At 67.5% G+C, this 57,208-nt stretch carries 53 protein-coding genes (2 of these 53 cut by a window edge); 33 read left to right on the top strand and 20 right to left on the bottom strand.

Going from position 1 to position 57,208, the window contains the following annotated elements:
* Both ACFVJ5_RS21490 and ACFVJ5_RS21485 read left to right on the top strand, forming a co-directional pair.
* Nucleotides 1-154: the final stretch of a thiolase family protein gene (locus ACFVJ5_RS21490; protein ID WP_379222456.1), read on the top strand. Its footprint begins 1,016 nt before the window's first position; the window shows 154 of its 1,170 coding nt (coding positions 1,017-1,170); its start codon lies off the left edge, out of view; the stop codon is at nt 152-154.
* Nucleotides 155-228: 74 nt separating this feature from the next.
* Nucleotides 229-1,194 (top strand): o-succinylbenzoate synthase, encoded by a 966-nt coding sequence (locus ACFVJ5_RS21485; protein WP_379222455.1) that lies wholly within the window; start codon nt 229-231, stop codon nt 1,192-1,194.
* A gap of 11 nt (nt 1,195-1,205) precedes the next feature.
* On the opposite strand, the gene ACFVJ5_RS21480 is transcribed toward ACFVJ5_RS21485, so the two are convergent.
* Nucleotides 1,206-1,736: a TIGR04338 family metallohydrolase gene (locus ACFVJ5_RS21480; RefSeq protein ID WP_379222694.1), complete on the bottom strand. Its 531-nt coding sequence runs from the start codon at nt 1,734-1,736 to the stop codon at nt 1,206-1,208.
* An 84-nt stretch (nt 1,737-1,820) separates the two neighbouring features.
* Nucleotides 1,821-2,621: a DUF2786 domain-containing protein gene (locus ACFVJ5_RS21475; protein WP_379222692.1), complete on the bottom strand. Its 801-nt coding sequence runs from the start codon at nt 2,619-2,621 to the stop codon at nt 1,821-1,823.
* 271 nt (nt 2,622-2,892) lie between these two features.
* On the opposite strand from ACFVJ5_RS21475, the gene ACFVJ5_RS21470 reads away from it, so the two are divergent.
* From ACFVJ5_RS21470 to ACFVJ5_RS21445, 6 genes are all read left to right on the top strand, one after another.
* On the top strand, nt 2,893-4,170 hold the full coding sequence (locus ACFVJ5_RS21470) for an ABC transporter substrate-binding protein (RefSeq protein ID WP_379222453.1): 1,278 nt from the start codon (nt 2,893-2,895) through the stop codon (nt 4,168-4,170).
* Nucleotides 4,171-4,215: 45 nt separating this feature from the next.
* Nucleotides 4,216-5,193, top strand: coding sequence for a carbohydrate ABC transporter permease (locus ACFVJ5_RS21465; RefSeq protein WP_379222451.1), 978 nt, complete (start codon nt 4,216-4,218; stop codon nt 5,191-5,193).
* An 11-nt stretch (nt 5,194-5,204) separates the two neighbouring features.
* The gene (locus ACFVJ5_RS21460; protein ID WP_379222449.1) at nt 5,205-6,092 is read left to right on the top strand and encodes a carbohydrate ABC transporter permease; all 888 of its coding nucleotides are present in this window, start codon (nt 5,205-5,207) and stop codon (nt 6,090-6,092) included.
* A 97-nt stretch (nt 6,093-6,189) separates the two neighbouring features.
* Entirely contained in the window at nt 6,190-8,514 is a 2,325-nt protein-coding gene (locus ACFVJ5_RS21455; RefSeq protein WP_379222448.1) for a transglycosylase domain-containing protein, read from the top strand.
* Between the two features lie 177 nt (nt 8,515-8,691).
* Nucleotides 8,692-9,147 (top strand): GyrI-like domain-containing protein, encoded by a 456-nt coding sequence (locus tag ACFVJ5_RS21450; RefSeq protein ID WP_101465164.1) that lies wholly within the window; start codon nt 8,692-8,694, stop codon nt 9,145-9,147.
* Nucleotides 9,147-9,578 (top strand): GyrI-like domain-containing protein, encoded by a 432-nt coding sequence (locus tag ACFVJ5_RS21445; protein WP_379222446.1) that lies wholly within the window; start codon nt 9,147-9,149, stop codon nt 9,576-9,578. The genes ACFVJ5_RS21450 and ACFVJ5_RS21445 overlap by 1 nt, the downstream gene beginning before the upstream one ends.
* Before the next feature lie 59 nt (nt 9,579-9,637).
* Here the strand turns inward: ACFVJ5_RS21445 and ACFVJ5_RS21440 are convergent, their stop codons facing one another.
* The 4 genes from ACFVJ5_RS21440 to ACFVJ5_RS21425 all read right to left on the bottom strand — a co-directional run bounded on the left by ACFVJ5_RS21440 (nt 9,638) and on the right by ACFVJ5_RS21425 (nt 13,072).
* Entirely contained in the window at nt 9,638-10,747 is a 1,110-nt protein-coding gene (locus ACFVJ5_RS21440) for an inositol-3-phosphate synthase (protein WP_379222444.1), read from the bottom strand.
* The gene (locus ACFVJ5_RS21435) at nt 10,740-11,297 is read right to left on the bottom strand and encodes a PadR family transcriptional regulator (RefSeq protein WP_056823890.1); all 558 of its coding nucleotides are present in this window, start codon (nt 11,295-11,297) and stop codon (nt 10,740-10,742) included. The genes ACFVJ5_RS21440 and ACFVJ5_RS21435 overlap by 8 nt, the downstream gene beginning before the upstream one ends.
* A gap of 148 nt (nt 11,298-11,445) precedes the next feature.
* Nucleotides 11,446-12,219, bottom strand: a complete 774-nt coding sequence (locus ACFVJ5_RS21430) for a DUF1707 domain-containing protein (RefSeq protein WP_379222442.1) — start codon at nt 12,217-12,219, stop codon at nt 11,446-11,448.
* Nucleotides 12,220-12,280: 61 nt separating this feature from the next.
* A complete protein-coding gene (locus tag ACFVJ5_RS21425; protein ID WP_379222440.1) occupies nt 12,281-13,072 on the bottom strand; it encodes a DUF1707 domain-containing protein in 792 nt (263 codons plus the stop codon).
* Between the two features lie 123 nt (nt 13,073-13,195).
* Here ACFVJ5_RS21425 and ACFVJ5_RS21420 point away from each other — a divergent pair, with 123 nt between their 5' ends.
* The 3 genes from ACFVJ5_RS21420 to ACFVJ5_RS21410 all read left to right on the top strand — a co-directional run bounded on the left by ACFVJ5_RS21420 (nt 13,196) and on the right by ACFVJ5_RS21410 (nt 18,466).
* Nucleotides 13,196-13,612 (top strand): DUF5318 domain-containing protein, encoded by a 417-nt coding sequence (locus tag ACFVJ5_RS21420; RefSeq protein ID WP_357139042.1) that lies wholly within the window; start codon nt 13,196-13,198, stop codon nt 13,610-13,612.
* A gap of 912 nt (nt 13,613-14,524) precedes the next feature.
* Complete coding sequence (locus ACFVJ5_RS21415; protein WP_379222691.1) at nt 14,525-16,705, top strand: transglycosylase domain-containing protein; 2,181 nt, start codon at nt 14,525-14,527, stop codon at nt 16,703-16,705.
* Nucleotides 16,706-16,726: 21 nt separating this feature from the next.
* Entirely contained in the window at nt 16,727-18,466 is a 1,740-nt protein-coding gene (locus tag ACFVJ5_RS21410; protein ID WP_379222438.1) for a glycosyltransferase family 87 protein, read from the top strand.
* Nucleotides 18,467-18,498: 32 nt separating this feature from the next.
* On the opposite strand, the gene ACFVJ5_RS21405 is transcribed toward ACFVJ5_RS21410, so the two are convergent.
* Together ACFVJ5_RS21405 and ACFVJ5_RS21400 are read right to left on the bottom strand one after the other, a co-directional pair.
* Complete coding sequence (locus ACFVJ5_RS21405; RefSeq protein ID WP_379222436.1) at nt 18,499-20,046, bottom strand: TerD family protein; 1,548 nt, start codon at nt 20,044-20,046, stop codon at nt 18,499-18,501.
* Nucleotides 20,047-20,066: 20 nt separating this feature from the next.
* Entirely contained in the window at nt 20,067-21,422 is a 1,356-nt protein-coding gene (locus ACFVJ5_RS21400) for a TerD family protein (protein WP_379222435.1), read from the bottom strand.
* 184 nt (nt 21,423-21,606) lie between these two features.
* Between ACFVJ5_RS21400 and ACFVJ5_RS21395 the strand changes: the two genes are divergently transcribed.
* The 3 genes from ACFVJ5_RS21395 to ACFVJ5_RS21385 are packed head-to-tail and all read left to right on the top strand — an operon-like array spanning nt 21,607 to nt 23,698.
* Nucleotides 21,607-22,230, top strand: coding sequence for an AIM24 family protein (locus tag ACFVJ5_RS21395; protein WP_378634879.1), 624 nt, complete (start codon nt 21,607-21,609; stop codon nt 22,228-22,230).
* Between the two features lie 9 nt (nt 22,231-22,239).
* Nucleotides 22,240-22,929: an AIM24 family protein gene (locus ACFVJ5_RS21390; protein WP_379222433.1), complete on the top strand. Its 690-nt coding sequence runs from the start codon at nt 22,240-22,242 to the stop codon at nt 22,927-22,929.
* Nucleotides 22,930-22,933: 4 nt separating this feature from the next.
* A complete protein-coding gene (locus tag ACFVJ5_RS21385; RefSeq protein WP_062990545.1) occupies nt 22,934-23,698 on the top strand; it encodes an AIM24 family protein in 765 nt (254 codons plus the stop codon).
* A gap of 10 nt (nt 23,699-23,708) precedes the next feature.
* Here the strand turns inward: ACFVJ5_RS21385 and ACFVJ5_RS21380 are convergent, their stop codons facing one another.
* Nucleotides 23,709-24,611 (bottom strand): RNA polymerase sigma-70 factor, encoded by a 903-nt coding sequence (locus tag ACFVJ5_RS21380; protein WP_379222431.1) that lies wholly within the window; start codon nt 24,609-24,611, stop codon nt 23,709-23,711.
* A 158-nt stretch (nt 24,612-24,769) separates the two neighbouring features.
* Here ACFVJ5_RS21380 and ACFVJ5_RS21375 point away from each other — a divergent pair, with 158 nt between their 5' ends.
* The gene (locus ACFVJ5_RS21375; protein ID WP_379222429.1) at nt 24,770-25,954 is read left to right on the top strand and encodes an NAD(P)/FAD-dependent oxidoreductase; all 1,185 of its coding nucleotides are present in this window, start codon (nt 24,770-24,772) and stop codon (nt 25,952-25,954) included.
* Nucleotides 25,955-25,985: 31 nt separating this feature from the next.
* Here ACFVJ5_RS21375 and ACFVJ5_RS21370 read toward each other — a convergent pair whose 3' ends face one another.
* From ACFVJ5_RS21370 to ACFVJ5_RS21355, 4 genes are read right to left on the bottom strand one after another with little or no spacing between them, the layout of a single operon-like run.
* On the bottom strand, nt 25,986-26,789 hold the full coding sequence (locus ACFVJ5_RS21370; RefSeq protein WP_379222689.1) for an HAD family hydrolase: 804 nt from the start codon (nt 26,787-26,789) through the stop codon (nt 25,986-25,988).
* A gap of 38 nt (nt 26,790-26,827) precedes the next feature.
* Nucleotides 26,828-29,419 (bottom strand): phosphoribosyltransferase, encoded by a 2,592-nt coding sequence (locus ACFVJ5_RS21365; RefSeq protein ID WP_379222427.1) that lies wholly within the window; start codon nt 29,417-29,419, stop codon nt 26,828-26,830.
* Complete coding sequence (locus ACFVJ5_RS21360; protein ID WP_379222425.1) at nt 29,416-30,627, bottom strand: HpcH/HpaI aldolase/citrate lyase family protein; 1,212 nt, start codon at nt 30,625-30,627, stop codon at nt 29,416-29,418. The genes ACFVJ5_RS21365 and ACFVJ5_RS21360 overlap by 4 nt, the downstream gene beginning before the upstream one ends.
* 33 nt (nt 30,628-30,660) lie before the next feature.
* The gene (locus tag ACFVJ5_RS21355) at nt 30,661-31,779 is read right to left on the bottom strand and encodes a hypothetical protein (protein ID WP_379222424.1); all 1,119 of its coding nucleotides are present in this window, start codon (nt 31,777-31,779) and stop codon (nt 30,661-30,663) included.
* Between the two features lie 287 nt (nt 31,780-32,066).
* Here ACFVJ5_RS21355 and ACFVJ5_RS21350 point away from each other — a divergent pair, with 287 nt between their 5' ends.
* Both ACFVJ5_RS21350 and ACFVJ5_RS21345 read left to right on the top strand, forming a co-directional pair.
* Nucleotides 32,067-32,642 (top strand): TerD family protein, encoded by a 576-nt coding sequence (locus tag ACFVJ5_RS21350; protein ID WP_062990541.1) that lies wholly within the window; start codon nt 32,067-32,069, stop codon nt 32,640-32,642.
* 69 nt (nt 32,643-32,711) lie between these two features.
* Nucleotides 32,712-33,821, top strand: coding sequence for a DUF475 domain-containing protein (locus ACFVJ5_RS21345; protein WP_379222422.1), 1,110 nt, complete (start codon nt 32,712-32,714; stop codon nt 33,819-33,821).
* Between the two features lie 60 nt (nt 33,822-33,881).
* Here the strand turns inward: ACFVJ5_RS21345 and ACFVJ5_RS21340 are convergent, their stop codons facing one another.
* Nucleotides 33,882-35,258, bottom strand: coding sequence for a hypothetical protein (locus ACFVJ5_RS21340; protein ID WP_379222420.1), 1,377 nt, complete (start codon nt 35,256-35,258; stop codon nt 33,882-33,884).
* A gap of 170 nt (nt 35,259-35,428) precedes the next feature.
* Here ACFVJ5_RS21340 and rpsF point away from each other — a divergent pair, with 170 nt between their 5' ends.
* The 5 genes from rpsF to ACFVJ5_RS21315 all read left to right on the top strand — a co-directional run bounded on the left by rpsF (nt 35,429) and on the right by ACFVJ5_RS21315 (nt 40,819).
* Complete coding sequence (rpsF, locus tag ACFVJ5_RS21335; protein ID WP_056823926.1) at nt 35,429-35,716, top strand: 30S ribosomal protein S6; 288 nt, start codon at nt 35,429-35,431, stop codon at nt 35,714-35,716.
* Between the two features lie 94 nt (nt 35,717-35,810).
* On the top strand, nt 35,811-36,386 hold the full coding sequence (locus ACFVJ5_RS21330) for a single-stranded DNA-binding protein (protein ID WP_379222419.1): 576 nt from the start codon (nt 35,811-35,813) through the stop codon (nt 36,384-36,386).
* A gap of 32 nt (nt 36,387-36,418) precedes the next feature.
* Nucleotides 36,419-36,670, top strand: coding sequence for a 30S ribosomal protein S18 (rpsR, locus tag ACFVJ5_RS21325; protein ID WP_056823934.1), 252 nt, complete (start codon nt 36,419-36,421; stop codon nt 36,668-36,670).
* Nucleotides 36,671-36,687: 17 nt separating this feature from the next.
* Nucleotides 36,688-37,140, top strand: coding sequence for a 50S ribosomal protein L9 (rplI, locus tag ACFVJ5_RS21320; RefSeq protein WP_378634861.1), 453 nt, complete (start codon nt 36,688-36,690; stop codon nt 37,138-37,140).
* 667 nt (nt 37,141-37,807) lie between these two features.
* Nucleotides 37,808-40,819 carry a replicative DNA helicase gene (locus tag ACFVJ5_RS21315; RefSeq protein ID WP_379222687.1) on the top strand — a complete coding sequence of 1,004 codons (3,012 nt, stop codon included), beginning with the start codon at nt 37,808-37,810 and terminating at the stop codon, nt 40,817-40,819.
* A 23-nt stretch (nt 40,820-40,842) separates the two neighbouring features.
* Here ACFVJ5_RS21315 and ACFVJ5_RS21310 read toward each other — a convergent pair whose 3' ends face one another.
* A complete protein-coding gene (locus ACFVJ5_RS21310) occupies nt 40,843-41,292 on the bottom strand; it encodes an SgcJ/EcaC family oxidoreductase (RefSeq protein WP_379222416.1) in 450 nt (149 codons plus the stop codon).
* A 172-nt stretch (nt 41,293-41,464) separates the two neighbouring features.
* Between ACFVJ5_RS21310 and ACFVJ5_RS21305 the strand changes: the two genes are divergently transcribed.
* The 3 genes from ACFVJ5_RS21305 (at nt 41,465) to ACFVJ5_RS21295 (ending at nt 43,626) form a co-directional block, all read left to right on the top strand.
* The gene (locus tag ACFVJ5_RS21305; RefSeq protein WP_379222414.1) at nt 41,465-41,977 is read left to right on the top strand and encodes a hypothetical protein; all 513 of its coding nucleotides are present in this window, start codon (nt 41,465-41,467) and stop codon (nt 41,975-41,977) included.
* Between the two features lie 129 nt (nt 41,978-42,106).
* Nucleotides 42,107-42,484 carry a hypothetical protein gene (locus ACFVJ5_RS21300; protein WP_378635257.1) on the top strand — a complete coding sequence of 126 codons (378 nt, stop codon included), beginning with the start codon at nt 42,107-42,109 and terminating at the stop codon, nt 42,482-42,484.
* Entirely contained in the window at nt 42,481-43,626 is a 1,146-nt protein-coding gene (locus ACFVJ5_RS21295; protein WP_379222412.1) for a cation:proton antiporter, read from the top strand. The genes ACFVJ5_RS21300 and ACFVJ5_RS21295 overlap by 4 nt, the downstream gene beginning before the upstream one ends.
* Before the next feature lie 82 nt (nt 43,627-43,708).
* Here ACFVJ5_RS21295 and ACFVJ5_RS21290 read toward each other — a convergent pair whose 3' ends face one another.
* Both ACFVJ5_RS21290 and ACFVJ5_RS21285 read right to left on the bottom strand, forming a co-directional pair.
* Complete coding sequence (locus ACFVJ5_RS21290; protein WP_379222410.1) at nt 43,709-44,074, bottom strand: darcynin family protein; 366 nt, start codon at nt 44,072-44,074, stop codon at nt 43,709-43,711.
* Between the two features lie 45 nt (nt 44,075-44,119).
* A complete protein-coding gene (locus ACFVJ5_RS21285; protein WP_379222408.1) occupies nt 44,120-45,034 on the bottom strand; it encodes an NAD(P)H-binding protein in 915 nt (304 codons plus the stop codon).
* A gap of 79 nt (nt 45,035-45,113) precedes the next feature.
* On the opposite strand from ACFVJ5_RS21285, the gene ACFVJ5_RS21280 reads away from it, so the two are divergent.
* The gene (locus ACFVJ5_RS21280) at nt 45,114-46,094 is read left to right on the top strand and encodes a LysR family transcriptional regulator (protein ID WP_379222406.1); all 981 of its coding nucleotides are present in this window, start codon (nt 45,114-45,116) and stop codon (nt 46,092-46,094) included.
* Nucleotides 46,095-46,182: 88 nt separating this feature from the next.
* Nucleotides 46,183-47,895: a cutinase family protein gene (locus ACFVJ5_RS21275; protein WP_379222404.1), complete on the top strand. Its 1,713-nt coding sequence runs from the start codon at nt 46,183-46,185 to the stop codon at nt 47,893-47,895.
* Nucleotides 47,896-47,958: 63 nt separating this feature from the next.
* Here ACFVJ5_RS21275 and ACFVJ5_RS21270 read toward each other — a convergent pair whose 3' ends face one another.
* Nucleotides 47,959-49,137, bottom strand: a complete 1,179-nt coding sequence (locus tag ACFVJ5_RS21270) for an MFS transporter (protein ID WP_379222403.1) — start codon at nt 49,135-49,137, stop codon at nt 47,959-47,961.
* A gap of 106 nt (nt 49,138-49,243) precedes the next feature.
* Between ACFVJ5_RS21270 and ACFVJ5_RS21265 the strand changes: the two genes are divergently transcribed.
* The 5 genes from ACFVJ5_RS21265 (at nt 49,244) to ACFVJ5_RS21245 (ending at nt 55,083) form a co-directional block, all read left to right on the top strand.
* Nucleotides 49,244-49,693, top strand: a complete 450-nt coding sequence (locus ACFVJ5_RS21265; protein WP_364402674.1) for a MarR family transcriptional regulator — start codon at nt 49,244-49,246, stop codon at nt 49,691-49,693.
* A 67-nt stretch (nt 49,694-49,760) separates the two neighbouring features.
* A complete protein-coding gene (locus ACFVJ5_RS21260; RefSeq protein WP_379222402.1) occupies nt 49,761-50,645 on the top strand; it encodes a hypothetical protein in 885 nt (294 codons plus the stop codon).
* A gap of 287 nt (nt 50,646-50,932) precedes the next feature.
* Nucleotides 50,933-52,285 carry a wax ester/triacylglycerol synthase family O-acyltransferase gene (locus ACFVJ5_RS21255; RefSeq protein ID WP_379222401.1) on the top strand — a complete coding sequence of 451 codons (1,353 nt, stop codon included), beginning with the start codon at nt 50,933-50,935 and terminating at the stop codon, nt 52,283-52,285.
* A gap of 44 nt (nt 52,286-52,329) precedes the next feature.
* On the top strand, nt 52,330-53,448 hold the full coding sequence (locus ACFVJ5_RS21250; RefSeq protein WP_301904126.1) for a nitronate monooxygenase family protein: 1,119 nt from the start codon (nt 52,330-52,332) through the stop codon (nt 53,446-53,448).
* A gap of 195 nt (nt 53,449-53,643) precedes the next feature.
* On the top strand, nt 53,644-55,083 hold the full coding sequence (locus tag ACFVJ5_RS21245) for a threonine/serine exporter ThrE family protein (RefSeq protein WP_379222400.1): 1,440 nt from the start codon (nt 53,644-53,646) through the stop codon (nt 55,081-55,083).
* 9 nt (nt 55,084-55,092) lie between these two features.
* Here ACFVJ5_RS21245 and ACFVJ5_RS21240 read toward each other — a convergent pair whose 3' ends face one another.
* Nucleotides 55,093-55,866, bottom strand: a complete 774-nt coding sequence (locus ACFVJ5_RS21240; RefSeq protein WP_379222399.1) for a GntR family transcriptional regulator — start codon at nt 55,864-55,866, stop codon at nt 55,093-55,095.
* A gap of 240 nt (nt 55,867-56,106) precedes the next feature.
* Here ACFVJ5_RS21240 and ACFVJ5_RS21235 point away from each other — a divergent pair, with 240 nt between their 5' ends.
* Nucleotides 56,107-56,931, top strand: coding sequence for a hypothetical protein (locus ACFVJ5_RS21235; RefSeq protein ID WP_379222398.1), 825 nt, complete (start codon nt 56,107-56,109; stop codon nt 56,929-56,931).
* A 146-nt stretch (nt 56,932-57,077) separates the two neighbouring features.
* On the opposite strand, the gene ACFVJ5_RS21230 is transcribed toward ACFVJ5_RS21235, so the two are convergent.
* On the bottom strand, nt 57,078-57,208 hold the 3' end of the coding sequence (locus ACFVJ5_RS21230) for a lysylphosphatidylglycerol synthase domain-containing protein (protein ID WP_379222396.1). It continues 2,242 nt past the right edge of the window; only the last 131 of its 2,373 coding nucleotides appear in the window; its start codon lies off the right edge, out of view; it ends in the stop codon at nt 57,078-57,080.

Genomic DNA, 57,208 nt, shown 5'->3' with positions numbered 1-57,208 from the left:
GGCGATCGCGCTCGGGCATCCGCTGGGCGCTTCCGGGGCGCGATTGATGACCACGCTGGTCCACGCGATGCGGCAGCGTGGGGCGCGCTATGGGCTGCAGACCATGTGCGAAGCGGGTGGTCTGGCCAACGCCACCATCATCGAACGCCTGTGACACCGGACGGCGGCGCTCACCGTGAGCGCCGCCGTTCGTCTCGACCCGCGTAGCCGAGATCTACGATCGGTCGGGTGAGCACCGAACTGTTTGTTTATGCGATTCCGTTGCGGACACGGTTTCGGGGGATCACTGTGCGCGAGGGAATGTTGATTCGGGGAGAATTGGGGTGGGGCGAGTTCTGTGCTTTTCCCGAATACGACGATCGCGAAGCGGCCGGGTGGTTGGCTACCGCTGTCGAACAGGTGACAGTGGGGTGGCCCGCGCCGGTGCGTGATCGGATTCCGGTGAATTGCACTGTGCCCGCGGTGGATGCGGCGCGAGCGGGGCGGATCGTTCGGGAATCCGGTTGCGCGACCGCGAAAGTGAAGGTCGCCGACCATCCGGACTCGTTGGCCGAGGACGTGGCGCGTGTGGCGGCAGTACGGGACGCGATCGGCGAATCGGGCGCTGTTCGGGTCGACGCGAATGCGGTGTGGGACGTGGAGACCGCTGTTCGGCATATCGGGGAGATCGATAAGGCCGCCGGGGGTTTGGAATACGTAGAACAGCCGTGCCGCACCGTGGAAGAACTGGCCGAGGTACGTCGGCGTATTTCGGTGCCGATCGCGGCGGACGAGTCGATTCGCCGGGCCGAGGACCCGATGCGGGTGGCGGTGGCCGGTGCCGCTGACGTGGCGGTACTCAAATGCACGCCGCTGGGTGGGGTCCGACGAGCATTGGCGGTTGCCGAGGCGGCCGGGCTGCCGACCGTCGTCTCGTCGGCTCTCGAGACCAGCGTCGGCTTGTCGGCGCAGCTCGCGTTGGCGGGCGCCCTACCCGAGCTCGAATTCGCCTGCGGGTTGGGCACTCTCGCACTGTTCCAAGGCGATCTCGTCGCAGAGTCCTTACTGCCGGTCGACGGATGGTTGCCGGTCCCGACCTCGCCACCGGAGCCCGACCCCGCATTGCTGGACAAATACCGACACCCCGACCCCGACCGTGTCGACTGGTGGTTGCGACGCTACGAGCGAGTCAGCGCCTTGCTCGAGGACCGCTGAGCGAGAAGTCCCTAACCGAACCGAACACCGCACCCGGCGAAGGTCGTGCGGATCAGCAAAGCGGCCTCCGGACCGATCACGCCGTCCACCAATTCGACATAGCGGCTACAGAATTCGGGCCCGTGTGGCGCCTGCGCCGAATCGGGCGACAGGTGGTGGGCGAGTTCGTGCAGGACCACCAGTTCGCGAAGCGCCCATGCGGTGGAGCCGGTGTGCAGCGGGACGGCGAGGACGGCGCTCTCCGGCTCGTAGTGAGCGGCCGCGGCACCACCCCGGGCCCGGACCCTGATCGATACTGTGGCTCGCTCCCAGTGTGCGCGAACCCAATTCAGCGCCAGCACCTTGTCTGCGTAGCTCTGTACCGACTCCACGGAGGCGAAGCGTCGCTCCACCGGCAACGTCAGTTGCGAGCCGTAGACGTCGACCGTCCGATGGCCGAACTCATCGGCACGATCGAATACCCCACGCACCAACTGCTCACCGTCGTAGACCTTGGCGCGCTGGCTGTCGCGCTGCGGCCGTGGCGAACTACCCGGCGACACAGCCCTGCCCGCCGCTTCCCACCGGGAACGCACCGCCGATCGGGCTGCCTGCGGGCCGGTCGAGTGCCGTTAGCCCGGTCGATCTCATCGGCCCGACAGCTTTCCCCGTGCGGCAGGGAGTTCCTGCGAGGCGCTCAGGCGGGCGGTACGGCCCGCTCGGTCGCCCGCGCGACGGGCCGCGGCGGAGTGCCCGGTGGAGGTCTGCGGCCCACGCCAGGTTCCGCGCGCCTCGGAGGTAGCCGTGTAGAAGTCCGTGAGGGCTACTTCTTTGTCCCGCAATGCCAGGGCGGTCCCCGTCGATTCGACCACCGATTCCTCGGCGACGACTTCGGCTTTCACCTCGGCCAACCGCGCACCGATGCGGGCGGCGAAGGCCATCTGGAAGTTCAGCCGCGCGGTGACTCCCGCCACCGGCGCCTCCACCTTGCGACGGACGGTACGGCCCAGGCGCTTCTCGGTGACGACCTTGACCACTGTCGCCTCGCGGTAGGCACCGGATTTGATGTAGTGGTCCGATGCGCGGACCATCTGGACGAGCAGGCTCGCGTAGAGCGCTTCGCAGGTGTCGATGTCGGCGGCGAAGCCGTAGGCGTAGACCTGGGCGGAAGTTCGGGCGACATCGCAGCGAACATCGTTGGCGCCTGCGATCGCGACGAACAGCTGAACATAGGTGCGCAGGCCCTTTCGGCCCGGTTCGCCGATCGGGATGATCCGCTGCACCGGCGCCGACCTGCGCTCACGCGATGCCACATGCGACCGCGCCACCGCGAGATCGATCGAGGATTTCGTCGCCAGTCGCTGGGCCGCGGCAAGGAAGGCCTCGGCCTCGTGCGCGTTGTCGGTGGACTCGGCCTTGCGCAGCAAACCGCCGATGCGGGTGAGCATCCGATCGGGCGTAGCGGCCGGCGAATGACTTGTCACAAGCAATGACCCTAAGCCACCACACTGACAGAGAAACTGTGTAAGTCTGTGCCCGTTCTCGGCCGCCGCGATCCGGACCGACCGAAGGGTGCGACGAAGGAGTGCCCGTAGGGAGGGAAGATCGAGGCCTCCCAGGCCGAGAACGGGCGGCGCCCGCGCCGCCGAGAATCCTGTATGTTGCCTGTTGCACCGCACGGTGTGCTGCTGCTCACGTCTTGACCCTGGAGTGTCTGCGATGGCCTTGAAGTTTGTCCCCAGAGCGACGATGGCTGCTGCCTCGATCGCGTTGCTCACCGCAACGTTCGCCAGCGGTTGTTCCAGTGACGACGGGGGCAACGCACTCGACCAGAACCTGACGGGCCGCGGCCCGATCACCTACGTCGAGGGCAAGGACACCACCGAAACCGGTGTGGTCAGGCAGCTCATCGACCGCTGGAACGCCGCGCACCCGAACGAGCAGGTGACGTTCAAGGAGCAGTCGGCCGACGGCACCCAGCAGCACGACGACCTAGCCGAGCACTTCCGCGCCAAGCAGGACGGCTACGACGTGGTCGCCCTCGACGTGCCGAACACCGCCGAGTTCGCGGCCAAGGGCTGGATCCAGCCGCTCGAGGACAGCTTCGCGATCGACACCGCGCCGCTGCTCGCGCCGACCGTGGCCAGCGCCACCTACAACGGCAAGCTGTACGCGGCACCGAAGAACACCAACGGCGGCCTGCTGTACTACCGCAAGGACCTGGTGCCCAACCCGCCCAAGACCTGGACCGAGATGCTCGGCCAGTGCCAGGTGGCCCGCGACAACAACATCGGCTGCTACGCCGGTCAGCTCGCCCCCTACGAGGGCCTGACCGTGAACACCTCCGAGGTCATCAATGCCTTCGGCGGCAGCTTCGTCGGCGCCGACGGCAAGACCCCCACCGTGAACAGCCCGGAGTCGAAGGCGGGCCTGAAGGTCCTCGTCGACGCCTACAAGAACGGTGACATCCCCAAGGAAGCCATCACCTTCAAGGAAGGCGAGAGCGCCAGCGCGTTCGAGTCGGGCAAGCTGCTGTTCCTGCGCAACTGGCCCTACCTCTTCGCCCAGGCCTCCGCCGAGGGCTCCGCGGTGAAGGACAAGTTCGGCGTCGCCCCGCTGCCGGGCAACACCGGCGTCGGCGCCTCCACCCTCGGCGGCTACAACGCCGCGATCAGCGCGTTCTCCAAGAACAAGGCCACCGCCGCCGACTTCGTTCGCTACCTGATCAGCGAAGAGGCGCAGCAGATCATCGCCTCGGGCTCGCTGCCCTCGGTGCGCTCCTCGCTCTACGACGACCCGGCCCTGATCGCGAAGATGCCGTACCTGCCCACGCTGAAGGAATCCATCGCCAGCGCCGTGCCGCGTCCGGTGACCCCGTTCTATCCCGCGGTGTCGAAGGCCATCCAGGACAACGCCTATGCTGCCCTCAACGGCACGAAGTCCGTCGACGACGCAGTCGCCGGCATGCAAAAGGGCATCGAGACCGCCGGTTCGTAGCGGTACGCGCAGCGGACCCGACCAGACCGTAGGAGAGTAGTAACGGTGTCGGATCCTTCGGGAGCCAAGCAGCGCGGGCTAGCGCTGGAATTGCGACAATCCGGCAAGGCGTGGCTGTTCGTCGCGCCCGTGCTCGTCGCACTGGCCGTGGTCATCGGATATCCGGTGGTCGAGGCGATCTGGATGTCCTTCTCGAAGGACTCCGGCATCGACCCGGCCACCGGGATGTTCGTCGAGGGCGGCAGCGCCGGATTCAGCAACTACACGCACTGGTTGTTGCAGCAGTGTGGGTCGACGATGGGCACGATCTCGTGCCCCACCGGCACTCTCGGCTCACAGTTCTGGTCGGCCGTCGGGATCACCCTGTTCTTCACCGTGATCACGGTGTCGCTCGAGGCCCTGCTCGGTCTCGGCATGGCCATGGTGATGGGCAAGACCTTCCGTGGCCGGGCGCTGTTGCGCGCCGCCGTGCTGATCCCGTGGGCGATCCCCACCGCCGTCACAGCGCGGTTGTGGGAGTTCATGTTCCAGTACGACGGTGTCGTGAACCGGGTGCTCGGCACGCACATCCTGTGGACCTCGGATATGTGGGCATCGCGCTTCGCGGTGATCGCGGCCGACGTGTGGAAGACCACGCCGTTCATGGCGCTGCTGATTCTCGCTGGGCTGCAAGTGATTCCGGCCGATGTGTACGAGGCGGCCAAGGTCGACGGCGCGTCGGCCTGGCAGCGGTTCGTCAACATCACCCTGCCGCTGCTCAAGCCGGCCCTGCTGGTGGCGGTGCTGTTCCGCACCATGGACGCGCTGCGCATGTACGACCTGCCCGCGATCATGACGCTGGGTAACCCGTCGACCAACACGCTGTCGATCCTGGTGGTCGAGCAGGTGCGCCAAGGTCCCAACAGTGCCGCGGCACTGTCGGTGATCACCTTCCTGCTCGTCTTTGCGATCGCGTTCGTCCTGGTGAAGGTGCTGGGCGCCAACGCCGTTCGCACGCAGGAAGACCAGCGGAAGGCGAACTGATGAGCATTTCGATGACGAAAGATTCTGCCGCCGAAGTGAATTCGTTGCCGGTGCAGCCGGTGTCGTGGCGTAAGCGACTCGGCACGGTGCGGCTCTACCTGGGTGTGGCCATCGTGCTGATCTGGGGCCTCGGTCCGTTCTACTGGATGGCCGTGGTGGCGTTCCGCGACCCGGCCCACACCTTCGACAGCACGCCGTGGCCGACCCACGTGACGCTGGAGAACTTCCGCAACGCCTTCGACACCAGCCGCGGCAACGACTTCGGCAAGGCACTGCTCAACAGTGTGATCATCGGATCGGCGACCACCGCCGTGGCGCTGATCCTCGGTGTACTCGCGGCCTACGCGCTGGCCCGGATGACCTTCGCGGGCAAGTACCTGATCTCGGGGCTGATCCTGTCGGCGTCGATGTTCCCGGCCGTGGTGCTGGTGACGCCGCTGTTCCAGCTGTTCACCGATATCGGCTGGATCGGTCAGTACCAGGCGATGATCATCCCGAACATCTCGTTCGTGCTGCCGATGACGGTCTACATCCTGGCCTCGTTCTTCGCCGAACTGCCGTGGGAGCTCGAAGAGGCCGCGCGCATCGACGGCGCGAGCAAGTTCCAGGCCTTCCGGTTGATCATGCTGCCGCTGGCCGCGCCCGCGGTGTTCACCACCGCGATCCTGGCGTTCATCGCCTCGATCAACGAGTACCTGCTGGCCCGGTTGCTGTCGGGCGACGACACCAAGCCGGTGACGGTGGCCATCGCGAGCTTCTCGGGCAACGACCCGCTGGTGCAGCCGTACGCGGCCATCATGGCGGCGGGCGTGATCGTCACCGTGCCGCTGGTGATCATGGTGCTGATTTTCCAGCGTCGCATCATCTCCGGTCTCACCGCGGGCGGCGTCAAGAGCTGACCTGCCGGGTTCTGCCGCCATCGCCGGGTAGAGTCGCCTGCACCGATATCGACGTCGGTGCAGGTGAGTTCTTCTGCTCGCTCCGAAAGGAGATGGTGTGGCCTCCCAGCGCGGGCGCGGGCGTTCCGATGGGGACGTTCCGTATACCTCGATTGCCGGGTTCCGCGATCCGCTGGCGAAAGAGCAGAAGCCGGCCAAGGGCGCGGCGCGACGGGCACAGGCCGCACGACTGGCCGCCACCGACGGACCCGACGACACCAAGGGGTCCGCACGGCGCGAACAGGCGGCCCGCCTCGGCACCGACGATCAGCCCTCGCAACGCAAGCCGCGCACCAGGGGTCAGCGCATCCGGCGGTTGCTGCTCGCGCTCTTCGTGATCTTCGTGTGTGTGCCCGCGCTGCTGTTCGTCGCGGTGTACTGGAGTTCGGAGATCCCCGAACCGGCCGAGGTCGCGGTCGAACAGCCCGCGACCGTCCTCGCCGCCGACGGCACCACCGTGCTGACCAAATTCATTCCACCACAGGGAAATCGGCTTCCCATCCCGCTCACCGATGTGCCGTACCCGGTGCGGGATGCCGTGCTGGCGGCCGAAGACCGCACCTTCTATACGAACGCCGGTTACTCGACGAGCGGCTTCCTGCGCGCCGCTCGCGACAACGTGACGGGGCAGGACAACGCGGGCGGCGGCTCGACGATCACCCAGCAGTACGTGAAGAACGCCTTCCTCAGCTCCGAGCGCACCGTCACCCGCAAGATGCGGGAGTTGATCATCGCGGCCAAGATGGCGCGGCAGTGGAGCAAGGACGAGATCCTGTCCGCCTACCTCAACACCATCTACTTCGGGCGCGGGGCGTACGGGATCGCGTCCGCGGCGAAGGCCTATTTCGACAAGCCGGTGCCGGAGCTGACTCTCGCGGAGGGGGCCGTGCTGGCGGCGGTGATCCGCTCGCCTTCGGTGCTGGACCCGGAGAACCATTTCGATCAGTTGCGGGCGCGCTGGCAGTACGTGCTCGACGGGATGGTCGAGATGAACGTGCTCGCGCCGGGCGACCGGGACGCGACGGTGTTCCCGCCGATCATCCCGCTCGACGACGTGCCGGCGGAGGCGGCCGCGCTCGGACCGGAAGGGCATATCCGCACCCAGGTGCTGCGCGAACTGCGGGCCGCGGGCCTCGACGACGCCGACATCAACACGGGCGCACTGCAGATCACCACCACCATCGACGCCGCGGCGCAGGCGGGCGCGGTCGAGTCGGTGCGTGAGCGGCTGTCGTGGCAGCCACCGGAGCTGCGCTCGGCGGTGGTGTCGATCGATCCGCGCAGCGGGGCGGTACGGGCCTATTACGGCGGCGAGGACGGGACCGGATTCGATTTCGCGCAGGCGCCGCTCCAAACCGGTTCCGCGTTCAAGGTTTTCGCGCTCGTCGCGGCCCAACGGCAAGGCATTCCGGTGACGCGGGCGATGGACAGCTCGCCCATCACCGACCGCGGCACCGAGATCACCAACGTCGAGGGTGACTCGTGCGGACGCTGCTCGCTCGCCGAGGCGCTCAAACGCTCACTGAACACCAGCTTCTACCGGCTCACCATGACGATGGCCGACGGCCCGCGCTCGATCGCCGAGGCCGCGCACCTGGCCGGCATCCCCGAGTACATTCCCGGCGTCGAGGGCATGAGCCTGTCGGAGCCGGACGGCTATCCGCTCAACGGGATCGTGCTCGGCCAGTACCTGGTGCGACCCATCGACATGGCGTCGGCGTACGCGACGCTGGCCGCCTCTGGGGTCTATCACCAGCCGTACTTCGTGCAGAAGGTGAGCACCGGAGACGGGCGGGTGTTGCTCGACCGCAGCTGGGAAACCGCGACGGGCAAGCGACATTCAGAGCCCGAGCAGCGGATCTCCGCCGAGATCGCCGATGCGACTACGTCGGCGATGCTGCCGATCGCCAACTACTCCAACGGCCACGGCCTCGCCGACGGCAGGCAGTCGGCGAGCAAGACCGGAACCACTCAGCTCGGCGAGACCAAGGACAACAAGGACGCGTGGATGGTGGGGTACACGCCCTCGCTGTCCACCGCGGTGTGGGTGGGCACCGAGAACCCCCAGCCGCTGCGCAACGGTCGCGGTGGGGCCATCTGGGGTTCGGGGCTGCCCGCCGACATCTGGAAGCAGTCGATGGACGCCGCGCTGGCCGGAACGCCGGTCGAACAGTTCGAAGTGCAGCCGGTGCCGAGCCCGCCGCTGGTGCCCTCGCCGGGCACCGGACCGGCCCCGACAACGGGCGGCGGCTTCGACATCTTCGGTCCGCCGACGAACTCACCGCGCCCCGCGCCGCCGCCGCTGATCATCATCCCGCCCGCACCGACGCCTGCCGTCCCCGGTGAGCTGTTCCCCGGACTCGGCGGCGAAGGGCCGCGCTAGATCACGAGTTGGCGCAGCCGGACCCGACTACCCTGGCGACATGGCAACATCGTTGCCCAGAGCGCGAACCGCCCGACCAGGGATCGAATGATCCCGGCGCGGAACCTGTCGGACCGATACGGGAGGATGTGCGGTCGGTACCGACATGCGACGACACTAGACATAGGGGCTACGCAGGTGGATTTCAATGTCGTTGACCGTCCCGAGACGCTGATCGCGGGCACGGTGCTTCGCAGTCCGGCGCTCGCCGTCGAGGGGCCGCGCCGCGCCAAAGTGGTCGAGGCGTGGGCGAACCTGCGGGCGAGAACGTTACCGGGGCCGGTCGCGACGGGCTATGTCGATTTCGCGCCGGAGATCAATTCCTACCTCACCCACATCGTCGGCTACGAGTGCAAAACTCTCGCCGACCTGCAGGTAGGCGACGTGCTCGGCCGGATTCCGGCGGGCCGCTACGCGCGATTCGTGGCCAGCGGCGACAACCTCGGCGACACGATCGTCGGGCTGTGGCGCCAGGTGTGGGACGCGGAGGCCGCGGGTGAATTCGTGCGTGCCTATACCGGCGATTGCGAGCAGTATCCCGACGAACGCACGGTCGAGATCTTCGTTTCGCTGACCGAGGAGAAGGACAGCTGATGGCCGTGGATTTCGAAATCGTCACCCTCGACGACGGTTTGATCGCGGGTCTCACCGTGCCGTTGGCCGGACGTGAGGTGACCGCGCGCGATCTCGACCTGGTGAACTTCACCTGGGATCGGTACCTGTCGCGGGAGAAGACAGTGCCCCGCGCGGCCGCCTACATCGGTCAGAACGATCATGCGGTGGCCGTGCTCGGCTACGAGGTCGCCGGCCTGGAGGACGTCGACGAAGGCGACGTGCTCACCCGCATTCCCGCGGGCCGCTACGCCAAGTTCGTGGTCTCGGACAAGCCCTACGATCTGCTGCGCACCGCGTGGGCGCAGGTGATCAAGGCCGAGAACGCCGGCACCATCACCCGCTCGCACACGGCCGAGCTGGAGCGCTACACCGGTCCGACCTCGGTCGAGGTCTACGTCTCCCTGGACTGAAGACGACAAGAGCCGGTGTGCACGAAAGTTCGTGCGCACCGGCTCTTTTCGTTCAGTGATTAATCGGCACCGATGATGAACGCCTCGAGCTGAGTGCGCGCCACATCGTCGGCGATCTGCACCGGCGGGGACTTCATCAGGTAGGCCGAGGCCGGGATGACGGGTCCGCCGATGCCGCGGTCCTTGGCGATCTTCGCCGCGCGGACAGCGTCGATGATGATGCCCGCCGAGTTCGGCGAGTCCCACACCTCGAGCTTGTACTCCAGGTTCAGCGGGGCATCGCCGAACGCACGGCCCTCGAGGCGGACGTAGGCCCACTTGCGGTCGTCGAGCCACTCCACGTAGTCCGAGGGACCGATGTGGACGTTGCGGTCGTGGACCTTGCCCGCGAGCGCCCCGGTGAGGTTCGAGGTGACGGCCTGAGTCTTGGAGACCTTCTTCGACTCCAGGCGCTCACGCTCGAGCATGTTCTTGAAGTCCATGTTGCCGCCGACGTTGAGCTGGTAGGTGCGATCGAGCACCACGCCGCGGTCTTCGAACAGCTTGGCCATCACGCGGTGGGTGATGGTCGCGCCGACCTGCGACTTGATGTCGTCACCGACGATCGGCACACCGGCGTCGACGAACTTCTGCGCCCAGACCGGGTCGGAGGCGATGAAGACCGGCAGCGCGTTGACGAAGGCGACGTTCGCGTCGATCGCGCACTGCGCGTAGAACTTGTCGGCCTCTTCGGAACCGACGGGCAGGTACGAGACCAGCACGTCGACCTTGGCATCCTGGAGCGCCTTGACCACGTCGACCGCGGGCGCCTCGGACTGCTCGATGGTCTGCGCGTAGTACTTGCCGATGCCGTCGAGGGTCGGGCCACGCAGGACCGTCACATCGGTCGGCGGCACATCGGAGATCTTGATGGTGTTGTTCTCGCTGGCGAAGATGGCCTCGGCCAGGTCGAAGCCGACCTTCTTGGCGTCGACATCGAACGCGGCCACGAACTTCACGTCACGGACGTGGTAGGTGCCGAACTTGACGTGCATGAGGCCGGGAACGACCTGGTTCTCGTCGGCATCCTTGTAGTACTGCACGCCCTGCACCAGCGACGATGCGCAGTTGCCCACACCGACGATCGCGACGCGAACTTCGCCGGATCCAACCTTGTTGACATCACTCATGGCCGCTCTTTCCCTCTTTCTGTGGTGCCGCCTTCGTCGATTGCTCCGCCGCAATCAACTCGTTGAGCCAGCGCACTTCGCGCTCGCTTGATTCCAATCCGAGCTGGTGGAGCTGCTTGGTGTAGCGATCCAGTGACCCGCTGGCCTTCTTGATCGCTTCCCGCAGACCCTCTCGGCGCTCCTCGACCTGACGACGTCTGCCCTCCAGAATCCGCATTCGCGCCTCGGCGGGAGTGCGGCTGAAGAAGGCAAGGTGAACGCCGAAGCCGTCATCGGTGTAGTTCTGCGGACCGGTGTCGGCAAGGAGTTCGGAGAACCGTTCCCGGCCGACCGGCGTGAGCCGGTAGACGCGGCGCGCACGGCGCGCGAGCGCGCCGTCCGGAAGCTCCTCGGCGATCAACCCGTCGGCCTGCATCCTGCGCAGCGTCGGGTAGAGCGAACCGTAGGAGAAGGCCCGGAACGCTCCGAGCAGGCCCGTCAAACGCTTGCGCAGCTCGTAACCGTGCATGGGCGCGTCGAGGAGCAGGCCGAGAATCGCCAATTCGAGCACTGCCGACCTCACTCCCTGACTATGACGACCTGAAAGGCCGAACAGACCTAACCGTGGATGCGAGTTCCAACTATATCGGAGCGATACATCTACGCACAGTCGAATGTGACGCATGCGTCATTGCCGCAGGTCAGTGGGGAGACAGGAATCAGGGGGTCAGCGGGCGGATCGCGCGCGGCTCGCCATCGAAGGCGAGTCCGAGACGGCCGGACTCGTCGTCGTCGTTCCTGACATAAACGGTGATCAGGGGCTCGGCATCCGTCTCCGCACCCGGCGCGAACCCGATGCCGAGGTAGGCGACGCGACCGCGGGGCACGTTGGTCGTCTGCGGCGCGCCCGCGACGAGCGGGGCGAAGCGGGCCAGGTCGATCGCCGCGAGGTCGAGAGCGGGGGTGCCGGACGGGCGGGCGGCCGGGCTACCGCTGGTATCGAAATCGCCCCGGTAGACGTAGCTGTCCTGCTTGCCCGACGCCCCTAGCCGTTCGAACGAGACGTACCCGGGATAGACGGTGGCCTCGTCGAGGGTGGTGGCGCCGAACTCCGCGCGGTATTCGGCGAGGAAATAGGCGAGGCCGTCGGCCGTGGTGAGGTCGGGCAGCGCTTCGTCGGCAGCGGCGCGGCCGATCAGACCGGCGACCGCGCCGACGACGCCCGCGGTCAGGATCGCGAGCACCGGAATCCACCAGCGTCGCGGGGTGCGGTCGACGCCGCGCGCCGGCGTGGCGGCGAACTCGCCGGTGAGCTGGAGGTCGTCGATCAGCCGGTCGAGAACGGCGAAGGTCTCGGCGCGCATCGCCCGTGCGGAGCGGGTGCCGTGTTCGTCGGCGGTGAGCTGGCCGTCGGCCATGGCCGCGTCGATCACAGCGCACACGTCGGCGCGGTCGGCGTCGCGGGCGCGCGTCTGGTCGGGTTTCTTCGACATCGGCGCGACTACTTCTCTTCGTAGGGGTGGGCGCGGATCAGCTCACCCGACAGGGTCATCGTCAGGAAGCCGGATCGGGAGTGCTCGTTGCCCACGTGGATGGTGATGACCGGCCGCTTCGTGGATCGCGCGTGAGCCTGGCGTACTCGGGGTGGCAGGTGATCGTGTCGACGACGGCGTTGCCGAATTTCGCGTCGAGGCCGTCGCGGATGTGCAGGAATCCGGCGATGGTGGTCGGGGACGGGGTCGCCAGGACCAGCGGGGCGGCGGAGTTGTAGTGGGTCACCGGCGGGGGCTCGGCCCGGTCTCGCACCGTGACGACGAAGGCGGCGACGGCGGCGACCGACGCGAGGGCGATGACGACGAGTCGCGTGCGGTCGCGTCGGGCGCGGGGCTTGGTCGGCGCTGCCGGTCGCTGCTGGAGGTCGGCCACCAAGGTGGACAAATCGCCCAATGTTCGTGCTTCTGCGGCCAATTCGACCATTGCGGCGTGTTCGTCGGAATCCAGTTGGCCGTCGGCGTGGGCAGTATCGAGGGCGGCGACGGTCGTCGCGCGGTCGGCCGACCTGGCTCTGGTGCGGGCCGGATACTGGTCGGGGGCCCGGCGCCGGGGACGTTCAGCGGGGGCTTCTTCGCCGAAAACCGCAGGTGATTGCAGGTCTGCGGTGAGGCGGGCGAGGTCACCGACGGTGCGGGCGGTGCTCGCTGACGCGACACGGTCGTGGTACTCCCGCGCGCCGAGTTGGCCCTCGGCGTATGCCGCGTCAAGCACCGTCGACGCCTGTGCGCGATCGATGTCACGTGCGCGCAGCACCGAATCGACGGCTGCCCGTCGCTGCCCGGATTCAGCCATGGCCGTGGGTCACCTCACCTGCGAAAACACCCGGATGAACCCCGGTAGCGGGAGTTTAGTCCGGGAGGCCGGATCAAACGATGCCGTGGGCACGCGTATCCGAACCCCGCTACTCTGGTGATCGTGCGAATTCAGCGGCAGGTGGTGGACTATGCGCTCCGGCGCCGGTCCCTGCTGGCCGATGTCTACGCGGGGCGGGTCGGCGTCGCCGAGGTGTGCGACGCGAATCCATATCTGCTCCGGGCCGCGAAGTTCCACGGCCGGGGCAGTGAGGTGACCTGCCCGATCTGTCGGAAAGAGCAGCTGACGTTGGTTTCGTGGGTGTTCGGCGACGGGCTCGGCCAAGCGGCCGGGTCGGCACGGACGCCCGAGGAACTGATTCGAATGGCCGAGTCGAACGAAGAATTCTCGGTGCATGTCGTCGAGGTATGTCGCTCGTGCAGCTGGAACCATCTGGTGCAGTCGTACGTGCTCGGCACGGCGCCCGCCCCCGCCCGGCGACGGACGAGTTCGCGAGCCCGGCGCTCTGCTGCCGAATGATGGCGGGTGGAGCGACGGGGCTGCCGAGTGACGGGCGGCCCGAACAAGTGATGGTGGCCACCGCGTGATGCGCCACTGTTCGGGGTGCACCCTCTCCGCGCCGGTACTCCGGCGCGGATGTCGTGTGCCCGAACCTTACAAGTTATGGAGATCTGGTCAGTGAGTTCGCCCTACGAGTCCTCCCCCCACGGCGATGATCCGCGCGGCGGCCGTCCGGCTCGGGGTGCGCAATCGGGTCTCCCCCCACAGTCGGGTGACCGGCCCGGTGGTCCCCCGCCGCGTCGCCCGATGCCGCCCGCCGGTCCGCGCCCGCAGGGCGCTCCCGCGCAGGGTGGTCCGGTGCCTGGTGGACGTGGTCCGCAGGGACCGCCGCCGAATCGTCAGCAGGGGCCGCCGCCCGGTGGGATGCCGCCGCGTCGGCCGGGTCCGCCGCCGCAGCGTCCGGGTGGACCGCAGGGTGGACCGCCTCCGCAGGGTGCGCCCGGTCAGGGCAGGCCGCCGCAGGGTAGGCCCCCGCAGCCGGGTCGTGCCGCGCCGCCCGCGGCAGGCGCCACACAGAAGTTGCCGCGTCCCGGCAGCCCCGACGAGTCGACGGTGCGGGCGAATCAGCCGGGCCGGACCGTGCGTGGCGCGAACGACGACGTAGCCAGGACGGCCCGCGCGGGCGGCGCCGCCGCGGCCGCACGGGTCGGCGCGGGCCGCCGCCCCGGTGGTCCCACTTCCGGTGAACGCCGCGCCACCGCGCCGGGCGGCCCCACCACCGGTGAACGTCGCGCCGCCGGCGTGGGCGGCACTCCGCCGCCGACCGGTCCGCGCAACCGCCGCGACGGCGGGGGCGACGACGGCTCGGGTAGTGATGGTGCGGTGAAGAAATCGCCGTGGCGGATCGTGCGCCGGACACTCTATGTCCTGATGGCCCTGGCCATCGTCGTGCCGAGCGCGGTGTTCCTCGTCGCCTACACGGCGGTGTCGGTGCCCAAGCCGGGCGACCTCGAGACCAACCAGGTGGCGACGATCTTCGCCAGCGACGGCACCACCGAGATCAGCAAGGTGGTCCCGCCGCAGGGCAACCGCACCGAGGTCTCGATCGATCAGATCCCGCCGCACGTGCGCAATGCCGTGATCGCCGCCGAGGACCGCGACTTCTACACCAACCCCGGCTTCTCGGTCTCGGGCTTCGCCCGCGCCGCCCGCGACAACATCCTCGGCAAGGAAAGCGCCGGTGGTGGTTCCACGATCACCCAGCAGTACGTGAAGAACGCGCTGGTCGGTGACGAGCGGTCGATGACGCGCAAGATGCACGAGCTGGTGATCTCGGCCAAGATGGCGCGGCAGTGGAGCAAGGAAGACATCCTCGCCGCCTACCTGAACACCATCTACTTCGGTCGTGGCGCGTACGGCATCGACGCCGCGTCCAAGGCCTACTTCGGCAAGCCGGTGCAGGAACTGACCGTGGCCGAGGGCGCTGTCCTGGCCGCGACCATCCAGCTGCCCTCGATGCTGGATCCGGAGAAGAACCCCGAGGGCGCCAAGACTCGCTGGAGCTATGTGCTCGACGGCATGGTCGCGGAGAACAATCTGCCCGCGACGGAACGTCAGGGGATGCAGTACCCACAGGTGGTGTCACTGGCTTCGCTCGGCGACAAGAACAACGACGAGGGCCCGTCCGGTCTGGTGAAGAACCAGGTGCTCCAGGAACTCTCGACCGCGGGCATCAGCGAGCAGCAGCTGAACACCGAGGGCCTGCAGATCACCACCACGATCGATCAGAAGGCGCAGGACGCCGCGATCAAGGCCGCGCAGGGCAAGCTGGAGGGTGAGCCGGAGAACCTGCGCACCGCGGTGGTCTCCGTCGACCCGCGCACCGGTGCGGTGCGCGCCTACTACGGCGGCAGCGACGGCCAGGGCTACGACTTCGCCAATGCCGGTCTGCCGACGGGTTCCTCGTTCAAGGCGATCGGTCTGGCCGCGAATCTCGAACAGGGCGTTCCGCTCTCGCAGCTCTACGACAGCTCGCCGATCACCGTCAACGGCATCCAGATCGGCAACGTCGAGGGTGAGGGCTGCGGCATGTGCACCATCGCCGAGGCGCTCAAGCGTTCGCTGAACACCAGCTTCTACCGCATGCAGCTGGACATGCAGAACGGTCCGCAGAAGATCGCCGATATGGGCCACAAGCTCGGTATCGCGACGGAACTGCCCGGCGTCGGCGCCACGCTGACCGAGCCCGGCGGCGTCGGCCCCAACAACGGCATCGTGCTCGGCCAGTACCAGTCGCGGCCGCTCGACATGGCCTCGGCCTACGCCACCTTGGCGGCCTCGGGCGTCTACCACGCACCGCACTTCGTGCAGAAGGTCGTCACCGCCAAGGGTGAGGTGCTGCTCGATCGTGGCGAGCCCGCCGGTGAGCAGCGGGTGAGCGCGGCCGTGGCCGACAACGTCACCGCGGCGATGAAGCCGATCGCGGCCTACTCGCGCAACCACAACCTGGCCGGTGGCCGTGAGTCCGCCGCCAAGACCGGTACCCACCAGCTCGGCGACACCGGCAACAACCGTGACGCCTGGATGGTCGGCTACACCCCGTCGCTGTCGACCGCGGTGTGGGTCGGTACCGAGCAGGGCGACCCGCTGAAGAACTACGGCGGCGGCAGCATCTACGGTTCCGGTCTGCCTTCCGACATCTGGAAGGCGACGATGGACGGCGCGCTGTCGGGTACGTCCAACGAGTCGTTCCCCAAGCCCGCCCCGATCAAGGGCCAGGCCGGTGTGCCGGAGTGGTCGGCACCCTACACCGCGCCGTCGACCACCGTGCCTGCGATCGTGCCGCCGGTGATCGTGCCCTCGCAGGTCGAGATCCTGCCCGGCATCCGGATTCCGGTGCCCGGAGTGCAGCAGCAGCCCGCGGTGCCGCAGTCGCAGTCCACGCCCGAGACCGGTGCGGGCCCGCTGCCCGGCCAGCCGACGGCGGGGCCGGAGGGCTCGCCCGCGACACCGGGGAACGGCAACGGCGGATCGACCAGACCGACCAACGGAGCCAACGGCAACGACAACGAGAGCAGCGGCGCGGGAACCACGCCGACCCGATCCCGGTAACCACCGGTAGCCTCGGATGTCGTGACCGATCAGCAACTCGCGGACCAGCCGGCGTCGAGTGGTACCCGGCTGGGCCGCGAGGCGGGGTACGTGGCGCCCGCCCGGCTGGCGCCCGACCTCCGCTCGATCGATGCCCGCGACCGGCCCAGCCGCAACGACTCGCTGACCGCGCAGCTCTCCACCGTGGTCGGCGGCCCGGTCGGCGATCACGCGCTGATCGGGCGGGTGCGGTTCTGGACGCCGCTGCGGGTGATGTTCGCCTTCACCGTGATCTTCCTGGCGCTGGGCTGGTCGGCGAAGGCCGGTTGCATCCAGCAGACCGGCGACGGCGACGGCGGCCTGATGCTGGACTGGAACAACGGCCGCCAGTACGTGGCCATGTGCTACTCCGACACCGTTCCGCTCTACGGCGCCGAACGGCTCAACGAGGGCGCGTTCCCGTACAAGAAGTCCTGGACCGAATCGACGCCCGACGGTGGCACCGAGACCAGATACATGGAGTATCCGGTGCTTTCGGGCCTGTACCAGTACGCGGCGATGCAGATCGGCAATGTGTGGGACCACCTGCCGTTGCCCGGTGCGATGTCGGTGGTGGTGTACTTCAACGTTGTCGCACTCGGCCTTTCGGTCGGGTGGCTGATCACGGTGTGGGCCTCGTCGCGATTAGCCGGGCGACGGGTATGGGACGCCGCGCTGGTCGCGGTGTCGCCGTTGGTGATCGTGCACATGTTCACGAATTTCGATGCTCTCGCCACCGCTTTCGCGGCTACCGGATTGCTGGCGTGGGCGCGCCGTAAGCCGGTGCTCGCGGGCATTCTGCTCGGACTGGGCGGGGCGGCGAAGTTGTATCCGCTGTTGTTGCTCGGACCGATCGTGGTGCTGTGTCTGCGGGTGGATCCGATGCAGCGTCAGCCCGCCGCGCGGGCCGCGCTGCGATTGCGCGATGTCGACAGTCTCGATTCCGCCCGCACCTGGTTGCGTGAAACACCGGCGAGGACACACCTTTTCGCGCTGCGGCCACTGGGCGCGGCCACCCTCACGGTCATCGCCGCGGTAGGTACGTGGGCGGCCGTGAATCTGCCGATCGCGGCGCTGTACCCGCAGGGTTGGCGAGAGTTCTTCCGGCTCAACACCACTCGGCACGCGGACCCCGATTCGATCTACAACGTGATCACCTCGTTCACCGGCTGGACCGGCTTCGACGGGCCGATCGGCCACGGTGAACCGCCGACCATCCTGAACACGGTCTCGCTGCTGGCCTTCGTCGCCGCCTGCGCGGGCATCGGCTACCTCGCGCTCACCGCGCCGCGTCGGCCGCGCCTGACCCAGCTGTGCTTCCTCGTCGTCGCGGCCTTCCTGCTGACGAACAAGGTGTGGAGCCCGCAGTATTCGATCTGGCTGGTGCCGCTGGCGGTACTCGCGCTGCCGCACCGACGAATTCTGCTGGCCTGGATGACGATCGACGCACTCGTCTGGGTGCCACGCATGTACTACTACCTCGGCGAGGACAACAAGGGCCTGCCCGAACAGTGGTTCACCGGCACCGTCGTCCTGCGCGACCTGGCAGTGCTGGGACTGTGCGCACTGATCGTCTACGAGATCCTGCGCCCCCAGCACGATGTGGTCCGCCGCGACTTCGTCGACGACCCGGCGGGCGGCGTCCTCGACCGCGCCCTCGACCCGCTACTCCCCTGGCTCCCGGAATTCCTGCGCCCGAAACAGGCCACGATCAGCGCCCGGCCGATATCGGTACTGAACTGATCCGAGCAGGCGCGACGACGAGACGTGCCGCTCTACATTCGCAGGTAGCGTGCCTGGAGTTCGGGTTCGGCGGGGAGCATGTCGAGGTCGAGTTCCCAGGCGTTGCCTGTCCAGGGGTCGAACAGGGGGGTGCCGGGCATCGTCGGGAGATGCCTGCACGACTGAGCGAGGAGATCGACTGGGCCGTCGCCGAATTCGCCGCCGCCGCTGCCGACGATGACCAGGGACAAGCCGATCAGGTCACCGCGGACCATCAGTTGGCCCAGGCGCACCACGTCGCTGCCCTGGTAGCCGTGCGGGAAGTCGGCGGCGACGAGGATGCGGTGTTCGGTGGGGGGTACGGCTTGTCCACTGTTGTAGGCGATGTCGGCGAGCTCTGCCGCGTGGGCGAGTTCGGCGAGGCGGGCGGAGATGTCGCCGTGATCGGCGATCACCGGGCCCGCCAAGAGCGGGGCGAGCGGGGCGGCCAGGGTGCGCAGGCCGCCGGTGAGGTCGATCAGGTCGACCTTGGTCGGCTTGTCGGGGATCGCGGCGACGAGCCGGGCCACCAGTGCGCCGATCACGCGCGAGGCCGCGGCGGTGGATTCGGTGTCGACCCAGAGCGGCCGATTCAGCGGCACCGGAACGCAATACGGCACCCGCAGGCCACCGCGGTCGAGCGCGTACAGCTCGCCGAGCCGGATGCCGTCGCTGCGGGCGGCGCGGGTGGTCCACGCGGGAGCGAGCCAGGAGGCCAGCGCGGCGGGCATGGCGGCGTCGGCTTCGGCGATCTCGAGACCGAGTTGGTCGCTGTCGCGGCGATGGTCGGCGTCGGCGCGGGCAACCAGGTCGTCGTGGCGACGTTGCGCTTGCGCGCGGGCCGCGTCAGCGGCGGGGGTGTTGCGGGTCGCCGGATTCGACACCGCTTCGGACAGTTCCTGATCCAGGCGATTGGTCGCGTAGTCGCGAGCCGAGACCAGGGCGGCGGCCGAGCGTGCGGCGTCTTCGAAGATCATCCACATGCGTTGCAGACCGTGGTCCACTTCGAGTGGAATACCCGAGGTGGGTGCGGGTCTCGCGACCGTCTCGGTGGGAGCGCTCGGCGGCGCGAGCGGCGCCGCCTGCCAGGCCTGCGCGGGTGCGGGTGGGGTCACACCGTGCGTGGTGAGCAGCTGAGCCGAACCACCGGCGTAACCCTGACCGAGCGCCCGCAACTTCCAGCCACCACCGCGCCGATACACCTCGAGGCAGATCAGCGCGCTCTCACCGGCGTTCGGCGAGATGACGAATTCCGCGGCAGGACTACCGTTTTCGTACAGCGAGGCGGTCACCGTGCCGAGCGCGTGCCCGTTCGTGACGAACAGCAGCACAGCATGCGCGTCGGACCTGATCCGCGACAGCGTCAGCTCCACCGCCGCTCCCGCGACGCTCACGCCGGGGGCCGCGGGCCGCGACGCGCACACATGATCGTGCACGTCGCGAACCCGCAGATCCTCGCCGACCACCAGCGCCCCGAGTTCGACGGTGCCGGTGGTCTGCGCGGTGAAGCGCACGGAATCAGCAGTCAGAGCAGTGTTCTGCCCCGCCTTCAGGTGAATCACGGTGTCTGCCCTGTCTTGGTTCAATTACCGCCGAGGAATCGGCCCAGCTGCGGCACCGCTTCACCGGGGTGCTTGGCATTGAAGCCCTCGCCGAGCGCCTGCATCTTCCAGTCGCCGCCGACGCGGTACACCTTCGCCATCGCCATCGCGGTGAACGGCATGCCGCCCGCGAGGGTGTAGCGGGCCAGCTCGCCGTTGGTGGTGCCGTCGATCAGGCGGCTGAAGGCGTTCTGCACCTGCTCGAAGGAATGACCCTTGTACGAGGTGACGATGAACAGCAGCGTGGTGATGTGCGCCGGGATCCTGGTGAGGTCGACGAGGATCATCTCGTCGTCGCCGTCGCCCTCACCGGTGAGGTTGTCACCCTGGTGGCGCACCGAACCGTCCTTCGACGACAGCTGGCCGTAGTAGGCCACGTCGACGAGGTTCTGGTCGGCGAACAGGCAGACCGAGGCGTCGAGGTCGATGTCGACGGTGCGGTTGCCGAACATCCCGCGCGTGCGTACCGGGTCCCAGCCCAGGCCCATCTTCACGAAGGTCAGCGCCGCGCCGCCCTCCTTGCGCAGCGTGACCCGCTGGCCCTTCTGCAGGCTGACCGGGCGATCCTTGCTCAGACTGATCTCGCCCGCGGGCTGCTGCGGCGCACCCTGCGCGGGCGGCGGGTAACCCTGTCCGGGCGGCGGCGGGTAGCCGCCACCGGGCGGCTGCTGGGCCGGGCCGGGCGGCGGCGGGTAGCCACCGCCGGGCGGCGCGTAGGCGGGCGCGGCCTGCTGCGGGTAGCTGGGCGCGGACTGCGCCGGGTATGCCGGCGGGGCCTGCTGCGGCGGAGGCGGCGGGGGCGCGGCCTGCTGCGGGGCGGCCTGGGCGGGCGAATCATCCACCTGCACACCGTGATCGGTGACCAGCGCGGCGAAACCACCGGCGTAACCCTGGCCGACCGCACGCACCTTCCAGCTGCCCTGACGGCGGTACAGCTCGAGCGCGATCACGATCGACTCGGCGTTCAGGCCGTCGATCTGGTAGCTGAACAGCTGGTTTCCCGAAGCATCGGAGACCAGCGCGGTGGGCGGCGCGAAGCGACCGAAATTGCTGGTCGCGTCGTCGAGGGTGATCACCGCGCGGATCTGATCGATGTCGGCGGGCACCGCGGACAGCGAAACAGCAAGCGAGGCAGGCTGACCCGCCGGTCCGGGGCGTAGATCGACACCCGGCCCACTCGGCTGGTTGTAGAAGACGAAATCAGCGTCGGTGCGGACCTTGCCCTGCTCGGTCACGAGCAGCGCGGACAGGTCGGCCGGTGCGGTGACCTGGAGCGAGATCACCACGTCACTGACGGCCAGCGGGCCGTTCTGGCCCTTGGCGAGTGTTGCAGACAAGTTAGACCCTTCGCTTGTCGTTTGGTGGGTGTTCCACAGCAGTGCTTGCCACTCTACGAGAAACCGGCCGCACGCGTCCGTGCTCTGTGGCCCGGGCGGACTTTCCCCTGATCGGTTAGGGTGACGTCGCAGTCGGAACGGGCGGTAGGACCGCCTTCGTAGAGGGGACGGGCACACACCTGTCATGGCGCAATTGTTCGAACAGTCGAAGAAGGTGATCGAGGCGCAGCTCGCGGGGACGAGTATCCGCGCGATCTCCGGCTCGATGGTGGCCTACGAAGGCAACGTCCAGTTCAAATCGGCCGGGTTCGGCGGCGGCGAGGGCGTACTCAACGGCCTCAAGCGCCGCGCCACCGGCGAGAAACTGTCACTGATGGAGTGCAACGGCAACGGGCGCGTGTTCCTGGCGGTGAACGGCCAGAACGTCACCGTGGTGAACCTGAACAACGAGACGCTCCAGGTCGAGTCGCAGCAGCTGCTGGCCTTCGCGGGCAACCTGCGCACCGATGTGCGCTTCGCCGGGGTCGGCGGGATGTCGGCGGGCAGTGGGCTGTTCACCACCACGGTCAGCGGGCAGGGCCAGGTGGCGCTGCTGTCGGCCGGTGGGCCGCTGATCCACCTCGAGGTGTCGCCGCAGTTTCCGCTGATCGTGGATCCCGACGCGTTCGTCGCCTCGCGCGGCAATCTCAACCAGTCGTTCATCACCGACGTTTCCTGGCGGTCGATGGTCGGACAGGATGCGGGCGAGGCGTTCTCGCTGCGGTTCGACGGCCAGGGTGTCGTGCTGATCCAGCCGGCGGAACGGTAGGGGCGGGCGATGTTCGAGAAGGTCAACAGCAAGGTCGTCAAAGTCAACGTCGGCCAGGCGGGCGGCGTCGTCGCCCGTTCCGGCGCGATGCTGTTCTACACGGGTCAGGTCGCGTTCGCACCGCATCAGATTCCCGGCGCCGGTCAGGGCATGGGCGGCGGCGGTCTGATGCGGATGGCCGGGCAGATGATGGCCGGTGAGCACGAGCGGACCATGCTCGCGCAGGGCAACGGTGAGGTCCACTACGGATTCGCCGGGCTCGAGGTGCACGTGGTGCAGATGCAGCCGGGCGCGGTGTTGCGGGCCGAGGCTTCGCGACTGCTCGCGCAGTCGGCCGGTTTGCAGGCTTCGGTGGTGTCCGTTGCCAGTTCGGGTGGCGGCGGCGGTCTGATGGGCGCGCTGCGCGGTGCCGCGGCGGGCGTGGCGACCGGGCAGGGCATGTTCACCACCCAGCTCAGCGGGCAGGGTTCGGCGGTGCTGCTCGCGCACGGCGGCTTCCTGGAACTGCAAGTGGGCGGACCGAATCCGATCGTTGTCGACCCGCAGGCATTCGTCGCCGCGTACGGCAACGTGCAGACCGAGCTGAAGTCCGCGATGAGCTGGCGCGACGCGGTGGGACGTGGCGCGGGCGAAGCGATGCAATTGCATTGCCACGGACAGGGTGTGGTGTACGTGCAGGCCTCCGAAGAGAAGTTGTGAACCGATGAGCGAAATCCTCTCGCCGATGAATCTCGGTGCCAGCGACAACATTCCGGGCAACAGCTACGCCTACTGCATCGACCTGACCGGACCCTGGTTCATGCGCAAGGGCGCGATGATCGCCTACTACGGGCAGATCGAGTTCCAGATGCTCACGCACGGGCTACAGGGCGGCCTGATGCACATGGTGAGCAGCCAGTTCTCCGCGCCGCTGTTCGCGGGCGACTACGTGGTGGCGCAGGGTCACGGCAAGCTGATCATCGGCGACCGCGGTTACGACATCAATTCCTATGACCTCGAAGAAGGCAACCTCACCATCCGTGGTGCGAATCTGCTGGCCTTCGAGCCCGGACTGGCGCTCAAGCAGTCGATCGTGCCCGGATTCCTCACGCTGATCGGCACCGGAAAGTTCCTCGCGTCGTCGAACGGGCCGGTGATGTTCGCCGAACCGCCGCTGCGCGTCGACCCCGAATCCCTGGTGGGCTGGGCTGATTGCCCGTCGCCCAGTCACCACTACGACCAGGGCTGGATCGGCAGCTTCCTCGCGGCGGGCGCGGCCAGGATGGGCGCCAACTCGGGCGAGGAACGTCAGTTCGACTTCACCGGCGCGGGCACCGTGCTGATCCAGTCGACCGAGAAGATCATGAGCGACAACGCGCTGGTGCGCACGATCGAGGGGCAGCTGCAGAGCGGTGTCACGGTCGGTGGGCTGCAGCGGATTCAAGGTGTGATCGCTCAGCAGCTGGCCGGTCAGCAACAGCACTACTGAGCGCGGCGGATCACTGTCGAGTCAGCGGGATCACGGACTCGACACGGGTCAGCTTCTCCGGGTTGCGCACGTAGTAGACGCCCGTGATGCCCGCGTCCTCGATGCGCAGCGTGATGACGCCGTCGAGCTCGGCACCCAGGTACACGAGCAACGCCGGGTTGCCGTTGAGCTCGGTGGGCGCCATGGTGAGCGGGGCCTCGACCTTGCTCGCACGGAACATGAGGAAGCTGACCACGGCCTCGGCGCCGGTGATCGGCCGCAGCGCGGCACGTTTGACGCCGCCGCCGTCGGTCAGCGCGACGACCTGCGGAGCCAGCACATCCAGCAGGCCCTGGGCGTCACCGGTTTCCATCGCGCGCTGAAACGACGCCAACGCCGCCCGGGTCTGACTGCGCGACACCACATGCCGCGGTCGCCGAGCCTGCACGTGTCGGCGGGCGCGGTGTGCGATCTGGCGCACCGCCGCCGGTGTCTTGTCGACCGCCGCGGCGATCTCGTCGTAGCCGACGTCGAAGACCTCACGCAGCACGAACACGGCTCGCTCGGTGGGCGCCAGAGTCTCGAGCACGAGCATCAGCGCCATCGACATGCTCTCGGCGAGCTCGACGTCCTCGGCGACATCCGGTGTGGTGAGCAGCGGTTCCGGCAGCCACGGTCCGACATAGGACTCCCTGCGGCGGTTCACCGTTCGCAGCCGGTTGAGGGCCTGCCTCGTAGCGATCCGGACCAGATAGGCGCGATGCTCGCTCACCTGGTTCACGTCGACCTCGGCCCAGCGCAGCCAGGTCTCCTGCACCACGTCCTCGGCGTCGGCGGCCGAGCCGAGCATCTCGTAGGCGACGGTGAAGAGCAGGTTTCGGTGGGCCAGGAAGGCCTCGGTCGCCGGATCTGCGGTGTTGTCGCGTGTGTTCACTCGGTCCTGCTCTCGGTCTACTCGACGCCTATTGAACCGCACCCGCCGCCACCGTCGAGCCGCCGACCTCCCTGTGACCTGCACCACACCACGTCACATCTTTCCGGCACGCGGTGTCCAGTGTCCGAACCCCAAGAGAACGAACGACGGAGGACACCATGACCGAGAACAGCAACGTAGTCGTCATCGGCGGCGGATACGCCGGCGTCATGGCCGCCAACCGACTGACCCAGCGCGACGATGTCACTGTCACCCTGATCAATCCTCGCGCGAGCTTCGTCGAGCGAATCCGCTTGCACCAGTTGGTCGTCGGATCCGACGATGCGGTCGTGGACTACCGCGACGTGCTCGCCCCCACCGTGCGTCTGGTGATCGACACCGTCACACGGATCGACACGGACAACCGGTCCCTGACGCTGGCCGGACACCGGCGAATCGACTACGACTACCTGATCTACGCGGTGGGCAGCGGCAGCGCCGACCCCAGCGTTCCCGGAGCCGCCGAACACGCCTACCCGATCGCCACGATGGAAGAGGCGCAGCGCCTGCGCCCGATCCTCGACACCGCGCCCGCCGCCGCACCGATCACCGTCGTCGGCTCGGGTCCGACCGGCATCGAAACCGCCGCCGAGCTGGCCGAAGCTGGCCGCGCGGTGACCCTGGTCTGCGGCGCGGTGCTCGGCCCGTACCTGCACCCGAAGGGCCGGCGCTCGGTCGCCAAGCGGATGGCAAAACTCGGCGTGACGGTCCTCGAGGGCGCCGCGGCGAAAGTGACCGCGGTGACTCGCGACTGCGTCGACCTGGCCGACGGGACGACGCTGCCGAGCGCGGTGACCATCTGGACCGCCGGCTTCGGCGTACCCGACCTCGCCGCGCGGAGCGGACTGAGCACCGACGCGCTCGGCCGCCTGCTCACCGACGAGACGCTGACCAGCATCGACGATCCCCGCGTCCTCGCCGCCGGTGATTCCGCGGCACCGTCGAACCTGCCGTTCCGGATGAGCTGCCAGGCCGCCGGCCCGCTGGGCGCGCACGCCGCCGACACCATCCTGAGCAGGCTGGCCGCGAACGAGCCCGCGCCTGTGGATCTGGGCTTCGCCGGGCAGTGCATCAGCCTGGGCCGCGCCGCCGGAATCTTCCAGTTCGCCGACAAGGACGACACCGCGAAGAAGCTGTACCTGGGTGGTCGTCCAGGGGCGAAGCTCAAGGAGTTCATCTGCAAGCACACCGTCAAGCAACTGGCGGCCGAGGCGCGCAAACCCGGCTCGCACACCTGGGCCAAGGACGCCAAGCGCGCACAGGCGCTGGCGGCCCGGAAAGAGGGCTCCTCGGCCGTGCACTGAACACGCCGAGCGCCTGGCCTTCGCTCGAAGGTCAGGCGGGTGCGGCCTGTGCGGTGCGACGAGCGGCATGGTCGTGGAACCAGGTGAGGATCTCCTCACCCGCGAGGATTCCGCTGCTTCCGGTGATCGCCAGGTTGGGCGCGGTGAAGTTCAATTCCTCCAGCTCGCCGTGGCGGGGGCGGATGGCGGCGTCGGCGGCTCTCAGCATCTCGGCGTCGAGGGCGCCGTCGCCGGCGGTGAACAAGGTTGCGCCACTGACGATTTCGCCCGATTCGGTCAGCCGCTCGCGGACCTCGGCGACCGCGAGACTCTTGCAGACGGCGTCGGGCATCGTGTAGATCTTGCGGCCCTGCTGGGACGCCGACCAGCCGTTGGCGCGGCACCAGATGTCCCATTCGGCGAGGAAACCCGCGGGGACCAGGTCCGGGCGGACCACCAGGTAGCAGAACAGCTCGTCGGCCTCACGGTACTTGGTGACCCAGGAATCGTCTGTCCGGGAGCGTAATTCGGCACCCACGTGGGCGAGGGTAGCGCCCGACGCGTTGACCTGGTCGTCGATGGCGACGCGCCAGGCGGGGTCGGGGATGCCGTCGACCAGGATGTTGCCGCCGTTGCTGGTGATGGCGTAGCGCCAGGGGGCGCCGGGGAGGGTGATGCGCTGGAACTGCTCGATCGTGCGGGTGGTCGTCGGGATCACCGGGGCAATGGCCGCGAGCTCGCGCAGGGCCGCGACGGCGCTGATGGTCATGTAGGAGAGCGGTTCGCCCTCGTAGTACTCGACGCACTCCTTCGCGACGGCCTCCGCACCACCGAAGCCGTTGCGGGAGAAAATCATCGTGCGATCCAGATCAGTCGCGAAGAGGGACTCGGCGGTCACCGGGGTAGCTCCTTGATCAGGCCCATGCAGGAGTAGGCCAGGTCGGGGACCACTTCCACCGGGACATTGCGCGCCGCGGCGAGCAGGCGGATGTGGGCGTGCTCCGGTGCGTCTGCCTCGCGGACCAGCACCCGCCACGGTACCCGGCGCAACAGCACGCGGGTGGTCTCGCCGACGCCGGGTTTCACGTAATTGACTGTGCTGATGCCGTATTCGGCGCGGACCTTCTCCACCGACGCCCACCCGGACCAGTCCGGGGTGCGGTCGGAATTCCGGATCGCGGCGACGGCGGCGGGTACCTGCTCGCTGATCGCGCCGAAAGCCGCTGTGACGGTGTCGATCAGCTGGTTCGAGACATCGGCGTCGATCAGATCGCGGTAGAACTTGGCGCCGTGGAACTCGCCGGGGCCGATCAGGGTGTCATTGAGGACCGTGCGTGAAACCAGCCCGGACACGGTCGAATTGAGGCAGGCCGAGGCGATGAGGAAGTCGTCGCGGGTGCCGTAGGTGCGCACACAATTGGCCGGATCGGCCAGGACGACGAGCTCGTCGTCGAACCGGGCGCCACCGGCGGCGTGATAGTCGTCCAGGGCCGCGGTCAGCTCGTGGGTGATCGCGCCCTTGCCGGTCCAGCCGTCGACGAAGACGATCGAGGACGGATCATGGTGGCGGGCGAGGTAGTCCAGCGCCACCGCATCGATACCGCGATCGCGCACGATCGAGACCGCGTAGTGCGGCACGGTCAGGGGTTCGCGGCCGATCCCGCTGACGAGCCAACGGCGCATGAGCACGCCGACGGGCGTGCCCGCCCTGGCCAGCGAGACCAGGACGACGTTCTCACCGCGTTCGGCGACGACGAGTTCGGCCACGGTGGCGACTGCCAGCGCCAGTCGCTCGGCGCTGTCGGCGAGCACACGATCGAAGAGCTCGCAGTATTCGGCGTCGGGCTGGAACTCCACCGGCAACGACTCGGCGTAATGGGCCACACCGGCCTGGATGCGCCGTTCACGTTCCGTCACATCGGCTTCCAGATCGGCGTCCGAGAGATCTTTCAGCAGCCACGAAACATCCTCGGGCGCATACGAACCGAACGCGGGGCCGTGCAGGGCTTCGGGGAACGGCCCCGCACCCGGCTCCTTCGGGGCCGCGGTAGAGCTCGAGCCGCCACCGCGTTCCGCGCGGCCCGCACGGTCCGCGGAATCGGTCGCCACGGTCGATTCCTTGCGACTCGGCGCGTTCGCGCTGGTGGCGGAATCGTTGTACGACACCGACAGTGACGCAGTCCCGGCCACTCCCTCAGCGGTCCGGCCCGCGTGCAGCGCACGAGGATCCGCACCTGGCACGACTGCGATCAGGACATCGGCGCCCGACGCGGTGAGGACGTCGACCAGGCCGCCAGGGGCGACGAGTTCCGGCGTATCGGCGGGCGGATCGATGACGACCAGCAGGACCGGGTCCGCGTCGGGCCACTGGGCGTTGTAGAGGTAGCGCTGGGCGGTGGGGTCGGGTTCCGGGGCGGTGAACCGGAAGCCGCGGCGTAGGGGGTAGCCGGGTTCGTCGAGGACGTATGCCGGTGAACGGGTGGTGGTTTGGAAGCGGGCGGGGATGCCTGCGTCGGCCAGGTCGGCGGCCAGGCGCAAGGGGAGGTACATGAGTTCTTCGTGGCCGATGACGATGACCGGACGGCCGGCGAACTCGGCGTCGAGGCGGGAGTTCACCTCGTCGGCGATGGATTTCACCGCGACGTCGAAGGCGGCGTTGTCCGAGCGAAGGGTGCCGTGCCGACCGCCCTCGGGAACGTCGGCGGGCCAGGTCAATTCGATGCGTCCGTACGAACCCCGCTCGGTGGCGATCGGATTCAGCCGCGGTTCGGGCAGTGCGGTCACCGTGTCGATCAGCCCGGCCGGTAGCTCGGTGCGACCGGATGCCAGGCAGACCGTGTCGATACGCGCACCGAGTTCTGCCGCGGCGGCTTCGAATCTGGTCCGATCGGCCGGTGTGCGCATGTCGACCAGCGAGGCGAGCACGTAGTGCGAGCGCGGAGCGAAAGCGTGCAGCGCGCGCACCGCGTCGATCGCGGTGTCGCCGGTGGAGATCTCGTCGTCGACGAGCACCAGCGGCAGATCGTCGGCGAAGATCGCGGCGGGCGCGGGCTGGAGCAGATGCGAGGTGGCGTGCGAATGGCCCTCTTCGAAACCGGTGAGCGTGGTGACTCGCGACTCGTGCCTGCGGGTGGAATGCAGGTAGCAACCCGCGTCGATCCGCGCCGCCACGCAGTGACCCAAACCGGTAGCGGTCTCGGCGAATCCGAGCACAACGGCTTCGCGATCACCGAGTACCTCACGCACGAGATCGCCCAGGCGATCGCCCGCGCCGATCACCACGCGCGGGTCCGTCGGCAGGTGCTTGCCGAGCACGGTGGAAACCAGCAGGTGCGCCCGGCGCGGGTTACGGCGCAGACCCGGCTGCACCAGCGCGCCGATCGAAAGCTCGCCCGGCACGGAATCCTCGCGTGCGGCGAAGGACTCGCCGTGATGCAGCTCGATCCCGAGATTCACCGTCGCCCATGGTGTTTCGACCGCACTCATTCGGCGATCATCGCTGTCAGCAAGTCCACGAAAGACACTCCCTTGTTCGCGACCCCGAACGCACGGGCCCGAACCAGCGTCTGGCGGGCCCAACTGCGGTGCGGGCGCATCTCGTTCATCTTGTTGCGGTATTCCGAGGCCGCGACGCCACCGACATCGGCCGCCATGATGTCGAGCGCGTCGGCGTATTCCTCGTGGGTCACCACCGACAGCGCGTGCACCACGGCCACGTGCGAGGGGTGGATCACCGTTTTGCCCTGGATGCCGTTGGCGCGGTCGAGGGTGATCTCGCGCAGCAGGCCGTCGAGGTCGCGGCTCACCAGGTACTGGCGGAACTTCACCGCGTCGGATTCCTCGAACGGCGCGCTGCGCAGCTGCGGCCGGAACATCCGCTCGTGATCGGCGAAGTACTCCCACACCGGTCCGGTGATGATGAAGCCGGTGCCGTCGACGCGGCCGAGGTAGTTGACGATGTCGGCGATCACGTCGGCGACCACCCGCACGTCGTAGATCGTGAGGTCGCGGTCGCGGCGGATGCCGAAGGTCGAGCACATGTCGGTGGCGCCGATCCGCACGGCCAGCAGCTGCTCACGGTGTCCGGCGAGCAGTTCGGCGATGCGCGAGAGCTGCTCGTCGCGGGTCTGGCGGTGCACCAGGTTCGACGATTCGAGCACCGGCATCGCGTAGACCGGACGGCCGAGGCTGCGGTTGGCGTCGTCGAGCGCGGCCAGGTAGGCGGGCCCGCTGACGGCGTCGAACTTCGGGAAGACGAATCCCGTGAGCACCTCGGCGCCCGGTCCGAGCGCGGCGACCAGTTCGCCGACCGACGCCGCGTCGCGGACCCGGATGAACAGCATCGGGTTCGCGTCTTCGCCGCGTGCGAGCAGATCCAGGGTGTCCACCGCGTGCTGTTTGGCGGCCTCCACCTGGTGATCGGCGACGGCGTCCTCGAGGTCGATCACCATCGAGCACACCCCGCGCGCGGCCCGTCGGCGAATCGTGGCGGCGAGATCGGGGCGGGTCGCGGGCACATACAGGGTCGCGCCGAGCGCGGTCGCCAGCAGCTCCCGGTCGTCGTGGCCTTGGATCGGCTCCGGTTCGACCAGGAACAACTCCCGGCGGCGGGGACCCTGCAACTGCTGGAAATGGCGCAGCGGTACCTGCTTACGCAAGCAAACTTCCGGTGCGATGGCGTAGCCCGCGGTCATTCCCCCCACCTCATCTGTCGACCCATGTCATTTCTACTTTTCGGAAGCGTGTTTTCTGATGCGCTCGACCACACCGGCGATGAACTCTGCGACGGTACCCAGCTCGGTAACATACGCCCAATAGTCTGGATGACGACCCGTCAGTCCGGCGGTGATGCGGTCGAGGCGCTCTGCTTGTGCATCGAGAACCGAGCCCCACTCGGCGACCAGTCCTCGGTCGACCGCGAGCATCTGCGCGTCCCGCAGCCGGAATCGTACGGTGCGGGCCTGAGCCTCGGGGTCGGTACGTACCTCACGTAACAATTCGAGGCGCCGGGTGACGGCGTCGACCAACTGCTCGGCCTCGGCGAGGTACTCGCGTGCGGTGGCGGTCAAATCAAGGGCGGTCTCCGGATCACGATCGGCTGCCGCGACGCGCGCGCCGACCAGCGCTTCGTCGGCGGCGTCCATGCCACGACGGCTTTCCCGCTCATTGTTGGTCAAGTCCGCCGAACTCGCAGCACTGAACTCACGCAGCAGCGCGGAGTAGGCCGGTCCGAGCGCCCCGGCGCGGTTACCGACGGCGGCGAGGCGGGTGGTCACCGACGCGATTGCGTTCGCGGCAGCCGAGGCACGAGAAGGGGCTTGCGCCAACGCATTCGACAGTTCCGACGTCGCCTGTTGCACGGTGTTCGCCGCCTCGCGCGCGGCCGCTACCGCGGTGCCGGGATCGCTGGAAGAGGCTGTGAGCAGAGCCTCATTCAGCCTCCTTACACCCGCGGAGATCGAGGGGTAATTCGTGAATCCGGACGACGCGGCAGCGGCCAGCACCTGTTCGGCCTCTGCCCGCACATGTGTCAGCAACTGCGGCACCGACGCTCGCACGGTCGCGGCTTCGGCGAGGCCGGCGCGGTGCGCGTTGTAGAAGTCGTCGACCCCACGCGCGGCCTCGTTCAGCTGCCGGACCAACGCGTCCGCCCTGGCCTGACCGTCCGCGATCGGGGTGCCCGCGGCCTCGGCGGCGTCGAGCTCTTCGGTGTAACTCAGATACGCGCCCGCCGCGGCGTAGCACCGCGCGCGCACCGGCTCCCAGACCGCGCTGATCCGGCGGTCGGGGAAGACCTGCTCACTGGCCACCACGCCCGCCTCCGCCGCCGTCTGCCTGCGATCCATATCCAGAAAGGCGGCCGATGCCGCGGCCCGCGCCCCGCTGATCCACTCATGATCCGCCCCCGACCTGAACCATCCGCGTCTACGAGGTGTCACCGGCACATCCCCTTTCCGAACCACGGCTGCGGTTCGCCCACTCACTGCCGTCGATGGTAGGAGATTCACCCCGTTAACCTGGGCTGCAGACGGTTCCTACGCAAGATCTGCGAAACCTATTACTGTCGTAGCGGTACCCGGCGATTCGGACATGCTGGGAAACGACACACCGGACTAATCGAAGGGATTCCCGCATGGGTGTCAGTCTGTCCAAGGGCGGCAACGTTTCGCTGAGCAAAGAGGCTCCGGGCTTGACCGCGGTCTCGGTCGGCCTCGGCTGGGACGTGCGCACTACCACCGGCACCGACTTCGACCTCGACGCGAGCGCCATCGCGACCGGCGCCGACAAGAAGGTCGTCTCCGACAAGCACTTCGTCTTCTTCAACAACCTGAAGTCCCCCGAGGGCGCCATCGAGCACAAGGGCGACAACACCACGGGTGAGGGCGAAGGCGACGACGAGGTCATCGACGTCGACCTCGCCAACACCCCGCCGACCATCGAGAGCATCTTCTTCCCGGTATCGATCTACGATGCCGAGACTCGCTCGCAGTCGTTCGGTCAGGTACGCAACGCCTACATCCGCGTGGTCAACAAGGCCAACGGCACCGAGCTCGCCCGCTACGACCTGTCCGAGGACGCCTCGACCGAGACCGCTATGGTTTTCGGCGAGCTGTACCGCAACGGTGCCGAATGGAAGTTCCGCGCCGTCGGTCAGGGCTACGCCTCCGGCCTGTCCGGCATCGCACGCGACTACGGCGTCAACGTCTAGTCACCCTCGCGAACAGGGGGCTCGGCATATCGGGCCCCCTGTTCGTGCGAAACAGAAAGGTCCCTCCGCGTGATAACGCGCATCTTCGGCCTGTCCATCGTCATCACGGTGGTCTCGCTGGTCGTGGCCTACCTCTACGGTGGCTTGACCGCTCTCGCACTGTGCGCCATCCTCGGCATTCTCGAGGTGTCGCTGTCGTTCGACAACGCCGTCATCAACGCCACCGTCCTGGAACGGATGAGCGAATTCTGGCAGCGGATCTTCCTGACTGTCGGCGTGCTGATCGCCGTGTTCGGTATGCGTCTGATCTTCCCGTTGGCCATCGTGTGGGTCACCGCGGGACTGAACCCGGTCGAGGCCTTCGACCTGGCGCTGAACCCCCCGGCGGACGATGCCGCCTACTTCCCTGACGGCAGCCCGAGCTACGAGACCCTACTCACCGACGCGCACCCGCAGATCGCGGCGTTCGGCGGCATGTTCCTGGCGCTGCTGTTCCTGAACTTCATCTTCGAAGAGCGTGACATCACCTGGCTCAGCTGGCTCGAGAAGCCGCTGGCCAAGGCGGGCAAGCTCGACATGCTGTCGGTGGTCGTCGCCGGTACCGGTCTGGTGCTGGTCGCGGAGTTCCTGGCCGACGCCGACGATCGCTCCACCGTGCTGGTCTCCGGCCTGCTCGGCATGATCGTCTACATCCTGGTCGACGGACTCGGTTCGATGTTCCACACCGAGGAGTTCGAAGAGGGACCCCAGGGTGGCCCGTCCACGCTGGTCAAGGCGACCGGTAAGGCCGCGTTCTTCCTGTTCCTCTACCTGGAAGTGCTCGACGCGTCGTTCTCCTTCGACGGTGTCATCGGCGCGTTCGCCATCACCTCCGACCCGATCATCATCGCGCTGGGCCTCGGCCTGATCGGTGCGATGTTCGTCCGATCGATCACGGTGTACCTGGTTCGCCAGGGCACGCTGTCGGACTACGTGTACCTCGAGCACGGCGCCCACTGGGCGATCGGTGCGCTGGCGGCGATCCTGCTCGTCTCGATCGGCGTGCACGTCAACGAGCTCATCACGGGCTTGATCGGCGTGGCATTCATCGGCGCGGCGCTCGTCTCCAGCGTCCTGCGCAACCGCAAGGCGGAGCCGGACGCCGTGGAGGACGCCAAGGAGTCGGCTCCGGTCAGCTGATCCACGGCCGAAGATCTACAGCGGCGGCGAGTCCCTACGGGGATTCGCCGCCGTTGTCGTTCACGCGGGCTGCAGTTGGCGGCCGAGTGCGGTGCTCGGTTCGACGCGCGAGCCGCGCACCCTCGCCCGCAGGAACAGGAAGAACAGCGTGATCAACAGGGCGGTGCGCAACCACACGCCGAACTGGACAATCCCTTCCATCAACTCGACGCCCTCGCCCTCGCCCAGCGCGGCGAAGTACCGGAACACCCCGACGCCCACCGCCGCGTCGGCCACCAGATAGGCCGCGACCAGCGACCACGGCACCTCCAGCAACACCAGGAACGGAATTATCCACAGGGTGTACTGGGGTGAATGCACCTTGTGGAACAGCATGAAAGCGGCCAGCATCGCCGCGCTCACACCGACCCACGGATACGCCGAAGTGGGGGTCCAGCGCCGCCAGCCCAGCCACATGGCCAGCGCGAACCCGCCGAAGATCAAGACGGGCGAGGCGATCGCGACGGCGTCATGCCAGGTCTGCGTGGTTTCCGCCGCGCGGCCGAAGATCAGCTGGTGACCCCAGTACCAGATCGAGTTGGTGGTGATGTCGGCCTGACGCAACTGCTGGAACGTGATCGAGGCGCGCCAGCCCTCCACCCCGGCCAGCACGAACGGCAGATTCACCGCCGCCACCGCGCCCATCGCGGCCAGCAGAGTCTGCGCGGCACCCGCCACATCGAGCTCACCGACCGGGCGACGACCGCGTGGGGCACCCTCGGTGAGCACGAACACCGCGAGCGGCAGCACGAAGATCCCCGGATAGAGCTTGAGACAGAAACCCAGCGCGAGCAGCACCGCGGCGATGATTCCGCGGGTGCGCACGGACAGCCCGGTCAGCATCGTCATCACATAGACCGCCGCCACCGCCGTGCACACCACCGGCAGTTCCCAGTTGTGGAAGGCGTAGAACACCAGCGGCGGGCCGATCGCCCACAGCAGCGCCGCCGGGCCCGCGAGCCGGGCCAGCATCCACGCCGTGAGCAGGGCGAACGGCGCGAGCAACAGCGCCGAGTGCCACAGGAAGTCGGCGTCGTTGTCCACCCCGATGGCGCCCGCCCACATCAGCACACCGCTGAGTACCGGGTATTCCACCGCACCGCCGGTCAGCGCCCCGTCTTCGGTGATCGCGCCGTCCACGTACGGGAAGACATGATTGTCGATATCGCGGCCGAGCCACAGGAATTGGATGTCCGAATAGCAGACATCCGAATCCTTGCGCTCCTCGAATACCAGACTGCGACCGGATTCATCGATCGCACCGCCCGCGCACCGGGCTTTGTTGGCGTAGGCCAGCGCGAGAGTGAGGCCACACAGCAGCAGCACCAGGATGCTCAAGGCAGCGGCCCACGTCGCGCCGCGTCGTGCTGCGCGCCGCCGCGGGCCGACTGTGGTCATGGCGACCACATTATGCGGCGGTGTCCGGATCACCCGGGTACACCCGCGGCAGGCATCGATTTCGCTGGTCACTACCCGCTCATGTAGCCTTGGCGGGTTGCTGACGCAACGAACCCTCCTGCCATGGAGAGTCCATGGCCGTTTCCTAGTCCACAGGAGGTGATTGGTCCGTGCGTCAATATGAAGTAATGGTCATCCTCGACCCGAGCCTGGACGAGCGCATCGTCGGGCAGTCCCTGGATACCCTGCTCACGGTCGTCAAGACCGAGGGCGGCAACGTCGACAAGGTCGACATCTGGGGCCGCCGCCGGCTCGCCTACGAAATCGCCAAGCAGGCCGAAGGCATTTACGCGATCGTCAACCTGACCGCGACCCCGGCCACCGTGAGCGAACTCGACCGCCAGCTGGGCCTGAACGAGACGGTGCTGCGCACCAAGGTTCTGCGCAACGACAAGTAGTCCGCACCCTTCTCGAATTTGATGTCAGAGCCTAGCTTTAGGCTCGAGCGCAAATCCCCGAGATGCGGACTGCACCCCGAGCAGGAGGAACCCCATGGCAGGCGACACGGTCATTACCGTCATCGGAAACTTGACGGCAGACCCGGAGCTTCGTTTCACGCCCGCAGGTGCGGCGGTGGCAAATTTCACCGTCGCGTCGACTCCCCGTGTGTTCGATCGCAATTCGAACGAATGGAAAGACGGCGAGGCTCTGTTCCTGCGCTGCAACATCTGGCGTGAAGCAGCGGAGAACGTCGCCGAAAGTCTGACCCGAGGCGCTCGCGTCATCGTGAGTGGTCGGCTCAAGCAGCGCTCCTACGAAACCCGCGAGGGTGAGAAGCGCACTGTGGTCGAGCTCGAGGTCGACGAAGTCGGTCCCTCGCTGCGTTACGCGACTGCGAAGGTCTCCAAGGCCGGTCGCGGTGGCGGAGGCGGCGGTGGCGGCTTCAGTGGTGGTGGTTCCGGCAATGCCGGTGGTGGATCTAGCGCAGGCGGCTACAACGCCAACAACGGCGGCGGACGTCCGGCCGGCAGCAGCAATGCCGGTGGCGAAGACGATCCGTGGGGTAGCGCGCCCGCGGCCGGCTCCTTCGGGGGCGGCGGCCGCATGGATGACGAACCGCCGTTCTGATCGAACGGCACTCATAGTACGGAGAGAAAACCATGCCTAAAGCGCCCGCGCGCGAAAAGGTACTGAAGAAGAAGGCCTGTGCTTTCTGCAAGGAAGCAAAGTCCGGAATCGTCAATATCGATTACAAGGACACCACGCTGCTGCGTAAGTACGTCAGCGATCGCGGCAAGATCCGCGCTCGCCGCGTCACCGGCAACTGCGTGCAGCACCAGCGTGACATCGCTGTCGCCGTCAAGAACTCGCGTGAGGTGGCTCTGCTTCCTTACGTGTCGACCGCTCGCTGAGAAAGGGAGTCACACAGATGAAGCTCATCCTCACCGCTGATGTCGACAACCTCGGCGCCCCCGGCGACCTTGTCGAGGTCAAGGACGGCTACGGCCGTAACTTCCTGCTGCCCCGCGGTCTGGCCATCCAGGCCACCCGTGGCGCCCAGAAGCAGGTCGACGGAATCCGTCGCGCCCAGGACGCCCGCAAGGTGCGCGACCTGGATCACGCCAACGAGCTGAAGCAGGCCATCGAGGGCCTCGCCGCGGTTTCGCTGACCGTGAAGACCGCCGACAGCGGCAAGCTGTTCGGTTCGGTCACCACCACCGACGTGGCCTCGGCCATCAAGGCGGCCGGTGGCCCCGTGGTCGACAAGCGCAGCATCGAGCTGCCGAAGTCGCACATCAAGGCGACCGGCAAGCACGGCATCGTGGTGCACCTGCACCCCGATGTGGCCGCGAAGTTCAACCTCGAGGTTGCTGCGAACTGAGTTCGCCGGAAACCACCCCTGTGCATGCATAGGGGTGGTTTCTGCTTGCCTTTTTCAGGCTGATTTTGCGATAACTGATCGGTAGCCGATGTCGCGGCCGGTACAGGCGGTGTTACGCGGCTCACGGTCGGTAATCGCTTGACCTCCGGTTATTCACCCTGTGGATGACTGCGGAAACCGACCGGCAGATTTGTGACTCCGGTCATATCCTGCACCATCGCTGTTAACCCAACACGCCCGGCTGTTCACCTCGACCGACACGCCGGAACTTCTTTCATCCACAGGGACGAAGTTGGGCAAACCGGGGTCTAGCAGGGCGTTTTACCGTACTGACCTGGGTTTTCCCCATGTTTTCCACAGGCGCTGCACAACAACGGGTGAACTACCCCCAAGTTATCCACAGTTGTGTGCACATGTCGGGTTGGCGAGTCCCGAAAACGTCGCCTAGGTTCGTCGCATTGCCTTGCGCGCGGCCCCGGGAATCACGCAGGCAACCGATTGCTGACATCCGTGTCGGTGTCCGGGAGTACAACGAGTACATCGATGTGAAACCCCGGTTCTGCGGGCAGAGAGGACTCCCCTGGTGACAACCACCGGTGACCGCGCGCAAACCGAGTTCACGCCTGAACCCCCCGGCGAGGACTTCGGTCGTCAGCCTCCGCACGATATGGCCGCTGAGCAGTCCGTCCTCGGCGGCATGCTGCTGAGCAAGGACGCCATCGCCGACGTGGTGGAGGTGCTGCGCCCCGGCGATTTCTACCGCCCCGCGCACCAGGCGATCTACGACACGATCCTCGACCTCTACGGCCGCGGCGAACCCGCCGACCCCGTCACCGTCTCGGCAGGCCTCGACCGCCGCGGCGAACTCAAGCGCATCGGTGGCCCGCCCTACCTGGTCACCCTCACCCAGACCGTCCCCACCGCGGCCAACGCCGGTTTCTACGCCGAGATCGTCGCCGAGAAGGCCATCCTGCGCCGCCTCGTCGAGGCGGGCACCCGCATCGTCCAGTTCGGCTACGCCGGCGCCGACGGCCAGGACGTCGCCGAGGTGGTCGACCGCGCCCAGGCCGAAATCTACGAAGTCACCGAACGCCGCACCACCGAGGACTTCACCCCGCTGGAAGAACTCCTCCAGCCCACCATGGACGAAATCGACTCCATCGCCTCCCGAGGCGGCATCTCCCTCGGCGTCCCCACCGGCTTCACCGAACTCGACGAACTCACCAACGGATTGCATCCCGGGCAGATGATCATCGTGGCGGCCCGACCCGGCGTGGGTAAGGCGCTGGCGCTGGACACTCCGCTGCCGACGCCTGGTGGTTGGACCACCATGGGTGAGGTTCGTGTCGGTGCGGAGCTGCTCGGGGCCGATGGCAGGCCCACCAGGGTGCTTGCGGCCACCGAGGAGATGACCGACCGTCCTTGTTACGAGGTCGAATTCTCCGACGGCACCGTCATCACCGCGGACGAAGAACACCTGTGGACAACGCTCGCGCCCACCCTGGCGCCGCATCCGGTTGTCCGGACCACCGGCGAGATCGCGCACAGTCTGCGTACACCGCGGGACAATTTCGCCCACATGGTGCCCCGATCCGCTCGTTCGGCGGCACGGCAGATAGTCGACGTCCGCAAGGTCGACCCCGTGCTCGTTCGTTGCGTCGAAGTCGACAACACCGACCATATGTACTTGGCCGGCCGCACCATGGTGCCCACTCACAACTCCACGCTCGGCATGGACTTCATGCGCAGCTGCTCGATCAAGCACGGCATGGCCAGCGTCATCTTCTCGCTCGAAATGAGCCGCACGGAGATCGTCATGCGTCTGCTCTCGGCCGAGGCAAAGATCAAACTGGGCGATATGCGCTCCGGCCGCATGAGCGACGACGACTGGACCAAGCTGGCTCGCCGTATGAGCGAGATCAGTGAGGCGCCGTTGTTCGTCGATGATTCACCCAACTTGACCATGATGGAGATTCGCGCCAAGGCTCGACGTTTGAAGCAGCGCCACGACCTGAAACTCGTTGTGGTCGACTACCTGCAGCTGATGAGCTCGGGTAAGAAGGTCGAATCGCGTCAGCAGGAAGTCTCGGAATTCTCACGTCACCTGAAGCTGCTGGCCAAGGAACTCGAGGTTCCGGTGATCGCGATTTCGCAGCTGAACCGTGGTCCTGAACAGCGAACCGACAAGCGACCCATGGTGTCCGACCTTCGCGAGTCGGGTTGTATGCCCGCGTCGACGCGAATCCTGCGCGCTGACACCGGTGCCGAAGTTACGCTGGGTGAGCTGATGTCCAGCGGTGATCAGCCGCTCGTGTGGTCGCTCGACGAGCGGATGCGGATGGTCGCCCGCCCGATGGTGAAGGTGTTCCCGAGCGGACACAAAGAAGTATTCAAGCTGAAGCTCGCCTCCGGTCGCGAGGTCGAAGCCACCGGCAACCACCCGTTCCTGACAGTCGACGGCTGGATCGCCCTCGACAAGCTCGCTGTCGGCGACCGCTTGGCCACGCCACGACTCGTCCCGGAACCCGTGCACACCGCGCGACTGCCCGAAGCCGAGGTCGTGATGCTCGCGCACATGATCGGCGACGGCTCGTGCGTGAAGCGCCAGCCGATCCGCTACGCCAGCGTCGACGAGGAGAACCTCGCCGCCGTCACCACCGCCGCCGAGCACTTCGGTGTAAGCGCGGTCCGCGACGAGTACGCCGCTGCGCGCGTCACCACTCTGCGCCTGCCCGCACCGTTCCATCTCACCCACGGCAAACGCAATCCGATCGCCGCCTGGTTGGACGCCCTCGGGCTGTTCGGCCTGCGAAGCTATGAAAAGTTCGTCCCTGAACCGGTTTTCGCGCTTCCGAACGACCAGATCGCGCTGTTCCTCCGTCACCTGTGGGCGACGGATGGATCCGCGCGCTGGGATGCCAAGGCCCGCCAGGCTCGTGTCGACTACGCTTCGACCAGCCGGCGACTGATCGACGACGTGAACCAGTTGTTGTTGCGCCTCGGCGTACACGGCCGCATCAAAACTGTTCCTCAGACCGGCTACCGAGACTGCTACCACCTGACTGTCGACGGCGGCGAGAACCAGACGACGTTCCTACGCGAGGTCGGCGTTCACGGCGCCCGTGGCAGGTCCGCCGAGACGGCACTCGCTGAACTGGCCCCGATGGCCCGCAACACGAATGTCGACACCGTCCCCGCCGAAGTCTGGAACCGCGTCCGAACGCTGCTGGCCGACAAGGAAATGACGCACCGAGAGTTCTCCGCCGCCATGGGTTCTCGCTTCTGCGGCAGCACCATGTGGAAGCGCTCCCCCAGCCGTTCCCGCCTTGCTCGTGTCGCCGCGGTGCTGGATGACGCGGATATCGACATGCTCGCCACGAACGATGTGTTCTGGGACAAGATCGTCGAAATCACCAGCCTCGGCGAACAAGACGTCTACGACGGAACCGTCCCAGGCACGCATAACTTTGTGGCACAAGGTATTTCAGCGCATAACTCGCTCGAGCAGGACGCCGACATGGTCATCCTGTTGCACCGCCCCGACGCCATCGAACGCGACGACCCCCGTGGCGGCGAGGCCGACCTCATCGTCGGCAAACACCGTAATGGTCCGACCGCCACGATCACCGTCGCCCACCAGCTGCACCTCAGCCGTTTCGTCGATATGGCCCGCGGCTGACCAGCCGCCGCGCCACAGTGGGATCACCCCGCTGACGGGACCAGGGTGTTCTGCCGGGCGGCGGTCCACCACTGCCCGTCCTGCTTGACCAGTACATACAGCGCGACCATCGCCGGTTCGGTGTCGATCAGGGCGCCGTCGGCGGTGGTGGCGCGTGCGGTCTTGTGGGCGATGGCCACATCCGGGCGCAAAAAGGTCACGTCGACGACGTCGTATCGGACGTATTCGTCCTTCAGGAATCCGGCCAATCCGCGCCGGTTCGCGTCGAGCAGCGCGTCGCGTCCGCTGATCAACATGCCGACGGCGTTGCCGACCACCGCGTTCGCGGTGAACTGTGCGGTCATGAGTTCCGCGTCGTTGGTGTTGTACGCGGTCTGCGTGTCGGTGATGATCCGGCGAATCGCGGCAATGTCGGCGGTGTGGTCCACGGTGTCGTCATCGACGGCCGGGGGCTGAATCATGTTCGTGCTCATGAGAGAAACTCTCGACCCTCAACAGTGGTTCAGGTCAAGGGAGCCACGAATGATTCACCGCGGCTGCGACACAACGCACTTCGGTCGCGCCCGAGCCGATACGCTCTGGTGCGATCCGGCCGAGTCGGCGGAGCGGACAGAGATCGGAATCAGGGTGGGGATGAAGGCGGGGATGCTGGTCAATCCGATGGTGTTCGTCTACTGGGCGGTGTCGGCGGTGGCTGCCGCGCTGTACTTCGTCGGAGCGATCCGCGCGGCGACCTTTGTCGCCTCTGTGCCCGATGAATCCGTCGCGGTGGTCTTCGGATTCCTGGGTGGGATGCTGTTCGCGCTGGTCACGTGGCCGTTCGTGCTCATGATGGCGTGGTGGGGTCGGCGGGCGTATCTGCGTAAGGTCGCTGCGCCGGTGAACGCGACGGTGATCGAGTCCGGGCATCGGGTGACGCGCACGACCAACAGTCCGTTCGCCACTCATCGGGTGCGTCTGAAGGTGACGTTCACGCACCCGAGTACCGGGGTCGAGTGCTGGGTGAAGAAGGAATTCGCGATGACCGAGTTCCGCCGATCCACCGCGAAAGCACTGCTGCACCGATTCCCGGAAGGCGCCGCGATGCCGCTGCTGGTGCGCGGGCGCGCCGCGGGATTCGATCTGGCGCTGCGCCCGCAATGGGTCGACCTCTGGTGAACGCGGAAGCCGACCTTCCCGCTCGAGCGCGCCCATGCCCGGTACCGATCGCGAAACCGATCGGCGACATCCGGCGACCTCCCGGGGAATCGGTCGGGTGCGGCGGATGATGGGTCGATGGCTGACCAGATTCTGCAGGTGAAGTGGAAGTCCGCTCCGGAAGATCACGACTATCCCGCTGCCGCCGACTATCTCGATCTGCTGGGCGACAAGGCGATGGTCGACGCGATCGTGGCCGAGCTCAGGGCCGCGCCGGTGGTGGTCAAGAAGGCGAAGGACATTCTGCGGGCGTCCCAGCTCGAAGCCCTCACCCCGGACAACCCGCATGTGCGCAGAGACCTGCTCAAGGTGAACGAGGGTAGGAGGCTCTCGCCGATCCTGCTGGTGCGGGGCGACTGCCGCGCGAATGTGCCGATGCTGATCGCCGACGGTTATCACCGTGTGTGCGCGCTGTACTGGGCCGACGAGAACGTCGAGATCCCCGCCAAGATCGCCGCGATGCCATGACGTTCGCAACCCTGGCGCTGGTCGTGGCGCTCGGGTTGATCGGGCCGCTGCTCGCCCTGCCGAGACAGCTGTACCTGCCGGTGCTGCTCGGCGAACTCCTCGCGGGAATCATCTTCGGCACCACCGGTCTTCGCATCCTCGACCCCACCGATCCGATCTTCGTCTTCCTCGCCGACATGGGCTTCGCGCTGGTGATGTTCGCCGCGGGTACTCATGTGCCGGTGCGTGATCCGCGGGTCCGTACCGCGCTCGGTATCGGCGTGGCACGGGCCGTGCTGGTGGGTGTGGTCGCGGCGGTGGCGGGCTGGGCGGTGGCGCTGGCGTTCGACGTCGGGCACGCGGCGGTCTACGCGGTGCTGATGGCGTCGTCGTCCGCGGCGATGGCGTTGCCGATCATCGACTCGATGCGGTTGAGTGGGCCGCCGGTGCTCGCGCTCACCGCCCAGGTGGCCATCGCCGACACCGCCTGCATCGTCGCGCTGCCACTGGTGATCGATCCGGCGAACGCTGTCAGAGCCGCGATCGGCGCGGTGGTCGTGGCGCTCTGCGCGACCGCGATGTTCTTCGTCCTGCGCTATCTCCAGAAGTCGGGTGCGCAGCGTCAGGTGCACGAGGTGTCCGAGGACCGGAAATTCACGCTGGAACTGCGGGTGAGTCTGGTTCTGGTGTTCGCGCTGTGCGGGGTGGCCAGCGCGATGCACGTGTCGATCATGCTCGGCGGGTTCGCGGCGGGGTTGGCGGTGGCCGGGGTCGGCGAACCACGTCGGGTGGCCAAGCAGGTGTTCGCGATCAGCGATGGGCTGCTCGCTCCGCTGTTCTTCGTCTGGCTCGGCGCCCGGCTCGATCTCCGCGAGTTCGGGGAGCACCCGCAGTTCATCCTGCTCGGGTTGGTACTCGGCCTCGGGGCTGTCGGCGTGCACTGTGCGGCGCGACTGCTCGGCCAGCCGGTCGCCTACGGCACACTCGCCGCGGCACAGATCGGGGTACCGGTCGCGGCGGTGACCGTCGGCAGTCAGCTGGGGGTGCTCGTGCCGGGTGAGGGGTCGGCGATCATGCTGGCGGCGCTGTGCACCATCGCGGCGGCGACGGTAGCGGCAGGCCGGCTCGCGGCCAAGGCGCACACCACGCCGACCAGCCCATGAACAGCGACGAGCGCCCCGGACGGGCGACGCGACACCGCATCGGCGGCGCCGCGCACCCGAACCGGAAGTCGGGCAATCGGTTTCAGGTGCTGATGGTGGCGAAGGTATCGAGACCGTAGGTTCGCGCGTAGCCGTTCTCGGTGCCGACGAGGAGGTCGACGACCTCGAAATAGCGGTCCCAGAATGGTGTTTCGCGCAGGGCATCGATCAGCAGTTGGTAGGCGTGGTGACTTTCCGCTTCCCATACCCAGACATCGGTGACACGGGCGGAGTAGAACTCGGTGTCGTAGAAGCGTGACCGCACTCCGGTGGTCTTGGCTTCGATGGCGGGCAGGACCTGGGTGGTGAAGGCATCCACACGTTCCTGAACGGTCAGGGCGAGCCATTCGGGCGTGGTCTTGACAAGCATGAATGCCGTGACCGGTGGTTCGGTTTGCGCAGCGGGCATGAGGATGTCTCCAAAGGTCTTGGTGTTGCGGGTCGGGTGGTGGGTTCAGGAGAAGACAGCGGGCTTCAGGGTTGTGGCGCACCACTGCTCGAAGGTGGTGGGAGACGCCGTTTCCGGCGTGCGGGTGACCCCGGCGTCGAGGCCCTGGTCCTTGGCTCGCTTCATGTCGACGACACCCTGGGCGAACGCTGGGTCGAGGCCGAAGCCGACCAGGGCGGTGTGTAGTTCGTCGAGGGACTGGCGTTCGTAGCGGACGGAGCGGCCGAGCTGTTCGGTCATGATGCGGGCCAGGTCGTTGGGTGAGAGATCCTGCGGGCCGAGGACGGGGACGCTGTCGGTGCCGGTCCACGAGCGGTCGAGCAGCAGGTCGGCGGCGACGGCGGCGATGTCGGCGACCGCGACCATCGGCGCCTGGCGATCGGCGTCGACGACATCGACGAACACGCCCGTGTCGCGGATCGAGTCGACGTCCTCCAGGAGGTTCTCGAAGAAGGACGGGTTGGCCAACGCCCGGTAGGCGACGCCGCTCTGGGCGATGAGGTCGTCCATGGCGAGGGACGCGGTGACCAAGCCGGCGTGGCCGGCGAGCGGGGTGCCGCGGCCGAGCGCCGACACCGCGACGACATGGCCGACACCGTGCGCGGCGAGCGCCCGTGCGGCGGGGCCGGTGAAACCGCTCCAGCCGTCGTGCGGGGGTCGGGCGGAGTCCGGGGGGACGAGCCAGAACACGGCGTCCGCGCCGTCGAAGGCTCGATCGAGGACGGGGGCGTCCGCGTGTGAGCCGGTGATCACCTCGACGCGTCCGCGTGCCGTGTCGGGCAGGCGCGCGGGGTCACGCGCGATCACCCGCAATTCCTCGTCCGAGTCCAGGAGCTGGGCCAGCAGGGGACGGCCGATGTTCCCGGTGGGAGCGGTGATGACGATCATGTTCGCCTCGCAGGTAGTGGTGGATCGATACACCCGTCATCCTGCGAAGAACCACGTATTGCCACAATAGGAATTTCAGCACTGAATTATTGACTGAAATGGAATGATGCTGGTGAACAGCCCTGATCCGGTCGTCGATGCCAATCTCGCCCTCGCGCTGGACGCCCTGCTGGCCGAGAACAGCGTCACCCGCGCCGCCGCCCGCCTGCACACCTCGCCCGCCGCGATGAGCCGCACCCTCGCCCGGCTGCGCCGCATCCTCCAAGACCCGCTCCTGGTCCGGGCCGGACAGACCATGGTGCCCACCCCGCGTGCCGAGGCCCTGCGCGAGGAAGCCGCCGCGGTGGTGCGCAGCCTCGGAGCACTGCTCAGTCCCGGTACAGGCGTCGACCCCGCCGGTCTGAGCAGCACCTTCACCCTTCAAACCGCCGACCTGGTCGGCGCGGCGTTGGCGCCCCGGCTGCTGGCACTGGCCGCGCGGGAGGCGCCGGGGGTCTCGTTCCGGCTGCTGGCCGAAGAGTGGGAGGCCGGATCCGCGCTCCGCGACGGCCGCATCGATCTGGAAGTCGGGTCCATCGATCACGTCGATCCCGAAACCCAGGTCGAGAAATTGGTGACGCTGCGCATGGTGGCGGCCGTCCGACCCGGCCACCACCTGACCGAAGAACCCTTGACCCCGGCCCGGCTCGCCGCCGCCCAACACGTCGCGGTCAGCCGCCGTGGGCGGTTCACCGGCCCGCTCGACGCGGCGCTGGCCGAGCGGAACCTCCGACGGCGGGTCAGCGTCGTCCTGCCCAGCCACCTGGCCGCTATGACCCTCGCCGCCCGCACCGACATCGTCTGCCTGGTCCCCGCGGCACTGCCCGGCGCGGACCCGTCGCCCCTCACCGACGACGCGACCGCCCTCGGCCTGCATCTCCTCGACATCCCCCTGCCCCTACCGCCCCTCACGATCGGCATGGCCTGGCACCCCCGTCACACCGCCGACGGCGCCCACCACTGGCTGCGCGAGGCCATCCGCCGGACCTTCTCGGTGAGAGCGATCGCGCATGACCCTGGAAATGGGGGCACGGCTTCCCGTTTGCGTCAGTAACGATCTTGCTGGTGGGCGCGACATTGTTCGTGACATGCGGCCCGTCGGGGGGCCTGCCCACCTGTAGGTCATTCGAACGGGATCACATATGAATCTGCGTGAGTTTCTTGCGAAACATCGCATTGCTTCAGCTGTTGCCGCGCCTGCGGCGTTGGGTGTCGCGGCGATTGTCGCCGCTTCCTTCGCGGTGACATCGCAGCCCGCATCACCCAGCTACGAGCTGACGACGTCGGTGACGGAGTGCCGCGAGATGGTGACCATCTCGGTGGCCGGGCGCAACGACACCCCGGTCGAAGGCACGACGGCGATGCTGCTCGATGCCAACGGGAATCCGCTGCCCGCCGCGCTGTCGGGCGACCACAGCAGTGTGTGGGTGGATCCGGTGGTGAACGCCCCGCGTGATGATGTCGCCGAGGGCGACTACGCGGCGGTGTACATCGCCTATCCGGCCGATCTGGCGAGCTATGAGGACGCGGTCAACCGGGGCGTGGAGAACACCCAGCAGGTGATGCGGGAGATCTCGGCGGCCTGCCCGGACACCAAGTTCTCGATCGTCGGCTACAGCGAGGGCGCCGATGTGGTGCGGCGCGTGGCCGAGGGCATCGGCAACGACGACCCCGCCGACGGATACGCGACCGTGAACCCGGACGACGTGCTCGGTGTGGTGATGTTCGCCGATCCGGGTCGCAAGGCCGGCGACGGCACCTTCCTCGGTGCGGACGACCCGTTCGCGCGTCCCGACAACTTCGACCAGAAGTACCAGGACGGCAAGACGCCGATCTCGGGCCAGGGCGTCACCACGGGCGCTGGTTTCGGCGCGCTCAACGGCAAGATCGCCTCCTTCTGCTCCGAGGGCGACCTCACCTGCGCGGCGCCGGACAACATCTCCCTGCTGCAGCTGGCCGCCAATGTGGGTCGTCAGATCAATATCGACGAACTGCAGCGCGCCGACCTGGAACGCAACGGCATCACCGCGATCACCCCCGCGATGGGCCAGGACATGGCGTTCACGCTGGGCCGGATCGCGATGGCCGCGTTCTCCGATATCGGGTCGAACCCGAACTGGATGGCCAGCGACGAAACCTTCCTCGATGTGCTGCTGAAGGTGTCGGACCCGGATTACAAGCCGGGGCAGACCACCACGCCCGCGAAGGCCGACGTGATCGCCGGTGAGCAGCTCTCGCCGCTGGCGTACCTGCCGCAGAAGATCTTCAACGAGATCGTGGGGCTGATCGTGACGAACCAGAACACGATCCCGGTGGTGATGAACGATCCGTACCAGCTGACTCTCGGCCCGAACGGCACCGGTCACCACTTCGACTACTGGCGTGATTCCGACGCTGCGAACGGCAAGCCGCTGACTTCGGCGGAGTACGCGGCAGCCTGGCTGACGCACCTGGCCAAGCAGGCGCAGGCCGGCGAGACCATCGACACCAAGGCCGCGCCGGACGACGCCTCGGTGACCGCCGCGCTGGCGGCTCCGACGAAGCCGGCGACGACCACCACCGCGCCGACCACCACGTCCAAGACCTCCGCGAAGGCGACGACGACCAGCCCCAAGGCGACCACCACGTCCAAGACGGACACCAGCACCACGGCACCGTCCACGACAGTGGCCCCGTCGACGACCACACCGCCGACGACCACTCCGGAACCGGCGACCAACCAGGCGGCCGCCCCCGCTCCGACGACCACCGTGGCCCCCACCACGACGGTCGCCCCGACCACGACGGTGGCTCCCACCACGACAGTCGAGCCGACCACCACCGTTGCCCCGACAACCACCACGTCGGCCAACTAGTCACGAACCACGGAATCCCCGGTGGGCAGCGTTATCCGCTGCCCACCGGGGATTTTCGTTCGTCTAGACCGCGACGGGTTCGGCGACCGGAGGCCGGACGGCGCGCTCACCGCGAGTCGCGGCGATCAACACCAACAGCCCGGTCACCGCGAATCCCATCCCGACCCACAGCGGCGACACCCAGCCGAATCCGGCGCTGATCGCCAGCCCGGACAGCCACACGCCGAGGAAATTGCCCACGTTGAAGGCCGCGATATTGGCCGACGAGGCGAGTGTCGGTGCGGCGCCGGCCTTGTCGAGCACCCGCATCTGTAGACCGGGGGTGGCGCCGAAGCCGAAGAAGCCCATGGCGGGGAGCAGCAGCAGTGCCGCGATCCGGTAGTCGGCGAGCAGTGCGAATGCCGCCAGCGAGAGCGCGAGGGCCAGTGTGAGGGCGAGCAGGGTGCGGGTGAGGGCACGGTCGGCCCAGCGGCCGCCGAGCAGATTGCCGAAGAACAGGCCGACGCCGAACAGCACCAGCAGCCAGGGCACCATCGCTTCGGAGAATCCGGTGACGCGGGTGAGCAGCGGTTCGATGTACATGAACGCACCGAACATCCCGCCGAACACCAGCACGGTCATGACCAGCGAGTACCAGACCTGCGTGTTGCGGAAGACCGACAACTCGGCCCGCAGGTTCGGGCGTTCGCGGGTGGCGGGCGCGTCGGGGACGAGCGCGGTGATGCCGGCCAGTGCGACCAGCCCGACGACGGTGATCACCACGAACGTGGCCCGCCAGCCCCACTGCTGGCCGATGAACGTCCCCAGTGGAACGCCGAGAACATTCGCGACGGTGAGCCCGCCGAACATGATCGAGATGGCTCCGGCCTTCTTCTCCGGTGCCACGAGCGAGGACGCGAGCACGGCCCCGATGCCGAAGAACGCACCGTGGGCGAGGGCCGCGAGCACCCGTCCGCCGAGCAGCGCGGCGTAGCCGGGAGCCAGCGCCGAGGCCGCGTTGCCGACGGTGAACAGGACCATGAGCAGCTGCAATGCCCGCTTGGGCTGCCACCGGTTGACGAGTGGGGTCAGCGCGAGCGCGCCGATGACGACGGCCAGCGCGTACCCGGAGATGAGGTAGCCGGCGGTGGGCACCGAGACGCCCAGGTCGGCCGCCACCGGGGAGAGCAGCCCCGCGATGACGAACTCGGTGAGTCCGATGCCGAAGCCCCCGAGCGCGAGAGCGATGAGACCGAGTGGCATGTGAACGCTTCTTTCCATCAGGGGCCGATTACCCGCGTGTGCAACTAACGCTGATCGACGATAGTTGCACACGCGCTATATTGCAACCGCCAGCTATACTCGTCGCATGGGTATTGCTGATGACGCCATCGAGGTACGGGCGACCGGCTGGCGCACCCTGGCCGCGCTGCACGGGCACATCGAGACCGCGCTCGAACGCGAACTGGTGCGCGAACACGAGCTGTCGATCGTCGAGTTCACCGTGCTCGACGCACTGGCCCGGCAGGACGGCTGGCACATGCGGATCTCCCAGCTGGCCCGTGCGGCCGCGCTGTCGGCGAGCGCGACCACGCGGCTGGTCAACCGACTGGAAGACCGCGGCTTCCTGGTGCGTGTGCTGTGCGCCGACGACCGCCGCGGCATCTACACCGAACTCACCGAAACCGGCAGGGCCGCCTACGAAAAGGCGAAACCGACCCACGATCGAGCACTCGAGAAGGCACTCGCCGACGCGGAGCAGATCCCCGAACTCGCCCCCCTGGTCGGTTTTCTGCACCGGGTTCCGGCGCCGAGCTGACACGCGACATCGATACCAACGCGCCGATCATGGTGACTGTTGCGAGCACCGGTGCAATGATCGCTGGGTGACTCAGTGGCTCCCACTCCTCGGCTCGCTCCCCGTCGCCGGCGCAGTTCTGGTCGGCGTCATCGCCAACAACCGAACCCACCGTGAAGGAATCGCGGCCGCCGACGAGCGCGGCAGGCAGGCACTCGACGCCGCGCAGCGCAATGTCGAGCTGTCGAATATGGTGGGCGACCAGCGCGATCACGAGGCGTGGCGCCGCGAGGCGGTGCTCGCCGCGGTCGCCTCGATCCTGGAGATGTCGGCCTCGGTGCGCGCCGATCTGACCACCTGCGGCGAATGGGATCTGGTCACCACCGACGAGATCGACAGCGTCAGCGCGCAGATCCACAAGGTGATCTGGGATCGCCCGGGCGGCACGCTGACTCGCCTTCGGGTGGTGGCCCATCGCCGGATTCCCAACAAGTGCGAAGACCTGCTGCGCACCCTCACCGCCGCCCAGCACATCACGATGCAGCGGCTGAAGCTGCACATCGACGTGGAGGCGACCGTCGAGGAGCTGGAGCAGATGGCGTCGCTGTGGCAGAAGGCGATGCGCCATGCCGCCGAACAGGAACGAGCGCTGGTCGAGACAACCCGCATCGAGCTCGGTATCGAGATCGCCTCGAAAGGCGGCGGGGCGGAACCGGTTCCGGCTCCGCAGCCGGTGGCCGCCGAAACCCGGTCGGAAGACGTCGCATTCGAGGAAGTCACCGAGGAACCGCCCACCGAGCCCGAGCAGGCGGCCGAGCCGCACCAGCCCACCGAGCCGCAGCAGCTCACCGAACCGCAGCAGCTCACCGAGGCACCGCAGCCCACCGAGGCGCAGCACGCGAATGAGACACCGCGGGAAGATGATCCGCGCGACGCCGTCGACCCACGCGAAGCGCAGACCGTCAAAGTCTGACCTGAACAAGAAACGGGCCGCGGCACCTGATGTCACGGCCCGCTCTCGTCGAGCTCTCCTGGTACGCGAGGCCGCTGTGTTCACTCAGCTCGCGCATCCAGTACTCTTCCGCGAACTGAACATCCGGTGAACACCATGGAGTTCGTGATGGTCCGAGCGTTCAGCTGACGCGACCCCGGACCGCCGGGTAACTTGGGTATACGGCACGCAGGGGTGCCGAACCCGACAGCGTGGTCGATCGTCTGAAGGCTTTGCACCGATCCACTCTCGTCAGGGGGCGATCTCTCATGGATCTCATCGCGCCGTTGGATGCGCTGTTCCTGCTCGCGGAATCCCGTGAGCACCCGATGCACGTCGGCTCACTGCAATTGTTCGAACCGCCCGAAGACGCCGGGCCCGACTACCTGCGCGAGTTCCGCGCGGCCTTGCTGGCCGACAAGACCGTTCGGCCCACGTTCAGCAAGCGGCCTGCCACCTGGCTGGGCGCACCGCAGATGGCGTGGACCCAGGACGACGACGTCGACCTGGACTATCACGTGCAGCGCAGCGCCCTCCCCGGGCCCGGCCATATCGACCAGCTGCTCGACCACGCGTCGACCTTGCACAGCGCCCTGCTCGACCGGCACCGCCCGATGTGGGAGCTGCACTTCGTCGAAGGCCTGGCCGACGGACGCTTCGCGCTCTACTCCAAGATGCATCACGCACTGGTGGACGGCGTTTCGGCCCAGCGCCTCATGCGGCGCACGCTGACCACCGACCCGTTCGCGACCGAGCTCATGCGGCCGTGGAACCTGCCGCGCAAGCTCGGCCCGCCGCGCCCCGGTAAGTCCCGGCTCGGCGGCCTGATCGATACCGTCACATCGGCACGCTCGTCGACCACCGCGTTGATGAAGGCGACCCGCACCGGTCTGGTGCAGCAGCAGCTCACCCTGCCGTTCGAGGCGCCGCGCACGCTGTTCAACGTGCCGATCGGCGGTGCCCGCAAATGCGCGGTGCGCAGTTGGTCGATGGATCGGGTCAAGCAGGTGAAGAAGGCGACCGGGGCCACCGTGAACGATGTGGTGCTGGCGATGTCGGCGGGCGCCTTGCGGGCCTACCTGCTGGAGCGCGACGCCTTGCCGGACAAGCCGATGATCGCCATGGTGCCGATGTCGTTGCGCGAGGAAGACGACGTCGACAGCCAGGGCGTGAAAGTCGCGGCACTGCTGTGCAATCTGGGCACCGATATCGCGGACCCGCTGGAACGCCTGCGGGTGGTGAGCGAGTCGACGCGTCGCAACAAGGAGGTGTACCACTCGCTCACCCCGGCGCAGACGCTGGCGATGGCCGGGGTGATGTTGAGTCCGATGGCGGCGATGCTGCTGCCCGGGTTCGCCTCGGTGGCGACGCCGCCGTTCAATATCGTCATCTCGAATGTGCCCGGTGCGCGCGAGTCGCTGTACTGGAACGGTTCGCGTCTGGACGCCACCTATCCGCTGTCGATCCCGCTCGACGGGCAGGCCGTGAACATCACGCTCACCTCCAGCGGCAACAACCTCGATTTCGGTCTGGTCGGCTGCCGTCGCACGCTGCCCGACCTGCATCGACTGCTCGATCACCTCGAGGATTCACTGGCCGCGCTGGAGGATGCCGCCCTGTAGAAATTGACCATTCTCGACCAAACTAGAACATGTTACAGTTCGGTATGCGTACCGAATTCTGCGAACAGCTCGGCATCGAGTTCCCCATCTTCGCCTTCACCCACTGCCGCGACGTCGTGGCGGCGGTGAGCAACGCGGGCGGATTGGGGGTACTCGGCGCGGTCGGCTTCACCGCCGAACAGCTCGAGGTGGAGCTGGCCTGGCTCGACGAACACGTCACCGGGATCTACGGCGTCGACCTGGTGATTCCGTCGAAATACGAGGGCAAGGGCGTGGACGGGCTCACCCCCGAACAGCTCGAGAAGCAGCTGGCGCAGATGGTTCCGCAGGGCCATCGCGACTTCGCCCAGCAGATCCTCACCGATCACAACGTGCCCGCGCTGCCCGACGGTGAGCACCACAACGAGCTGCTCGGCTGGACCGCGACCACTGCGGGACCGCAGGTCGACGTCATCCTGAACCACCCCAAGGCCAAGCTCGTCGCGAACGCGCTCGGCACCCCGCCCGATGACGTGGTCAAGCGCATCCAGGACTCCGGCCGGGTGATCGGCGCGCTGTGCGGTTCGGTCAAGCACGCGATGAACCACAAGGCGGCCGGCCTCGACTTCGTGGTGTGCCAGGGCACCGAGGGTGGCGGGCACTGCGGCGAGGTGTCCTCGCTGGTGCTGTGGCCGCAGGTGATCGACGCGATCGGCGACGTGCCGGTGCTGGCCGCCGGTGGCATCGGCAACGGCGCGCAGGTCGCGGCGGCGCTGGCGATGGGCGCGGCGGGCGCGTGGACCGGGTCCCTGTGGCTCACCGTCGAGGAGGCCAATGTGCCGCCCGCCCAGATGGACACCTACCTCGAGGCGACCAGCCACGACACCATCCGCTCGCGTTCCTGGACCGGCAAGCCGTGCCGCATGCTGCGCAACGACTGGACCGATGCCTGGGAGTCCACCGAGACCCCCGACCCCCTGCCGATGCCGCTGCAGATGATGGTGGCCCTCGACGGCGTCAAACGCGGACACCGCTACCCCGAGGCCGCCAAGGACGTGAACTTCAACCCGGTCGGCCAGGTGGTCGGCATGATGAACAAGGTCGAACGCAGCGCCGACGTGGTCAACCGCCTCGTCGAGGAGTACGTCACCGCCTACGACCGCCTCACCCGACTGAACGGCTGAGCTGGACCACCTCGAAGATCGGTGCCCGGCCGATAGCTGTCGGCCGCGCACGATCTCCGCACTCGGCGAGCCTTCGACGCACTCCCTCCGCACCGCACCTGCCCTACACTCGGCATATCTCACCAGCGATGCGGGAAGGGTGCGGCGAAGCACACCTCACCGCACCATTGCCCCACGGTTGCGGACGGCGGTGACATGGCTTCGGAGGAATACGCGAGCAAGACCTGGCGGGTGGCCAAGTACCGCGTCACCCACGCCATCGCCAAGATCCGCGCGGAGTACGAGAAGAGTCCGCCCCGGTCCACCGAGCACAGACCCCCCGTCGACCCGCCGGTGCCGGCCGACCTGCTGAATCTGCTGTGCCGGCTCGGCGTGGCGCTGGTCGGAGCGGGCGAGACCTCCGCGCGAGTCCAGACCATCCTCGACAAGCTGTCGAAGCGCTACGGCACCGCCAATATTCACTTCATGGTGTTGCCCACCGCCGTGTTCGTCCGGGTCCGCACCGACAACAGTTCGGCCATCGACATGCTCGACGCTCGCGTCGGCACCCTGCCACTCGACCAGATCGACGGCCTCTACCGGCTGATCGACCAGATCGAGCAGGACGCGCCGCCGCCGAGCCGGGCATCGAGGGATCTCGACAAGATCCTGACCCAGAAGCCCGGAAGCCCGCCGTGGCTGATCCTGCTCGGGCAGGTCGTGCTGACCGTCGGCATCGGCATGATGCTCAACCCGGGCGCGCGAGCGCTGGTCGGCTATGTGGTGCTCGGGCTGGTCGTCGGCGTGCTGACCCAGCTCGCCGACAGGGTGCGGCTGCTGTCGATGGCATTGCCGGTGGTCGCGTCGGCCGTGGTCGCGGTGCTCGCGTACGGCTTTCCCGGCGCGCTCTCCGGTGGGCAGCCGCAGCAATTGCTGATTCCGGCGGTCGCGACGCTGCTGCCCGGCGCGATGCTCACCAACGGCACGATCGAGTTGGCGACCGGGTCGATGGTGGCCGGCGCCAGCCGGGTCGTCTACGGCATCAACATGCTGTTCCTGCTCGCGCTGGGTTCCTACGTGGGGATCAGCGTGCTCGGGCCGCTGTCGGATCCACCGGTGAGCAGTGCCCAATTGGGGTGGTGGGCACCGATACTCGGGGTGCTGCTGATCGGGTACGGGCATTCGTGGCGGTCGAGCGCACCGCAGAACACGGTGGGCTGGCTGCTGCTCGTCCTCTACATCACCTACGCGGCGCAGGTCTTCGGCAAGCACGTGTCCGGCCCGCTGACCGGCACGTTTCTCGGCGGGCTCGTCGCCGTGAACGCCGCGTACCTGATCCAGGGCCGCAAGCACGCGCCACCCACCCAGGTGGCGTTCCTGCCCGCGTTCTGGATGCTGGTGCCCGGCGGAATCAGCCTCACCGGGATCTCCGACCTGGTGACGCATTCGCTGTCGGGGGTGTCGACCGGCGGGCTGGAGGTCCTGGTTTCGGCGCTGCTCTCGGTGATGTCGATCGCGCTGGGCGTGATGGTCGGCTCGGGTCTGGCCACCGCGCACACTCCGCGCGTGAGCACGATCATCGACACGGTGGTGCCACACCATCTGCCGTGGGTGCACACCACACAGACGACGAAGAAATCCGACTCAGACAGCTAGCCGGCTGGTTCAGACGGCCGAGCTCAGCGGCACGGTGTGGACCGGAGTCTCGCCGACGAGTTGACCGAAGCGAGCGATCACCTTCTCGTGGTACAGCGCGAACAAGTCCCCGAACAGCGCGAGTTGTGCCTCGCTCGGCGCGGATTCGGCGTCCCACACAGCGAGCAGCGCGCGCCAGACGAGCACGTGCAGATCGGGCGCGACGGCGAAATAGGCGGCGACCGCCTCGGGCACCTCGACGACCATATCGGCGATCGAATTCAGCACCGCGCGTTGCATACTCATCTCGAGCACGCCGAGTAGCTTGCGCACCAGCGCGATCTCGGCGGCGATGATGCGCGCGTGGTCGGGCACGGCGTGGCGCGCCATCGCCTCCAGCTCGTCGACGGCGGCGGCGAGCTCGGCCGGATCGAGCACCTTCTCCCCCGCGGTGTAAGCCAGCAGCGCCTCGCCCACGATGCCGCGTTCGACCTCGACGATGTCGGTGAACATCTCGGCGGCGACCGCGGGCGCGGTGATCGAGAACCGGAACAGGTGCCGGTAGACGTCCATGCCACCCTCGACGCGGACATCGCGGATGGTGAACCCCTTACCTCGCCTGGCCTCGACGAATCCGTAGGACTCGAGACGGCCGAGGATGAGCTGGGCGGTAGCGCGGTTCATCCCGAACTCGTCGGCGACCTGCCGCACCGACGGCATCAGCTCGCCGGGCCGGTACTCGCCGGTGGCTACGCGGCGCGCCAACTCATCGGCGACGTCGGCGACCACCGTCCGGGATCCCATCGAAACAACACCTCTCGGTCATGATCCGGCTACGTCCCAGACAGTTTAGGCGCTCTGTCTTCGGAGCGCTGGCGCGCTCGAGTCGAGACTTTCAGCGATCGCATCGCTATCGATGCGATATCAGGTCTCCGATCAGCGGGCTTTCCTTCTGGCGTGCCGTTCAGCTGGATCAGACAGCGCTGTGCGACACCGTGATTGAATACGCAGGCAACGGGGCAGCTAAACATCTTGGGAGGAACTGTGAGAACCACCCAGCTCGCCGCTAGCGCGGTTGCCGCACTCGCCGTGATCGCAGGCTTGTCCGGCTGCGGCAAGGACGAGGAAGATCATTCGGCGCACGCGTCGAGCACCACCGCGACGCCGACGACGGCCGCCGCGAGCTCCACCGCGACGAAGCTGACCGGAAGTTCGGCCGCTCCGCTGCCGCCGCCGAGTCCCACGCACCCGCCGCAACCCGCCCTCGACGACGTGAACTGCGGCCCGGTCACCGGCGGTAACGGCGCCACCGCCGATGTCATCGTGTTCGCCTCCGCAGCCGGTCGAGCGGGCTGTACCGAGGCGATCAATGTCGTCTCCGACTACCTCGGCGTACCGCGCACCGGCGACGCCGCCTCCGTCGACGGCTGGACCTGCGAACCCCAGCCCGACACCTCGGTGCCGCATATCTGCGTCAACCAGGGCCTGACCATCGGCCTGCGCGGCAACGCGGCGCCTGCCACACCGCCGCCGCCCGCCCCGAGCCCGATCCGCACGATCGACCCGACCCAGCCCCCGGTGACGACCACCAGCAGCGTCGCGCCGGTCCCGCCGCCCGTCGTGGACGACGTGAACTGCGGCCCGGTCACCGACGCGGGCGGGGCCACGCGCACCGTGATCGCGGTCGGCACCGCCGACGGCCGCCCCGGCTGCACCGAGGCGATCAACGTCGCCACCACCTACGTCACTACGATCGCCCCGTCGGATGCGGTGGTGGTCGAAGGCTGGCAGTGCAATTCCCAGCCCGATGCCCAGGTGCCGCAGGTGTGCTCGAAGGACGGTCTCGTGATCGCACTACGAGCGAGCTGACCGGCCCGGTCAGCTACACCCCGGAGTCTTGTTCGCGGCCCGCCCGATTCTGGACTGACCGAAGGGTGCGACGAAGGAGTGCCCGTAGGCAGGGAAGAATCGAGGCCCGAAGGGCCGCGACTCGAGCGCACCAGCGCTCCGAGAACTCAGATCATGTCTTTCTTGTCGAGCCAACGCATGACCGGCCAGCCGAGACCGACCGGGATCCAGCAGGTCAGCACGCGGTAGAGCAGGACGGCGGGGACCGCGATCTCGGCCGGAACGCCGAAGGCCGCGA

The organism is Nocardia sp. NPDC127606 (assembly GCF_042671725.1).
In the GTDB taxonomy this organism is placed as follows: domain Bacteria; phylum Actinomycetota; class Actinomycetes; order Mycobacteriales; family Mycobacteriaceae; genus Nocardia.
Note: the sequence above shows the minus strand (reverse complement) of the source record. Positions and strands in the feature narration are given on the sequence as shown.

Coding starts and splice junctions, on each gene's coding strand:
- ACFVJ5_RS21425 (WP_379222440.1), bottom strand. CDS start 13,072: ATGGCTGAATCCGGGCAGCGACGGGCAGCCGTCGATTCGGTGCTGCGC.
- ACFVJ5_RS21355 (WP_379222424.1), bottom strand. CDS start 31,779: ATGGATCGCAGGCAGACGGCGGCGGAGGCGGGCGTGGTGGCCAGTGAG.
- ACFVJ5_RS21250 (WP_301904126.1), top strand. CDS start 52,330: ATGCGTACCGAATTCTGCGAACAGCTCGGCATCGAGTTCCCCATCTTC.
- ACFVJ5_RS21390 (WP_379222433.1), top strand. CDS start 22,240: ATGTTCGAGAAGGTCAACAGCAAGGTCGTCAAAGTCAACGTCGGCCAG.
- ACFVJ5_RS21385 (WP_062990545.1), top strand. CDS start 22,934: ATGAGCGAAATCCTCTCGCCGATGAATCTCGGTGCCAGCGACAACATT.
- ACFVJ5_RS21310 (WP_379222416.1), bottom strand. CDS start 41,292: ATGAGCACGAACATGATTCAGCCCCCGGCCGTCGATGACGACACCGTG.
- ACFVJ5_RS21315 (WP_379222687.1), top strand. CDS start 37,808: ATGGCCGCTGAGCAGTCCGTCCTCGGCGGCATGCTGCTGAGCAAGGAC.
- ACFVJ5_RS21470 (WP_379222453.1), top strand. CDS start 2,893: ATGGCCTTGAAGTTTGTCCCCAGAGCGACGATGGCTGCTGCCTCGATC.
- ACFVJ5_RS21270 (WP_379222403.1), bottom strand. CDS start 49,137: ATGCCACTCGGTCTCATCGCTCTCGCGCTCGGGGGCTTCGGCATCGGA.
- ACFVJ5_RS21240 (WP_379222399.1), bottom strand. CDS start 55,866: ATGGGATCCCGGACGGTGGTCGCCGACGTCGCCGATGAGTTGGCGCGC.
- ACFVJ5_RS21290 (WP_379222410.1), bottom strand. CDS start 44,074: ATGCCCGCTGCGCAAACCGAACCACCGGTCACGGCATTCATGCTTGTC.
- ACFVJ5_RS21275 (WP_379222404.1), top strand. CDS start 46,183: ATGAATCTGCGTGAGTTTCTTGCGAAACATCGCATTGCTTCAGCTGTT.
- ACFVJ5_RS21460 (WP_379222449.1), top strand. CDS start 5,205: ATGACGAAAGATTCTGCCGCCGAAGTGAATTCGTTGCCGGTGCAGCCG.
- ACFVJ5_RS21360 (WP_379222425.1), bottom strand. CDS start 30,627: ATGACCGCGGGCTACGCCATCGCACCGGAAGTTTGCTTGCGTAAGCAG.
- ACFVJ5_RS21255 (WP_379222401.1), top strand. CDS start 50,933: ATGGATCTCATCGCGCCGTTGGATGCGCTGTTCCTGCTCGCGGAATCC.
- ACFVJ5_RS21375 (WP_379222429.1), top strand. CDS start 24,770: ATGACCGAGAACAGCAACGTAGTCGTCATCGGCGGCGGATACGCCGGC.
- ACFVJ5_RS21430 (WP_379222442.1), bottom strand. CDS start 12,219: ATGTCGAAGAAACCCGACCAGACGCGCGCCCGCGACGCCGACCGCGCC.
- ACFVJ5_RS21305 (WP_379222414.1), top strand. CDS start 41,465: ATGCTGGTCAATCCGATGGTGTTCGTCTACTGGGCGGTGTCGGCGGTG.
- ACFVJ5_RS21445 (WP_379222446.1), top strand. CDS start 9,147: ATGGCCGTGGATTTCGAAATCGTCACCCTCGACGACGGTTTGATCGCG.
- ACFVJ5_RS21365 (WP_379222427.1), bottom strand. CDS start 29,419: ATGAGTGCGGTCGAAACACCATGGGCGACGGTGAATCTCGGGATCGAG.
- ACFVJ5_RS21440 (WP_379222444.1), bottom strand. CDS start 10,747: ATGAGTGATGTCAACAAGGTTGGATCCGGCGAAGTTCGCGTCGCGATC.
- ACFVJ5_RS21475 (WP_379222692.1), bottom strand. CDS start 2,621: ATGCTCACCCGCATCGGCGGTTTGCTGCGCAAGGCCGAGTCCACCGAC.
- ACFVJ5_RS21295 (WP_379222412.1), top strand. CDS start 42,481: ATGACGTTCGCAACCCTGGCGCTGGTCGTGGCGCTCGGGTTGATCGGG.
- ACFVJ5_RS21415 (WP_379222691.1), top strand. CDS start 14,525: ATGGCCCTGGCCATCGTCGTGCCGAGCGCGGTGTTCCTCGTCGCCTAC.
- ACFVJ5_RS21340 (WP_379222420.1), bottom strand. CDS start 35,258: ATGACCACAGTCGGCCCGCGGCGGCGCGCAGCACGACGCGGCGCGACG.
- ACFVJ5_RS21245 (WP_379222400.1), top strand. CDS start 53,644: ATGGCTTCGGAGGAATACGCGAGCAAGACCTGGCGGGTGGCCAAGTAC.
- ACFVJ5_RS21265 (WP_364402674.1), top strand. CDS start 49,244: ATGGGTATTGCTGATGACGCCATCGAGGTACGGGCGACCGGCTGGCGC.
- ACFVJ5_RS21395 (WP_378634879.1), top strand. CDS start 21,607: ATGGCGCAATTGTTCGAACAGTCGAAGAAGGTGATCGAGGCGCAGCTC.
- rplI (WP_378634861.1), top strand. CDS start 36,688: ATGAAGCTCATCCTCACCGCTGATGTCGACAACCTCGGCGCCCCCGGC.
- ACFVJ5_RS21350 (WP_062990541.1), top strand. CDS start 32,067: ATGGGTGTCAGTCTGTCCAAGGGCGGCAACGTTTCGCTGAGCAAAGAG.
- ACFVJ5_RS21370 (WP_379222689.1), bottom strand. CDS start 26,789: ATGATTTTCTCCCGCAACGGCTTCGGTGGTGCGGAGGCCGTCGCGAAG.
- rpsR (WP_056823934.1), top strand. CDS start 36,419: ATGCCTAAAGCGCCCGCGCGCGAAAAGGTACTGAAGAAGAAGGCCTGT.
- ACFVJ5_RS21330 (WP_379222419.1), top strand. CDS start 35,811: ATGGCAGGCGACACGGTCATTACCGTCATCGGAAACTTGACGGCAGAC.